The organism is Streptomyces deccanensis, assembly GCF_022385335.1.
Lineage (GTDB): Bacteria > Actinomycetota > Actinomycetes > Streptomycetales > Streptomycetaceae > Streptomyces > Streptomyces deccanensis.
Genome location: NZ_CP092431.1, coordinates 4,570,794 through 4,626,181, shown reverse-complemented (window position 1 = coordinate 4,626,181; position 55,388 = coordinate 4,570,794). Strand labels below are relative to the sequence as shown.

The 55,388-nt window shown below is 71.5% G+C and carries 55 protein-coding genes (1 of these 55 only partly in view); 25 read left to right on the top strand and 30 right to left on the bottom strand.

Annotated elements, in window-relative coordinates; all coding sequences use genetic code 11:
• Window positions 1–98 precede the first annotated feature (98 nt).
• Complete coding sequence (locus L3078_RS20555; RefSeq protein ID WP_239755424.1) at window positions 99–284, top strand: hypothetical protein; 186 nt, start codon at window positions 99–101, stop codon at window positions 282–284.
• Between the two features lie 123 nt (window positions 285–407).
• Here L3078_RS20555 and L3078_RS20550 read toward each other — a convergent pair whose 3' ends face one another.
• From L3078_RS20550 to L3078_RS20530, 6 genes are all read right to left on the bottom strand, one after another.
• Window positions 408–3,428 carry an AfsR/SARP family transcriptional regulator gene (locus tag L3078_RS20550; protein ID WP_275593158.1) on the bottom strand — a complete coding sequence of 1,007 codons (3,021 nt, stop codon included), beginning with the start codon at window positions 3,426–3,428 and terminating at the stop codon, window positions 408–410.
• A gap of 125 nt (window positions 3,429–3,553) precedes the next feature.
• Window positions 3,554–3,679: a hypothetical protein gene (locus tag L3078_RS44610; RefSeq protein ID WP_275593157.1), complete on the bottom strand. Its 126-nt coding sequence runs from the start codon at window positions 3,677–3,679 to the stop codon at window positions 3,554–3,556.
• A complete protein-coding gene (locus L3078_RS20545) occupies window positions 3,676–4,530 on the bottom strand; it encodes a hypothetical protein (RefSeq protein ID WP_239755422.1) in 855 nt (284 codons plus the stop codon). The genes L3078_RS44610 and L3078_RS20545 overlap by 4 nt, the downstream gene beginning before the upstream one ends.
• A gap of 310 nt (window positions 4,531–4,840) precedes the next feature.
• Window positions 4,841–5,386: a DinB family protein gene (locus tag L3078_RS20540; RefSeq protein WP_239755421.1), complete on the bottom strand. Its 546-nt coding sequence runs from the start codon at window positions 5,384–5,386 to the stop codon at window positions 4,841–4,843.
• A 48-nt stretch (window positions 5,387–5,434) separates the two neighbouring features.
• Entirely contained in the window at window positions 5,435–5,638 is a 204-nt protein-coding gene (locus L3078_RS20535) for a DUF397 domain-containing protein (RefSeq protein WP_239755420.1), read from the bottom strand.
• Window positions 5,622–6,461, bottom strand: a complete 840-nt coding sequence (locus tag L3078_RS20530) for a helix-turn-helix domain-containing protein (RefSeq protein WP_239755419.1) — start codon at window positions 6,459–6,461, stop codon at window positions 5,622–5,624. The genes L3078_RS20535 and L3078_RS20530 overlap by 17 nt, the downstream gene beginning before the upstream one ends.
• Window positions 6,462–6,577: 116 nt before the next feature.
• On the opposite strand from L3078_RS20530, the gene L3078_RS20525 reads away from it, so the two are divergent.
• Together L3078_RS20525 and L3078_RS20520 are read left to right on the top strand one after the other, a co-directional pair.
• The gene (locus L3078_RS20525) at window positions 6,578–6,814 is read left to right on the top strand and encodes a hypothetical protein (RefSeq protein ID WP_420864080.1); all 237 of its coding nucleotides are present in this window, start codon (window positions 6,578–6,580) and stop codon (window positions 6,812–6,814) included.
• Window positions 6,811–7,029 carry a hypothetical protein gene (locus L3078_RS20520; protein ID WP_045556013.1) on the top strand — a complete coding sequence of 73 codons (219 nt, stop codon included), beginning with the start codon at window positions 6,811–6,813 and terminating at the stop codon, window positions 7,027–7,029. Before L3078_RS20525 ends, L3078_RS20520 begins: the two co-directional genes overlap by 4 nt.
• A 27-nt stretch (window positions 7,030–7,056) precedes the next feature.
• Here the strand turns inward: L3078_RS20520 and L3078_RS20515 are convergent, their stop codons facing one another.
• Window positions 7,057–7,635: a hypothetical protein gene (locus tag L3078_RS20515; RefSeq protein ID WP_239755417.1), complete on the bottom strand. Its 579-nt coding sequence runs from the start codon at window positions 7,633–7,635 to the stop codon at window positions 7,057–7,059.
• 179 nt (window positions 7,636–7,814) lie between these two features.
• Here L3078_RS20515 and L3078_RS20510 point away from each other — a divergent pair, with 179 nt between their 5' ends.
• Together L3078_RS20510 and L3078_RS20505 are read left to right on the top strand one after the other, a co-directional pair.
• A complete protein-coding gene (locus tag L3078_RS20510; RefSeq protein WP_239755416.1) occupies window positions 7,815–8,039 on the top strand; it encodes a type II toxin-antitoxin system VapB family antitoxin in 225 nt (74 codons plus the stop codon).
• Window positions 8,036–8,452, top strand: a complete 417-nt coding sequence (locus tag L3078_RS20505) for a PIN domain-containing protein (protein ID WP_239755414.1) — start codon at window positions 8,036–8,038, stop codon at window positions 8,450–8,452. Before L3078_RS20510 ends, L3078_RS20505 begins: the two co-directional genes overlap by 4 nt.
• A 28-nt stretch (window positions 8,453–8,480) precedes the next feature.
• On the opposite strand, the gene murQ is transcribed toward L3078_RS20505, so the two are convergent.
• Window positions 8,481–9,512, bottom strand: a complete 1,032-nt coding sequence (gene murQ / locus L3078_RS20500) for an N-acetylmuramic acid 6-phosphate etherase (protein WP_239755413.1) — start codon at window positions 9,510–9,512, stop codon at window positions 8,481–8,483.
• 100 nt (window positions 9,513–9,612) lie between these two features.
• Window positions 9,613–10,548, bottom strand: a complete 936-nt coding sequence (locus tag L3078_RS20495) for a MurR/RpiR family transcriptional regulator (protein WP_239755412.1) — start codon at window positions 10,546–10,548, stop codon at window positions 9,613–9,615.
• Window positions 10,549–10,603: 55 nt separating this feature from the next.
• On the opposite strand from L3078_RS20495, the gene L3078_RS20490 reads away from it, so the two are divergent.
• A complete protein-coding gene (locus tag L3078_RS20490) occupies window positions 10,604–10,987 on the top strand; it encodes a hypothetical protein (protein ID WP_239755411.1) in 384 nt (127 codons plus the stop codon).
• Window positions 10,984–11,262 (top strand): DUF4031 domain-containing protein, encoded by a 279-nt coding sequence (locus L3078_RS20485; protein WP_239755410.1) that lies wholly within the window; start codon window positions 10,984–10,986, stop codon window positions 11,260–11,262. The genes L3078_RS20490 and L3078_RS20485 overlap by 4 nt, the downstream gene beginning before the upstream one ends.
• Before the next feature lie 15 nt (window positions 11,263–11,277).
• On the opposite strand, the gene L3078_RS20480 is transcribed toward L3078_RS20485, so the two are convergent.
• The 4 genes from L3078_RS20480 to L3078_RS20465 form a co-directional block, all read right to left on the bottom strand.
• Complete coding sequence (locus L3078_RS20480; RefSeq protein WP_239755409.1) at window positions 11,278–12,141, bottom strand: hypothetical protein; 864 nt, start codon at window positions 12,139–12,141, stop codon at window positions 11,278–11,280.
• 166 nt (window positions 12,142–12,307) lie between these two features.
• Window positions 12,308–13,417 carry a GNAT family N-acetyltransferase gene (locus L3078_RS20475; RefSeq protein ID WP_239760397.1) on the bottom strand — a complete coding sequence of 370 codons (1,110 nt, stop codon included), beginning with the start codon at window positions 13,415–13,417 and terminating at the stop codon, window positions 12,308–12,310.
• Window positions 13,418–13,446: 29 nt separating this feature from the next.
• A complete protein-coding gene (locus tag L3078_RS20470; protein WP_239760396.1) occupies window positions 13,447–14,670 on the bottom strand; it encodes a Cmx/CmrA family chloramphenicol efflux MFS transporter in 1,224 nt (407 codons plus the stop codon).
• Between the two features lie 264 nt (window positions 14,671–14,934).
• Complete coding sequence (locus tag L3078_RS20465; RefSeq protein WP_239755408.1) at window positions 14,935–15,657, bottom strand: HD domain-containing protein; 723 nt, start codon at window positions 15,655–15,657, stop codon at window positions 14,935–14,937.
• Window positions 15,658–15,712: 55 nt separating this feature from the next.
• Between L3078_RS20465 and L3078_RS20460 the strand changes: the two genes are divergently transcribed.
• Window positions 15,713–16,390 carry a maleylpyruvate isomerase family mycothiol-dependent enzyme gene (locus L3078_RS20460; protein WP_239755407.1) on the top strand — a complete coding sequence of 226 codons (678 nt, stop codon included), beginning with the start codon at window positions 15,713–15,715 and terminating at the stop codon, window positions 16,388–16,390.
• Window positions 16,391–16,400: 10 nt separating this feature from the next.
• On the opposite strand, the gene L3078_RS20455 is transcribed toward L3078_RS20460, so the two are convergent.
• Window positions 16,401–17,201, bottom strand: coding sequence for an SGNH/GDSL hydrolase family protein (locus tag L3078_RS20455; protein ID WP_239755406.1), 801 nt, complete (start codon window positions 17,199–17,201; stop codon window positions 16,401–16,403).
• A gap of 220 nt (window positions 17,202–17,421) precedes the next feature.
• Here L3078_RS20455 and L3078_RS20450 point away from each other — a divergent pair, with 220 nt between their 5' ends.
• Window positions 17,422–17,799 (top strand): beta/gamma crystallin domain-containing protein, encoded by a 378-nt coding sequence (locus L3078_RS20450; RefSeq protein ID WP_239755405.1) that lies wholly within the window; start codon window positions 17,422–17,424, stop codon window positions 17,797–17,799.
• On the opposite strand, the gene L3078_RS20445 is transcribed toward L3078_RS20450, so the two are convergent.
• Both L3078_RS20445 and L3078_RS20440 read right to left on the bottom strand, forming a co-directional pair.
• Entirely contained in the window at window positions 17,793–18,008 is a 216-nt protein-coding gene (locus L3078_RS20445) for a DUF397 domain-containing protein (RefSeq protein ID WP_239755404.1), read from the bottom strand. The genes L3078_RS20450 and L3078_RS20445 overlap by 7 nt on opposite strands.
• On the bottom strand, window positions 17,968–18,831 hold the full coding sequence (locus L3078_RS20440) for a helix-turn-helix domain-containing protein (RefSeq protein ID WP_239760395.1): 864 nt from the start codon (window positions 18,829–18,831) through the stop codon (window positions 17,968–17,970). Before L3078_RS20440 ends, L3078_RS20445 begins: the two co-directional genes overlap by 41 nt.
• Window positions 18,832–19,010: 179 nt before the next feature.
• Between L3078_RS20440 and L3078_RS20435 the strand changes: the two genes are divergently transcribed.
• Window positions 19,011–19,736, top strand: a complete 726-nt coding sequence (locus tag L3078_RS20435; RefSeq protein ID WP_239755402.1) for a copper homeostasis protein CutC — start codon at window positions 19,011–19,013, stop codon at window positions 19,734–19,736.
• A 43-nt stretch (window positions 19,737–19,779) separates the two neighbouring features.
• On the opposite strand, the gene L3078_RS20430 is transcribed toward L3078_RS20435, so the two are convergent.
• Complete coding sequence (locus L3078_RS20430; RefSeq protein ID WP_239755401.1) at window positions 19,780–20,871, bottom strand: hypothetical protein; 1,092 nt, start codon at window positions 20,869–20,871, stop codon at window positions 19,780–19,782.
• Window positions 20,872–21,001: 130 nt separating this feature from the next.
• Here L3078_RS20430 and L3078_RS20425 point away from each other — a divergent pair, with 130 nt between their 5' ends.
• Window positions 21,002–21,517 (top strand): RipA family octameric membrane protein, encoded by a 516-nt coding sequence (locus L3078_RS20425; protein WP_239755400.1) that lies wholly within the window; start codon window positions 21,002–21,004, stop codon window positions 21,515–21,517.
• 159 nt (window positions 21,518–21,676) lie between these two features.
• Here L3078_RS20425 and L3078_RS20420 read toward each other — a convergent pair whose 3' ends face one another.
• Entirely contained in the window at window positions 21,677–22,462 is a 786-nt protein-coding gene (locus L3078_RS20420) for an NPP1 family protein (protein WP_239755399.1), read from the bottom strand.
• Between the two features lie 314 nt (window positions 22,463–22,776).
• Between L3078_RS20420 and L3078_RS20415 the strand changes: the two genes are divergently transcribed.
• Together L3078_RS20415 and L3078_RS20410 are read left to right on the top strand one after the other, a co-directional pair.
• Window positions 22,777–24,033, top strand: a complete 1,257-nt coding sequence (locus tag L3078_RS20415) for a trypsin-like serine peptidase (protein ID WP_239755398.1) — start codon at window positions 22,777–22,779, stop codon at window positions 24,031–24,033.
• A 248-nt stretch (window positions 24,034–24,281) separates the two neighbouring features.
• Window positions 24,282–24,923, top strand: a complete 642-nt coding sequence (locus L3078_RS20410; protein WP_239755383.1) for a dihydrofolate reductase family protein — start codon at window positions 24,282–24,284, stop codon at window positions 24,921–24,923.
• Here the strand turns inward: L3078_RS20410 and L3078_RS20405 are convergent.
• A complete protein-coding gene (locus L3078_RS20405) occupies window positions 24,920–26,884 on the bottom strand; it encodes a HelD family protein (protein WP_239760394.1) in 1,965 nt (654 codons plus the stop codon). The two genes, L3078_RS20410 and L3078_RS20405, sit on opposite strands and share 4 nt — an antisense overlap.
• A 409-nt stretch (window positions 26,885–27,293) precedes the next feature.
• Between L3078_RS20405 and L3078_RS20400 the strand changes: the two genes are divergently transcribed.
• Window positions 27,294–27,491 carry a hypothetical protein gene (locus tag L3078_RS20400; protein WP_239755382.1) on the top strand — a complete coding sequence of 66 codons (198 nt, stop codon included), beginning with the start codon at window positions 27,294–27,296 and terminating at the stop codon, window positions 27,489–27,491.
• Between the two features lie 190 nt (window positions 27,492–27,681).
• Here the strand turns inward: L3078_RS20400 and L3078_RS20395 are convergent, their stop codons facing one another.
• On the bottom strand, window positions 27,682–29,325 hold the full coding sequence (locus tag L3078_RS20395; RefSeq protein ID WP_239755374.1) for a DNA repair helicase XPB: 1,644 nt from the start codon (window positions 29,323–29,325) through the stop codon (window positions 27,682–27,684).
• Window positions 29,326–29,458: 133 nt separating this feature from the next.
• On the opposite strand from L3078_RS20395, the gene istB reads away from it, so the two are divergent.
• Window positions 29,459–30,913 carry an IS21-like element helper ATPase IstB gene (istB, locus tag L3078_RS20390; RefSeq protein WP_420864079.1) on the top strand — a complete coding sequence of 485 codons (1,455 nt, stop codon included), beginning with the start codon at window positions 29,459–29,461 and terminating at the stop codon, window positions 30,911–30,913.
• Here the strand turns inward: istB and L3078_RS20385 are convergent.
• Together L3078_RS20385 and L3078_RS20380 are read right to left on the bottom strand one after the other, a co-directional pair.
• Complete coding sequence (locus L3078_RS20385; RefSeq protein WP_239755372.1) at window positions 30,897–31,073, bottom strand: hypothetical protein; 177 nt, start codon at window positions 31,071–31,073, stop codon at window positions 30,897–30,899. The two genes, istB and L3078_RS20385, sit on opposite strands and share 17 nt — an antisense overlap.
• A 207-nt stretch (window positions 31,074–31,280) precedes the next feature.
• Window positions 31,281–33,944 carry a helicase C-terminal domain-containing protein gene (locus L3078_RS20380; protein WP_239755371.1) on the bottom strand — a complete coding sequence of 888 codons (2,664 nt, stop codon included), beginning with the start codon at window positions 33,942–33,944 and terminating at the stop codon, window positions 31,281–31,283.
• A 192-nt stretch (window positions 33,945–34,136) separates the two neighbouring features.
• Between L3078_RS20380 and L3078_RS20375 the strand changes: the two genes are divergently transcribed.
• A complete protein-coding gene (locus L3078_RS20375) occupies window positions 34,137–35,237 on the top strand; it encodes a hypothetical protein (RefSeq protein WP_239755370.1) in 1,101 nt (366 codons plus the stop codon).
• A 201-nt stretch (window positions 35,238–35,438) separates the two neighbouring features.
• On the top strand, window positions 35,439–36,062 hold the full coding sequence (locus L3078_RS20370) for an HAD family hydrolase (protein WP_239755369.1): 624 nt from the start codon (window positions 35,439–35,441) through the stop codon (window positions 36,060–36,062).
• A gap of 22 nt (window positions 36,063–36,084) precedes the next feature.
• Here L3078_RS20370 and L3078_RS20365 read toward each other — a convergent pair whose 3' ends face one another.
• Window positions 36,085–36,336, bottom strand: a complete 252-nt coding sequence (locus tag L3078_RS20365; protein WP_239755366.1) for a hypothetical protein — start codon at window positions 36,334–36,336, stop codon at window positions 36,085–36,087.
• Between the two features lie 126 nt (window positions 36,337–36,462).
• Between L3078_RS20365 and L3078_RS20360 the strand changes: the two genes are divergently transcribed.
• Together L3078_RS20360 and L3078_RS44605 are read left to right on the top strand one after the other, a co-directional pair.
• Window positions 36,463–37,635, top strand: a complete 1,173-nt coding sequence (locus L3078_RS20360) for an RNA-guided endonuclease InsQ/TnpB family protein (RefSeq protein ID WP_239755361.1) — start codon at window positions 36,463–36,465, stop codon at window positions 37,633–37,635.
• A 512-nt stretch (window positions 37,636–38,147) separates the two neighbouring features.
• Window positions 38,148–38,531, top strand: a complete 384-nt coding sequence (locus L3078_RS44605) for a cold-shock protein (RefSeq protein ID WP_045556039.1) — start codon at window positions 38,148–38,150, stop codon at window positions 38,529–38,531.
• 21 nt (window positions 38,532–38,552) lie between these two features.
• Here L3078_RS44605 and L3078_RS20350 read toward each other — a convergent pair whose 3' ends face one another.
• From L3078_RS20350 to L3078_RS20335, 4 genes are all read right to left on the bottom strand, one after another.
• Entirely contained in the window at window positions 38,553–39,437 is an 885-nt protein-coding gene (locus L3078_RS20350; protein WP_239755351.1) for a 1,4-dihydroxy-6-naphtoate synthase, read from the bottom strand.
• 7 nt (window positions 39,438–39,444) lie between these two features.
• Window positions 39,445–40,161, bottom strand: coding sequence for a futalosine hydrolase (locus L3078_RS20345; protein ID WP_239755345.1), 717 nt, complete (start codon window positions 40,159–40,161; stop codon window positions 39,445–39,447).
• Window positions 40,162–40,177: 16 nt separating this feature from the next.
• Window positions 40,178–40,648, bottom strand: a complete 471-nt coding sequence (locus L3078_RS20340; RefSeq protein ID WP_239755344.1) for a hypothetical protein — start codon at window positions 40,646–40,648, stop codon at window positions 40,178–40,180.
• A gap of 74 nt (window positions 40,649–40,722) precedes the next feature.
• Window positions 40,723–42,069: an MFS transporter gene (locus L3078_RS20335; protein WP_338059570.1), complete on the bottom strand. Its 1,347-nt coding sequence runs from the start codon at window positions 42,067–42,069 to the stop codon at window positions 40,723–40,725.
• 683 nt (window positions 42,070–42,752) lie between these two features.
• Here L3078_RS20335 and L3078_RS20330 point away from each other — a divergent pair.
• The 5 genes from L3078_RS20330 to L3078_RS20310 all read left to right on the top strand — a co-directional run bounded on the left by L3078_RS20330 (window position 42,753) and on the right by L3078_RS20310 (window position 50,189).
• Window positions 42,753–43,682 (top strand): DUF3027 domain-containing protein, encoded by a 930-nt coding sequence (locus L3078_RS20330; protein WP_239755341.1) that lies wholly within the window; start codon window positions 42,753–42,755, stop codon window positions 43,680–43,682.
• A 372-nt stretch (window positions 43,683–44,054) separates the two neighbouring features.
• Window positions 44,055–47,204: a sacsin N-terminal ATP-binding-like domain-containing protein gene (locus tag L3078_RS20325; protein ID WP_239755340.1), complete on the top strand. Its 3,150-nt coding sequence runs from the start codon at window positions 44,055–44,057 to the stop codon at window positions 47,202–47,204.
• A 183-nt stretch (window positions 47,205–47,387) separates the two neighbouring features.
• Entirely contained in the window at window positions 47,388–48,167 is a 780-nt protein-coding gene (locus L3078_RS20320) for a calcium-binding protein (RefSeq protein ID WP_239755339.1), read from the top strand.
• A gap of 135 nt (window positions 48,168–48,302) precedes the next feature.
• Window positions 48,303–49,139 carry a DUF5707 domain-containing protein gene (locus tag L3078_RS20315; RefSeq protein WP_239755338.1) on the top strand — a complete coding sequence of 279 codons (837 nt, stop codon included), beginning with the start codon at window positions 48,303–48,305 and terminating at the stop codon, window positions 49,137–49,139.
• A 201-nt stretch (window positions 49,140–49,340) separates the two neighbouring features.
• Entirely contained in the window at window positions 49,341–50,189 is an 849-nt protein-coding gene (locus L3078_RS20310) for a hypothetical protein (protein ID WP_239755337.1), read from the top strand.
• A gap of 69 nt (window positions 50,190–50,258) precedes the next feature.
• Here L3078_RS20310 and L3078_RS20305 read toward each other — a convergent pair whose 3' ends face one another.
• The 3 genes from L3078_RS20305 to L3078_RS20295 form a co-directional block, all read right to left on the bottom strand.
• Entirely contained in the window at window positions 50,259–50,813 is a 555-nt protein-coding gene (locus L3078_RS20305; RefSeq protein WP_239755336.1) for a hypothetical protein, read from the bottom strand.
• A gap of 78 nt (window positions 50,814–50,891) precedes the next feature.
• Complete coding sequence (locus tag L3078_RS20300; protein ID WP_239755335.1) at window positions 50,892–53,300, bottom strand: HAD-IC family P-type ATPase; 2,409 nt, start codon at window positions 53,298–53,300, stop codon at window positions 50,892–50,894.
• Between the two features lie 323 nt (window positions 53,301–53,623).
• On the bottom strand, window positions 53,624–54,004 hold the full coding sequence (locus tag L3078_RS20295; RefSeq protein ID WP_239755334.1) for a DUF2530 domain-containing protein: 381 nt from the start codon (window positions 54,002–54,004) through the stop codon (window positions 53,624–53,626).
• Between the two features lie 157 nt (window positions 54,005–54,161).
• On the opposite strand from L3078_RS20295, the gene L3078_RS20290 reads away from it, so the two are divergent.
• Window positions 54,162–55,388 carry the 5' portion of an NCS2 family permease gene (locus L3078_RS20290; RefSeq protein WP_239755333.1) on the top strand. 189 nt of this gene lie beyond the right edge of the window, so only the first 1,227 of its 1,416 coding nucleotides appear in the window; the start codon lies at window positions 54,162–54,164; its stop codon lies off the right edge, out of view.

Here is a 55,388-nt window from a genome sequence, read left to right as displayed (position 1 = left end):
TCGTGGACACCCGAAATCGCCAAGAAATTGCCGAGAAAATACCCTGTTCTAGAGTGTGGCTCGCACGCCTTTATCGATCGATAGGGAGAAGATCAACGATGCGTAAGTCCGGCGCCCGTGCGTCCGCTGTCGTCGCAGCGTGTGCCACTGTCCTGCTGTGCACCGGTGCGGCCCACGCGGGCACGAACGACCTGCCCTGGACCAGGGCGGGCCTGGCCGCGCTGACGATCTCGCCGACCGAGGGAAGCGGTGCGGCCGAAGACGACCTTCCCTGGACCCGATAGGGGACAGACGGATACCGGCACCGCTACGGCGGAACGGACCGGTCATACGACGGAACGGAGGGGGGCGGCCTCTAGGGGGCGCCCCCCTCCGCCGTGCTCACGGCCTGCGCGGCGCCTCGGCACTCAGCGGATTTCACGCAGCTGTACCAGCTGGTTCACCTCGGCGGGCAGGCCCTCCGCCAGGACGCTCAGGGCGTCCAGCAGGTGGCTGGTGCGCTTCTCCCACAGCGGCGCCGCCAGTTGCCGAAAGGTTTCTTGAGCCTTGTGCAGCCGGGTCACAGCGGCCCGCCGGTCTCCGTCGACGGCTTCGGCACAGGCGAGATCGGTCTCCACCCGGGCCCGCAGGAAGCTGTCCCCCAGGGCCTCGGAGATCGCGAGCGCCTCGGCCAGGGCCTCCTGGGCTTCCGCCAACCGGTTCTGCCGCCACCGCACCTCCCCCAGCGCCCGCAGTCCGTTGGCCACCCCCAGACGGTCGCCCTGGCCGCGGGTCAGCGCCAGGACGTCCAGGGAGACCACCTCCGCCTGCCGCAGCTCTCCCGTGCGCAGTAGCGCCTCGGCCAGCCGGTAGAGGTTCTGCGCCTTGCTGCGCAGCGAGCTGGCCTCGTGACTCGCCTCGATCGCCTGGAGGCTGAGGTCGATGCCCAGGCCGTTGTTCCCCCGCTCCAGTTCGATCTGCGCCAGCAGCCCCAGGGCGTGCGAGCGGCCCGCCAGGTCACCGGTGCGGTCGAAGGCGTCGAGGGCGGCGCGGCACTGCCGGGCGGCGCTGTCCAGTTCGCCGGCGAACCGCGCGCACACCGCGAGGTTGCGCAGCGCGATGCCCTGGCCCAGGGTGTCGCCGCACCGTTCGAGGAAGTCCATCGCCGACGTCAAGAGCGCTTCGGCCTCCGGGTAGCGGCGCCGGTAGATGGCCAGGGTGCCGAGCGAACGCAGCATGGTCCCCGAGCCCAGGTCGTCGCCTTCCCGCCGCGTCGCCTCCAGTGCTTTCTCCGCCGTCCGCCGCCAGTCGTCGAGGAAGTTGCGCCCCTCGAAGAGGGGGACGGCGCAGGAGGTCAGGCCCCAGGCGTGTTCCGCGCAGCCGTCGGTGTGCGCGGCCTGGCTGACCATGGCGACGATGGAGGTTCGCTCCGACTCGAACCACTCGATGGGATCGGCCAGGATCGCCGACCGGTAGCCGAGGGGCAGTGCCGCGGTGGTGCGGATGCGCTGCCCGGGCAGGGTCCGCTTCCCGTAGAGCTGCTGATGGGCGGAGTCGGCGAGCGAGAGCAGCGTGTCGAGGGTGCGCCTCAGGACGGAGTCCCGGTCAGCCTCGGTCTCCTCCGCCTGCGCGCGTTCCCAGGCGAACAGCCGCAGCAGGTCCTGGAAACGGAACCGGGTGGGCTGGCCCGCCCGTACCGGGCGCACCTCCAGCAGACGGGCGTCCACGAGCTGCTCGATCAGGTCCTCCGCCTCGTGCAGGTCTGCGTCGAGCACCGCCGCGGCGACCCAGGCCGCGAAGTCCGGCACGGTGAGCAGCCCGAGCCGCCGGTAGAGCCGGGCGGCCTTCGGGGACAGCTCCCGGTAGCTGAGCCAGAACCCCGCCCGTACGCCACCGTCGTTCGGGCTGAGCAGGTCCAGGCGGCGCCGCCGGTCCTCCAGCCGGGACGTCAGCTGGCGCAGCGACCAGTGCGGCCGTGTGGCGGGCCGGGCGGCCGCTATACGCAACGCCAGGGGCAGTCGGTCGCACAGTTCGACGAGCCGTACCGCCTCCTCCGGCTCCGCGGCGACCCGCTCCCGCCCGATCACGGAGGCGAGCATGTCCTGGGCCTCGATGGGGCTCAGGACCTTGAGGTCGATCCGGACGGCCTTGTAGTCACCGGCCAGTTCGTCCAGCGGCTCCCTGCTCGTGATCACCACACAGCTGCCGCCTAGGCCCGGCAGCAGCGGCTTGACCTGGGCGAACGAACGGACGTTGTCCAGCACGACGAGTAACTGCCGTCCGTCTAGGACGCTGCGGTACAGCGCGGCCCGCTCCTCCAGTTTCGCGGGGATCTCCGCGCTGGGGACACCGAGGGCGCGCAGGGACTGATCGAGCAGGGCCATGGCGCACAGAGGCTCGTCGCCCTCCCCGTAGCCACGGGTGTCCATGAACAGCTGGCCGTCGGGGAACCGGTGCGCGACCTTGTTCGCCCAGTGCACGGCCAACGCGCTCTTGCCCACACCGCCCACGCCAGAGATGACCGCGATGGGCAGCGTCCCCTGGTCCGCGAAGCCGGGGAGCATCCGGTCCAGGGCCGCCAACTCGCCGGCCCGTCCGGTGAACAGCGCCGGCGGGAGCGGAAGCTGCGCGGGCACGGCCGGAACCGGCTCCGGCTCGGCCACGGCCGGCGCGAGCTCGGCGGGTCCCTTCACCGCCTGGGCGTCCTTGAGGATCTGGCAGTGCAACTCCTGCAGGTGGGCGCCCGGTTCGACGCCCAGTTCCTCCACCAGGATCCGTCGGCCCTCGCGGTAGACCTCCAGGGCGGCGGCCCGCCTCCCGGACAGGTGGTGGGCCCGCATGAGCTGGGCCCTGGCCTGTTCGCGCAGCGGGTGTTCCGCGACCAGGGCGGTGAGCCGTGCACCCACCGAGCGGTACTGGCCCAGCTGCAGCTGCAGGCCCGCGTACTCCTCGTTGACGTCGAGCCAGAACTCGGTCAGCCGGGCCTTCTCGTCGTCGATTCCACCGCCCCTGAGGCCGTCGAGGGCCGGGCCGCGCCACAGCGACAGCGCGTGCTCGAAGCGTTCGGCTGCCTCGGCGTGCTGCCGGGCGTCCAGGGCCGCCCGGGCGGCGGCGACGGCCTCGTCCAACTCCCTAAGGTCCAGGCGGTGCCCGTCGGCATTGAGCCGGTAGCCCGGGTGCACAGTCTCGATCAGGTCGCCGGCCACCCCGGCGCCGCGGAATATCTTGCGCAGGACGGTGATGCAGATGGCTATTTGGTTGCGCGCCGTGGCCGGGGGCGATCCCTGCCACACCGCTTCCGTCAGCGCGTCGACCGAGACGGTGCGGTCCGCGAACAGCAGGAGCATCGCGAGTACCGTGCGCTGACGGGCGCTTCTCAGGGCCACGGGCTGCGCGCCTGTGAGTATTTCCAATGGCCCGAGCACCCTGAAATATAAGGAATGTGCCATACAGTCCCCCCGTATCCGATAAGCCTGAGCCTCGCAGATCCAAGGGCCATTGTGTTGGCCGCACAAAGCATTGGCAAAGCAATCACAGAGTTGCATACAAAGCTTGATCGATCCCCGGCGGGACGTCACCCTGCGGTTCCTCCGGAGGTCACCCGGCGGACAGCCGCTCCGCAACTCCCTGGGTCCCTGCGGATGAGTTCCTCGAAGTGCTCGACGGACACCTGCGGGTGCTCGGCGGTGTCAGGGGTCATGGTGTCGGCTTCCCCCCAACAGGTGTCCCTTCTCGCGGCCGTTGTGACATCGCCGCACGGATCTGAGTCGCGTGGGTGTGGACCGCGGCGGCGGACAGGGGCGCCTTGGGGTGGGCGGGGGCGCGTTCGCCCCGGCAGGCGCTGCAGACGCCGCCCGGTAGGGCTTCCGGGCGGCCCGGGGTGCGGCAGTGGGCGCATTCCAGCATGCGGAGGGGAGGGGGTGCGGGTGCCGGTTCAGGGGTCGGTACCGGCTCTGGGGGGAGTTTGTCGCGCAGGCGGGTGCGGATGAGGGCGGCCGGGCTGTGGACGGGGGTGGGGAGGCCGCTGGTGAGGGCCCGGCGTACGGACTCGTCGGTGGCGCCGCGCTCGAACCACGGGGTCAGGAGCGGTGCCAGGGCCGCGCAGTCGGCTTGGGAGAGGGACAGGGCTGGGGCGGTACGGCCGAGGGCGGCGAGCAGGATGTGGGCGCGGGTCCGGGTGGGGCGGGCTCGGTCCGGTTCCTCTTCCGGTACGTCACACCGGGTGAACCTTGCCCACCAGGTGTCGTCGCGCGCGGTACGGGAGAACCACGTTCGGGTGATCCACTGCGCCGTCCCCGACTTGGTCGTCAGGTGTTCGCGGCCCCGGCGCAAGTGACCCGCGTCCTGGATCCTGTTGAGGGCCGTGCGCAGGGCGCACTGGCCGTACGGCAGCTCCTTGGCCATCGTCTTCACGCTGATGTCGGCGCCGTCGGGGAGCCGGTCGATGTACGCGGCGATCGCTGCCTCGCGGGGCGGGAGGGCGGCGAAGTCGTGGGCCGTGCGCGGATGTTGGCCGGGGGTGGCGCGCTTGCCGTAGCCCGGGGAGGCCATGGGATGGGGGCGCGGAGGGTGCGGGTCCGCGTGCGCGGGCAGGGGGGCAGCACTAGAGTTGGCAACAGCCATGGGGATCGAACTCTCGCGTTTCTTCGATCTCGTAGGTCAAGCCCCCGCAGGTGTTGGTAGCACCTGGCGGGGGCTGTTTCGTCTGCGGGCACCGTATCAGCATCGTCACGGTGCGTGGCAACTCGAATGCGTGCCGTCAACTTGCCGGGTGGGAGGGTGGGTTGAGGCCCATTCCCGTTCCGAAAAAAGAGCGCTCGGGGCTGATGGCTTGAGCTTCGGGGCCGGGTCCCGCCGGGCGTCAGCCCATGCTCTTCGCGCCGTCCAGGGACTCCCGGATGATGTCCGCGTGACCGGCGTGCTGGGCGGTCTCGGCGGCGATGTGCAGCAGCACGCGGCGCGCCGACCAGCTCGCCTCCCCCTCGAACCACGGGGCCTTCGGCAGCGGGTGCGACGCGTTCAGGTCGGGCAGCGTCGCCACGAGTTCGTCGGTCCGGTCGGCCACCTCGGCGTACTCCGCGAGCACGCCGGCCAGCGTCTCGCCGGGCAGCATGCGGAACTCGTCGGCGCGCTTGGCCCAGTCCGCCTCGGTCATGGCGGTGAAGTCGGGCATCGTCGAGGGGCCGTCCACGATGAACGCCGCCCAGTTCCGTTCGACCGACGTGACGTGTTTGATCAGGCCGCCGAGACAGAGTTCGCTGGCCGTGGTGCGCTGTCCGGCCTGCTCGTCGGTGAGGTCACGGGTGGTGAACCGGAGGAAGTGGCGCTGCTTGGCGAGGGTTTCCAGCAGGTCGGCGCGCTCGCCGGTGGGCAGGGTGGGGGCGGGGGTGTTCGTCGTTGTGTTCATGGCTTCACAGTAGGAAGCATGTAGGTCAGATCCTGACCTCTTCGCCGGTCAGTCGCGCTTCATTTCTTCGATGAACAGGGACCAACTCTCCGCCCGGAACACGAGCTTCGGGCCGTGGGGGTTCTTGGAGTCGCGCACGGGGATGTGGGTGGGGTGGATCAGGTGGGTGAGGGCGACTTCCAGGCAGTTGCCGCCGTCACCGCCGCTGTAGCTCGACTTGTGCCAGGTGGCGGAGTCAGGGATGTTCCTCATGCGGGTAATCCTGAGCCATGGCTTCGAGCATGACCAGGGACTTCTCAGGCGAGAGCGCCGCTGCGGTGAGGAAGTCGTAGGTGCGCCGCTGACGTCGGACTGTGGCTGGGTCGTCCTCCAGACGCCCGGTGCCGACACCTTCGTAGTAGACCAGCGATGGGGCCTCTTGGAAGTCCATCAGCTTGAGCGCCCCTTGCATCGCCGCATGCGCCCCCGCCGCGAACGGCAGGACCTGTACGACCACTCGGCTCCGGCGGATCAGGGCGACGATGTGACTCAAGGCTTCAGCCATCACCTCGCGTCCGCCAGTCACGCGTCGTAGGGCGGCCTCGTCAAGTACCACCCACAACAGCGGTTCAGTTGGATCATCGAGGATGCGTGCCCTCTCCATTCGTGCCGTCACCAGTTCGTCGATCGCCTTCTGCGGTGCCGTGGGCCGGTATGCGCGGCACACGGCACGTGTGTAGGACGGCGCTTGGAGCAACCCGGGGATCAGCAGCGGCGCGTACTCCCTGATCTCGGTGGCCTCCGCCTCCGCGTCCGCCGCTTCCGCGAAGTGTTCCGGGTACTTGGACTTGGCGGTGGCCTGGCAGTTCCGCAGGAAGAAGTCCCCCGTGTCCAGCGCGACATCGATGAGGCGGGCGATCTCCGGCTGCAACCGCCGTACCGCCGCCTCCAACTGCCCCACGAACGACCCGCTCACGAACAACTGCAAACCCAGCTCCTCCTGGCTGAGCCCTGCCCGTTCCCGCGCGTGGCGCAGTTCCGCTCCCAGCATCGCTCGGGGTGATGACGACGGGTCGAGGTCCTTCGGTCCTGGCATGGGTGTCACTCCCTGTGCAGCAGTCCGCTTGTTGGGGCGTCGTATCTGGCCAGGTTAGGGCGGTGTCGGACACGCTGTGTGGTGAATCGGGAACCCAGCGTGGAGGAATGGGCGACGTGAAGAACAGAGCGGTGAACGGGCGGCGGCGCCGCAACTCCGCGTTCTCGACGGAGGACGCCGTGGAGCAGCTCGATCAGGCGTTGCGCGCGGTCGGGATCATCCTGCCGTCCCTGCGTGTCGACCCGATCACCGGTGCCAGTGAACTGCCGTACCCGCTGGTCGAGTTGGGGCGCTGCAACCTCCAGGTCGCCGCCAAGCTAGCCGGCGTGCTGCGCAAGGCGGCGGAGACGTGACCGCCCCGCAGGGCTCGCGGTCGTATGCCGTGGACGTACGGGACGGGCGGCTCGGTGAGGTGATGGGGCGCGAGGGCGGTTACGTGCAGTTGCGGCCGGTCGGGGGCGGGCGGGAGTGGGACTGCCCGCCGGGGTCGCTGCGCGAGGCCACGCCGGGGGAGGTGCTGCGGGCCCGGGTGCGACGGGTCAACGCGGAGGGGCGGCTGCCGTGCTGAGTGAGACTTCCGGGTGACCGGGGTCGTTCACATGTTCCCCAGGGGTTCGATGTCAACCCGGACCGGCTCGCCCCAGATGCGGGTGACGTCGTAGTCGGTGAATTCCTGGACCAGGCGGTAGGCGAGGGCGGGGCGGGGGCCGCGGCGCTGGGCGGCGAGGTAGAGCTCGGCCTCGCGGCGGTCGCGGCGGGGGGTGCCGCAGAGCTGCCAGACCTGGCCGTTCCACGCCTCCGGGAGCCAGCGCTGCTGGGGTTCGGGGCGGTCGTCCCGTACGCCGTAGCGGGAGGGGGCCGGGGTGGTGGGGCCGGTGGGGCGGGGCGGGCCGTAGCTGTCGTTCAGCTGGGTGCGGCGGGCGGCCCGGCGGCGGGTCTCGCAGAGCAGGCAGCGGTCGGGGGCCTCCTCGTCCACCGGGCCGTTCGGGTGCTCGGCGCAGCGGGTGGTGGGCGCGGCCGTCGTGACCGTCTCGTCCAGCAGCTCCAGGGCTCGCTTGATGTCGGCCTTGACCTCGTGGAGGCGGGCGTCGGGCGTGTCGGCGGTCAGCGCCTCACCGTGCTCCCCGAGGACCCGCAGGGCGCGGCCGAGGGCGGTGAGCTGGGCGTGGTTCATGGTGGTGGTCTCCCCCCGGGTGGTGTGCTCGCGGACCCCATCAGGTCCTCTGACTTCTGACCTATGCAGGGTGCCATGAGGCACTGACATCCCCCGATTCCCCAGCCGGCTCGGGCGCGAAGTCTATGTACACTCGATGAGCGGGCGGATGGGATACATGTACATGGGTGGAGGGTCGCATGTCTCTGACGCACATCGACATCGACGACGAGGCGCTGGAGACCGCGAAGCGTCTGGGTGGGCACCGGACGAAGACCGCCGCGGTCGCGAAGGCGCTGGAGGAGTACAACCTGCGGCTGCTGCGTGCCACCGCCTATGACAAGTACTTCGAGCTCGCCCAGGAGTGGGACGTCGAGGGGGCGGAGGCCGCGCACCGCGCGGACAAGGAGGCCCACCGCACGTGAGCGGTTACCTGCTGGACTCGTCGGCCCTGTGGCGCCTGCTCCGGGATCGGCAGCTGCACGAGGCCTGGCGCCCGACCGTCATGGACGGCGACATCCGGTCGTGCTACCCGCAGCGGGCGGAGTTCCTGCGGTCGGCGCGCGGCCTCAAGGAGTACGAGGCGTACAGCGCGATGTTCGCGGAGCTCTACGACGACATCTCCGTCCCGAAGAACGCGCACCACTGGATCGGCGGCCTGCAGCTGAGGGCCGCCGAGCGGGGTGAGCATCAGGCGCTGTCCGCCGTCGATCTCCAGATCTGTGCCACCGCCGCCCACCACGGCCTGGTCGTCCTGCACGACGACAGGGACTTCGTGACAGCTGCTCGCCTCGCGGTCGAGCTGCGGCAGCTCAACGTGCACCAAGGACCGCTGTAGGGCTGCGCCGGAGGGTCTCAGCGTGGTCTCAGCGGGACATCGCCGCCGCCAGGGCCGCCCTCAGGTGGCCCTCGTTCTCTGTCAGGAGGCGGGTGGCCGTGGGGGCGTCGACGCCGCTCAGGAGGGTGAGGATGGCGTTCTTGACCTGGCCGTTCGAGGTGGTCAGGGCCTTTTCGATCTCGTCGTCCGTGGCGCCGGTGGCGAGGGCGACGATGCGGTGGGAGCGGGCGCGGAGCTTGTCGTTGGTGGCACGGACGTCGACCATCAGGTTTCCGTAGGTCTTGCCGAGGCGGATCATGGTGATCGTCGAGAGCATGTTGAGGACGAGCTTCTGGGCCGTGCCCGCCTTGAGGCGGGTGGAGCCGGTGACCAGCTCCGGTCCCACGACGATCTCGATGCCGTGGTCGGCCGCGGCGGCGAGGGCGCTGGCCGCGTTGCAGGACAGGCCGACGGTGAGCGCGCCGGCCGCGCGGGCGTGTTCCACGGCGCCCACCGCGTACGGGGTGCGGCCCGAGGCCGAGACGCCGACCACCGTGTCGTCGGGGGTGAGGGTGAGGGCGTCGAGGTCGGTGCGGGCCAGCTCCGCCGAGTCCTCCGCGCCCTCGATCGAGGTGACCATCGCGTCCCGGCCGCCCGCGATCAGGCCCACGACCTGGGTCGGGGCCGTGTTGAAGGTCGGCGGGCACTCGGACGCGTCCAGCACGCCCAGGCGGCCCGCCGTTCCCGCGCCCGCGTAGATCAGCCGACCGCCTCGGCCCATGCGCTCCGCGATCGCGTCGATCGCGGCGGCGATCAGCGGCAACTGCGCGGCGACGGCCGTCGGCACCGCCGCGTCCTCCGTGTTCATCAGCTTCGCGATGTCGAGTGTCGGAAGCTGATCGATGTCAGCGAGCTCCGGCCGGAACGCCTCGGTCGTCAACGACTCCAACTCGGCACGGACGGCGAGGTGGTTGGGGAGAGCGAGGGCTGGGGGGAGGGCGGAGGGGCTGGGGAGACCGGGGGTGTGGGGGAGGCCGGAGGAGTCGGGGAGGCCGGAGGCGTTGGGGCAGATGGGGGGCATGGGGACTCATTCCGTGCGGGGTGGAGCGGCTGTGCCTTCGGGGCGGGTGCCGTGGTGAGTCGGGGCTGTCGCGACGGTGGCGCCGCGGCTGTCGCGAGGGCTAGCGCGACGGGCCCCCCGTCCTGTGGCGGTGGGCCAATGCCTCGTACGACGCCGACAGGGCCGGGGCCGCCGACTCGTACGTTCGTTGGGCCACTCCTACGAACAGGCAGTCCACGACCAGGAGTTGGCTCGTCCGGGACGACATCGCCGCCGGTCGTAGCTCGCTCTCCCGTGCCGTGGACGTCGTCAGGACGTGGTCGGCGTACTGGGACACCGGCCCGTCCGGGCGCCCGGTGATGGCCACCGTCGTGGCCCCGTGGTCGAAGGCCACCCGCAGCGGCTCGATGACGTCCCCCGTCGAGCCGGAGTGGGTGATCGCCACGGCCACGTCCTTCGCCCGGAGCTGCACCGCGTTGGTGACGGCGAGGTGCGGGTCGCTGTGCGCCTGGGCTATCAGCCCTATGCGGAGCAGTTTCTGGGTGAGGTCCTGGGCGACCAGCCCGGACGCCCCCACCCCGTACACATCGATGCGCCGGGCCCCGGCGAGGGCTCCGACCGCCGCGCCGAGCTGGCCCATGTCGAGTCCGGCCGCCGTGTCCGCGAGGGTCTGCTGCTCGTCGTAGGCGAGCTTGGCCACCACGTCGGGCAGCGGGTCGTCCACCGCGATGTCGGCCGTGACCGAGGGAGCGCGGCCGGACTGCTGGTGGGCGGCGAGACCGGCGAGGGCGAGGCGCAGGTCCCGGTAGCCGGGGTAGCCGAGGATGCGGGCGGTGCGGACGACCGTCGCCTCGCTGGTGCCGGTGAGTTCCGCGAGGCCGGTGACCGTGAGCGCCGCGCACGCGGCCGGGTCGTTCGCCACGGCCTCCGCGACGCGCTGCATCGAGCGGGTCATGGAGGGCGCCAGCGTCCGCACCTTCGCCGCGAGGGCGGCGGGGGCGGGCGGCGCGGCCGGGGTGGACGCCGGTGAGAAAATTTCCTTCACGTCATCGCTCACATCTTGAAAGATATTTTCTGCCGGGTCCGATGGTCAAGGGCCGCACAATGGACGCATGAGTACCGGCAGTGACCCCGTGAGCACCCTTGAGCAGACGCTGCACGCCGCCCGCGCCCTCGTGCTCGCCGATCTGGTGTCCGGGCAGGTCGCCGAGGCGGACATCGTCTCGATGGTCGAGGACTCCGTCGCGCAGCGCCGCTGGTGGGTCGAGCAGTGGCCGGACGGCGCGGCGTACGTCGCCGGGCTCGTCGCCCAGGACGTCCAGGACGCCCTGCTCGAACGGTACGGCCGCTGGCCCCTGTGTCCGGTCTGCGAGGCCGGCGACCCGCACGCGCTCGATGTCGAGCCGGAGCTCGGGCCCGATCCGCACTGGGTGTGCCACAAGGCGGGGGTGCGGGTCGCGGCGCTGGGCGCGCTGGGCGGGGCGACGTCCTCGTGACCCTCTACATCGATCCGCCCACCTGGCCGGGGCACGGGCGGATGTGGTCCCACCTCGTGAGCGATGTGTCCTTCGACGAACTGCACGCCTTCGCCCGCGAGGCGGGCATCCCCGAGCGCGCCTTCGAGCGCGACCACTACGACATCCCGTCCCACCGCTACGCGGAGGTCGTGCGGGCGGGCGCCGTGGAGGTGGGCTCGAAGGAGCTGCTGCGCAGGCTGACGGCGGCGGGGTTGCGCAGACCGAAGCGCCGGGGGCCTTCGGCTTCGCCCTGAAGGTGGGCGTGGGCGTCAGTCGACGAAGACCGGCTCCAGCCCCTTCCACCAGGCGATCAGGGTCCTGGGGTCGCCTCCCATCACCTGGAAGACGGCGTTCCGGTCGTAGTAGGTGCAGACGATCACGTACTGGGTGCCGTTCGGCGTGTAGCAGGACATGTCGCCGGTGGGGTCGCCGGAGTCCGACTCGTACCAGGAGCCGCGCACGTTCCACATCTGTGAGCAGTCGCCCTCCTGGAGGGTGCCGCCGTAGGCCAGGTAGACCTCCTGCTGTTTGCTCCGGGACGGGTACACGGCGACGCTCGCCTTCGTCGTGACCTGGCCCATGGTGACGGTGTCCGTGGTCACCGTGCAGGTCACGGCGGCGTCCGAACCCGGCGCGATCTCGCTCACACAGCTCTCGCGCGTCCACTGACTGTCGTTGAGCGAGTCGCGCAGGTCGCGTTCGGCGGTGGTGAGGCCGTCGTCGTCGCCGCTCCCACCACTGCTGTCGCCGCTCCCACCACTGCTGTCGTCGCTCCCGCCGCTGCTGTCGTCACCGCCGCCGGCGGCACCGGTGTCCGTGCCGCCGGAGTCCGTACCGCTCGTGTCCGTGCCGTCTGCGGTCGCGCCCGCCGTGCCGCCGGAGTCGGTGCCCCCCGTGTCGCCGCCGTCCGTCCCGCCCGTCGTCGTGGTGCTGCCGGAGGTCGTGCCGCCGGTCGTGCCGCCGCCGCCCCTGTCCGACGTCGTCGCCGTCACCACGAAACCGATCACCGTGAGCACGCTGCTGACGACCAGGCTGATCATGGCGATACGGACGCTCCGGCGGCCGTGATCGCCGTCCGGGCCCGGCACGGGAGGCCCCGGCGGCGGACCCGGCGGCGGTGTGGGCTGACTCATCGCGATCCCCCGATCCCCCGACGCGCCCCCGACGTGCGCGAGCGCGCACGACGCTTTCGCGCCGCGTTGACGGCATTCACGCCGCCGTGACCGAATTATCGGGACTGCGACAGGGCCCCCGACAGGGAAAACGGCAAGAAAGCGGAGCGGTTGGGCCCGGCGTACGTCAGGCGCGCAGACGGAGTTCGTACGCGAACTGCTCCCCGTGCTCCCCGTCCCCCCAGTCGTCGCTCACCTTGTCGAATCCGGCGCGCGAAACCACGTTCTGCGAAGGGGTGTTGGCCTTCTCGACGACCGCGAACAACGACCGTACGTCCCCCTGCTCCCGGCTCCGCTCCCGCGCCCAGGCGGCCAGCGCGCCCACCGCCTCGGTCATGTAACCGCGGCCGCGCGCCCCCTCCACCAGGTCGTAGCCGATCTCGACGCGGCCCTCCTCGTCCGGTGCCCCGTGGTAGCCGAGCGCGCCGACGGCCAGCCCGTCCTCCTTGCGGACGAGCACGAACATGCCCCACTCGGGCCGGTGCACCCCCGCCTCGTACGCCTGGAACACCAGGCCCGCGCCGGTCCGGGTCCCCTCGACCGGGCCGCCCACGATCCAGTCGAAGCCGCCGGTGCCGCCCTCGGCGAGATCGGCCGCGGCGGCCGGGTGGACGCCCTGGAGGACGAGCCGGTCGGCGTCGATGTGCAGCGGGTTGCTCCACTTCCACGCGGTGACGGGCGCCCGGCCCGGCAGATCGCCCCGGCCGGTGGCCCACAGCAGCGTCGCCCAGGGGTCGTCACCGGGCCTGACGTGCGGGAAGAGGCGGGCGAGCACGGACTCCGAGAGGCCGAGCCCGGCGGGTGGCACGGCCGTGGCCACCGGGAGCCCGAGGCCCTCGACGATGTCGTGCGTGTGCAGCAGCACCTCGGCGACGCCCATCGCGGCGAAGCCCTCGCGGTCGGCGGCGCGGAACGGGTACGGGTGGAAGGCGCGGACCGAGCGCGGGGTGGTGTGGACGACGGCGGTCAGCAGGACGCCGGTCGTCCTGATGACCTCCAGCAGGTCGGCGTTGTTCTCGCACTCCGCCATGTCGATCTCGAACGGTACGTAGCGTGCCGTCGGCCGCCCCGCCAACTGCCCCGCGTACGCGATCAGGTCCGACGCGACGTGCTCGGCGGTCTCACGGCAGTCCCAGTCCAGCCGCCCGGCCTTGACGCCCTTCCAGTCCCGCTCGGCCACCGCGCCCAGCACCGCGAGACAGTGCTCGACGGCTTCCCGTACCTGTTCCCCACCCATTGGTCGCATGGCGGCGAGGATAGACGGGGTCAGGCGTCCGTACGTACCGGATTTACGGCGCCCGCGCCGGCGCTGTCACCGCTCCCGGCCACCCTGCGCGACGCCCGCGTACGCCGGTGCAGACGGAGCGAGACGGCGGTCGTGCCGATGGCGGCCGCGGTGATGGCGCCGCCCGCCCACGCCGTGGCGGCGAAGCCCTGGCCCGCGTCGATGACGACCCCGCCGATCCAGGGGCCACCGGTGTTGCCGAGGTTGAACGCGGCGGTGGTGGTGGCGCCGGCCAGGGTCGGGGCGGCGCCGGCGACGTTGAACAGGCGGGCGTTGAGCGCCGGGGCGGTGTAGAAGGCGGACACCCCGAGGAGGAAGGAGAGGAGGACGGCGGCGACGGCGTACTGGGCGAACAGCGCCAGGGCGACGAGCAGGACCGTGGAGGCGGCGGTCCCGCTGAGCAGCACCCCGAAGAGGTGCGCGTCCGCGATCCGGCCTCCGATCGCCGTGCCGATCAGCGCCCCGATCCCGAACAGCGCGAGCACGGTCGGCACCCAGCCGGCGTCCAGGCCGGACACGTCCGTGAGCAGCGGCGCGAGATAGCTGAACGCGCAGAAGACGCCGCCTGCGGCGAGCGCCACGATCGCGATGGACAGCCAGACCTGCCCGTCGCGGTAGATCCGGGCCTCCTGGGCGAGCCGGGGCCGCTCCTCGGGCAGCGGGATCGCCGGGACGAGCGTCACCACGCCGACCAGCGCGATCGCGGAGGCCACCGCCACCGCCCAGAACGCCGACCGCCATCCGAAGTGCTCCCCGAGGAACGCGCCCGCCGGTACGCCCAGCACGTTCGCGATCGACAAGCCGCCGATCATGATGGCCAGGGCGCGGGCACGGGCGTTGACGGGCACCATGGCCACGGCCACGGCCGCGCCGACCGCCCAGAAGCCCGCGCAGGCGAGGGCGCTCACGATCCGGGAGGCGAAGAGGACGGCGTAGTTGGGGGCGAGGGCTCCGGCGACCTGTCCGAGGCCGAAGACCGTGATCAGGGTGACGAGGGTCGTACGGCGGGGAAGCCGCAACGTCGCCACGGCCAGCAGGGGCGCCCCGACCACCATCCCGATCGCGAACGCCGAGATCAGCAGACCCGCCCGGGGGATGGACACGTCCATGTCCTCCGCGATGGGCGGCAACAGCCCCGAGAGCATGAACTCGCTGGTCCCCAGCGCGAAGACGGCGAGACCGAGGACGTAGACGGAGAGGGGTATGCGGAAACGGGTGCGGGTGCTGGGGGCGTGGTCGGGAGCGGCGGCTGAGGGCATATCCATGGGCAACCGACGGCCACCGGGCCGCATTCCCCACGTGCCGGCCGTCCCACCGACCGAAACGGCCGAGGTGGTGAGGCGTTCCTCGCCCCCGCCGCCCCTACCCGTCCCATCCCCAGGGGCTGCGCCCCTTCAACCCCCAGACGTCTGCCCGGTGGGGCTTCTCGCGCAGTTCCCCGCGCCCCTGAAGGGGCGACGGCGTGGTCGTCAGTCGTCCGCTTCCGGTCGCCCCGTCTGCTCCGTCAGGGCCGCCAGCTCCGTCCGCAGGTTCTCCCGGGCCCGGGACTCCCACTCCCGCTGTCCGTACGGTGTCCTGAACAGCCTTGGCAGGTCGAGGAGTTGGCGCAGTACCGCCGCGCGGCCCGTGCGGAACGCGTCGTCCGGGACGAAGCCGTACTCCTCCCGTACGGCGGCGGCGTACGCGGCGTACGTGTCCGGCGGGGACGCCAGGATCGCGAGGTCCGCGTCGCACAGGACCTGCCCGTTCGGGTCGTCGTCGGCCGGGTCGTGAGTGACGGTGAGGCGCACCAGCCGTGCCACCTCCGCCGTCCGCTCCGCCGACACCCCCGCCTCCGGCAACGCGCGCTCGGCGAGCCGGGCCGACCGCTCCTCGTTCTCCGACCGCTCCGGGAGGTACACCGCGTCGTGGAACCAGGCGGCCAGCCGGACGAGGTCCGGGTCCGTCGCGTGGTCCTCCAGCACCTCGATCCGGTCCAGCACCGCCGTGAGGTGGTCCAGGGTGTGGTACTTCCGCTGCGGCTCCGACCACCGCGCGATCAGCGCGTCGGCGTACGGGAGCGGAGCGGGCTCGCGGGCCCCGTCCCGCGCCGACAGCAGCGCGGGCAGCCAGCGGTGGCGAAGGGCCGTACGCCGGCTCTCGTCGACACCGGGCGGGCCGGGGGTCTCGGGCGTGGTCTCGGGGTCGGGCATGCACGCATTGTGCCGTGCGTGCATCCGGCGGCCCTCTCCCCCTAGCGTGGAGGGCATGACGACTGTGGCTGATACGCACGATGTACGGGACCCCGGACTCCCCGCGCGGCTGCTGGCCGGGGAGCGGGACGCGCTGGTGCCGCTGTTGCGGGGGAGGCCCGAGGGGGACTTCGCGGCGGCGACCTGTTGTCCGGGGTGGAGTGTGCGGGACGTGCTGGCGCACTGTTCCGCCGCGCTGTCGCGGGTGGTGGAGGGCCGGTTCGAGAAGGGCGTGTTCAGCCCGGAGTCGAACGACCGGGACATCGCCGAGCGGAGCGAGTGGCCCGTCGCGCGGATCGTCGACGAACTGGAGCGGGGCATGACCGAGGCGGGCCCGGTCATCGCCGACGCCGGTGGCTCCCTGGACGGCGTCGCCCTCGGCGAGTGGGTGCACGCCGGTGACGTACGCGAGGCGTGGGACCTGCCGGGAGCGTACGGCGGCGCCCAACTCGGCCTCGCGGTCGAGCTGTTGACCCACCTCACCCGGGTGCGCGGCACCCGCCCGCTGCACGCCGACCTCGACGACACCGACACGCCCCTGCTGCTCGGCGCCCCGAGCGGCGACGCCCCGCCCGCCCGCTACATCGGCGACGCCCCCACCCTCGTACGCCTCTACTCGGGGCGCCGCCCGCCGGCCGGCACGTCGTACGAGCTGGCGGGCGCCACCGAGGCCGAGCTGAACCTCTACGCGTGAGTACCGGGGGTCAGCCCCAGAGGGACTTGAACTTCGTCGCGTAGCCCTTCTCCTGGCCCGCCGCGTTCGGGTGGAAGGTCGCGGCGGACTCGGTGAGGTTGAGGCCGTGGATCCACGGGTCGGTGCCGCATGCCCCGTGGCCGTTGAACTGCCCCCGCATGTCGACGAAGTGGACCCCGGCGTCGGCCGCCGCCTTCCGCCCGCCCTCCGCGAGCGCGTCGGCCAGCCCGTTCATCCCGGCGCGCTTCTTGGCGCTCAGCTCGATCGGGGCGCACGCGCCGGTCGTGGACAGCGCCTGCGGGTAGCCGAAGACGAGTATCAGGGCCTTCGGCGAACGGGCCTTGATGTCCTTGTAGAGGCCGGTCAGTTCACCCACCAGCTGGCCCTTGGCGTACGTGGACATCCAGCCGGTGGCCAGCGCGCAGGCGTTCTCGATGTCGGTGAGGCAGGTCTGCACGACCGTCGAGAACTGGGCGTCGTTCCCGCCCACGGTCAGGGTGACCAGGTTGGTGTTCGCGCTCAGCGCCGACAGTTGCTCGGCCCGTACGTCCGCGATGGTCGCGCCGCTGCACGTGGCGTCCTTCAGCGCGTACTCCGGGTTGGCCGCCGCCCACAGGTGGGGGTAGTTCAGCGTGCTCCGCTTGCAGTCGCCGCTCGCCGGGTCGTACGAGCCCGCGCCGACACCGGACGCGTACGAGTCGCCGAGCGCGACGTACTCGGCGGTCCCCGCCGCCTGGGCCGGGGCGCCCGCCGCGACCAGTCCCGCGAACGTCATCAGACCTGCGGCGACGGCCGCTGTGATTCTGCGCATGACTTCCCTCTGCGTCGATTTCTGAAGCGTGGAGCCGGAATTGATCGCAGAGCGTACAGCGGGAAATCGATCTCGCAATTCACTGTGCACGGGAGGGCAACTGCCTCTGCCCTCAAGGGCATTCGTGCGACGGGTTTGCCGTCACGGAGCAACCTGGCGGCATTTCTTCCCCTCTCACTCGCCGAATACCAGTCAGTCGGGAGAGTCAGAGGGGTCCTGGATGAACCGTTCGCTCGCGCGCCGCGCGCTCCGCTTCGCCGGCGTCACCGGCGCGGCACTGGCGGCCACCGTCGCCACCGCGCTCCCCGCGCACGCCATCAACCGGGTGGACTGCGGAGAGAGGAGCGACTTCCTCTACTTCGAGGTCGACGGGGTGAACCCCTGCTTCGCCAACGCCGGCACGATCGATGTCGCCATCTACGGCGTGGGCTGGATGAACACCGGCAACAACGAGGTGAGCTTCAAGTACCGCACGGTCCTGGGCGGCCCTCAGTGGGACTCGGGCCGCCTCCCGAAGTGGTACGCCTTCCACCTCGGCCTCGCCTCCGGTTCCCCCAGCGGCACGGTTCACAAGATCGAGCAGATCACCATTTACTGAGCGGGGCGGAGTTCCCGGGCCGCCGCCCCGATAAAGCACGTCCAGGCGGCGGCCCGGAATACGACGACATTGCCGGTGGGGTTTTTGCTGTCGCGGACGGGGACGAGGCCGGGGAGGGCGTCGGCGACTTCCAGGCATTCGTCTCCAGCGCCGTCGCTGTAGCTGCTCTTACGCCAGGTCGCGGTCCTCAGATCGGGTGCGGTCCGCATCCTTGTACTCCTTGGCCGCCTGCTCGATCAGAGCGAGGGACGCGTCAGGCGACAACGCCGCGGCCCCCAACAAATCGTAGGTCAGCGCAGAGCGGGCGAATACAGCTGGATCGTCCAACAAGCGTCCGGATTCGGACCCTTGGCAGTACACCATCGGCGGAGCGTCGCTGAAGGTCATCAGCTTGAAGATGCCGGCGTTCCCTGCGTGGACCCCCGCGCTGATGGGCAGCACCTGGACGATGATCCGGTTGCTTCGGATCATGCTCGCGATGTGGAGCAGCTGCTCGGCCATCACCGCTGGGCTGCCAGCCTGACGTCGTACGATCAGCTCGTCGAGGACCGCCCAGTACAGGGGCGGTGTCGGGCTGTCGAAGATGTGGGCTCGGGCCTTTCGGAACGCGATTCGTTCCTCGACGACCTGCTCCGAGACGAGCGGGTCGTACGCGCGGATCACGGCTCGGTTGTACGACGGGGTCTGAATGAGGCCAGGCACGGAGGACGGCGCCCAGTCCTTGATCGTGCAGGCCATGCCTTCCAGCTCCACCACATCCGCGAAGTGGGCCCGGTAGGGCGACAGCCGCGCCGCCTCCAGGTTCCGCACGAAGAACCCGTCCGTCTTCAGGATCTCGTCGACCGACTTCGCGTACTCCAGTCGCATGCGTCGGACGCCCGCTTCCAACTGGCCCACGAACGAACCGCTGACGAACATCGCAGCCCCCAGCTCCTCCTGGGACATTCCCGCCCGCTCGCGCCGATGTCGCAGCTCCGCGCCGTACATCGCCCGGGTCGACTCGGACGGGTCGAGAGTCTTCGGCTTCGGCATGAACAACTCCCTCTCGCACAGCCGGTCTTGTTGAACGGCGCCCAATTGAGGGTAGATGCGGACGGTGGTCGGACGCATGCGAACCGTGACCGTCCGCATCCAACAGTCCGCGTTGTTGGTAGATTGCATAATTGGACTAGACCTGTAGTCGTCACGCGAAGCCCGAGGGAAGGGGCCCCATGACCACGCGCGCGCTTCTGGAGGTGATCGCCCTCGACGCCGAGGACGCCGTCGCCGCCCAGGCCGGAGGTGCCGACCGGCTGGAGCTGGTGGCGGACATGGCGGCCGACGGGCTCACCCCGACCGTCGCGACGTTCGTGGACGTGCAGGCCGCCGTCGACATCCCCGTACGCGTCATGCTGCGGCTCGCGGACGGGTTCGCGGCGGGTGACGTGGACGCGCTCGTGCGGGTCGCCTGTGACCTGCGGGCGGCCGGGGCGGAGGAGTTCGTGCTCGGGTTCCTCGGGGAGGACGGCGGGCCCGATCTGGACGCCGTGGAGCGGGTGGTCGCCGAGTTGGACGGGCGCCCGTGGACGTTCCACCGGGCGGTCGACCGCGCCGCCGACCGGGACGCCCTGCGCAAGCAGCTCGCGGACCTGCCGGGGCTGGACACGTATCTGACGGCGGGGTCGGCGCAGGGCGTGGACGACGGGCTGCCGGTCCTGCTCGCGGAGGCCGCGAGACGCGGGGACCCCGGCTACACGCAACGCCTGATGATCGGCGGCGGTCTCCGCCTCGACCACATCCCCCGCCTGCGCGCCGCCCGCGTAGACGCCTTCCACATCGGCGGCGCGGCCCGCCCGCACGGCTGGACCGCCCCGGTCGCAGCCGACGCCGTACGGGAGTGGCGCGCGGCGCTGGACGCACGTGTCACCCGCGCGGGAGTGAGGGCGCGGGGCGACTGACGCCCCGCGCCGGAGCACGGGCCTACTCGCGCCCGCGCGTGGGTCAGCGCGGGTCCATCGGGAGCGTCGGGAGCCCTGCCCGCCGGATCGCGCCGACGGCGGTGCCGTCGAGGCCGTTCAGGTCGTCGTGCAGTCGGGTCAGCAGCGGGAGCACCTGGGCCCGGGTCATCTTGCGGACGCGTCCCTCGTGGGTCCAGGCGTCGACGGCCGTGGGGTCCAGGAGCACGATCTCGGGGGTCCAGTCGGAGCGGAAGCGGACGACGGCCCGCAGCAGCGTGGTCCACTTCAGGCGGTCGGGGTCGTGGAACCCGGGGAGGGGCGGGAACCGGGGCGGCTGCCAGTCGGGCCCGTGCACCTGCCGCAACTCCTCGGCACGCGCGGTCAGTTCACGCTCGGCGGCCTCCCGGAAGTCGTCGTACGCCTCCCGGACGTCGAGGTCGCCCGTCTGCCGGTCGCCGTAGAGCAGGACCAGTACGGACTGGGGGCGGCGCAGCCGCATCACCTCGGTCAGCTCCCACAAGGTGCCCTCGCTGGTGCCGGCCACCAGCAGGACCAGGCGGGCGTCGGTGATGAGCGAGGTGACGGTGGGCTGCCAGTCGTCGAGGGGGAGGTAGAGGCGGCGGGAGCCGGCGAGGGGGAGCGCCTCGTCGGGTTCCCCCACGGCGAGCGGGCGGCCGAAGGCGCTGAACGTCCGGCACACGCCCTCCTCCAGCGTGAGCGAACTGCCGCTCACCAGCGAGCCGCCCACCCCCATCCACCGGCTGAACGCGTGCCGCATCAGGGTGCCGGTGGCGTCCTCGGCGAAGGGGCGCAGGTAGAGGACGTACGGCTCCCGCCGCGCCTCCTCCATCGTCCTGACCACCCGGACGTGATGGCGCCGCCCGTGCCGCCGCATGCGCAGGCCCACCACGAGCGACAGCGCGCCCCAGAGGCCGACGCCCGCGACGATCAGCACATCCCGCACCATGGGGCCGATGCCGTTGACCGGGACGAAGACCGTGTTGCTCCTGGTGGCCGCGAAAATCACCAGCAATCCGCCCCAGATCGTCCCCGCCAGGCCCACGAGCCGTAACGCGCATCCGAACAGCGGGCGTTGGCGCCGCCGGGGGGTACCGAAGGGAGTGGGATCAGTCATGAACAGCAACAGATCCGAGCCGGCCGCGACGCGCAATCGAACAAGGGGGATTACCGGGTCCGATTCGCTCTTTCGTGGCACCTGACGGCCCGTACCGGTGGGATTCCGGCGCGGCGGACATGATGGGCGGATGGCAGACCTCCACCACTCCCTGTGGAACTCCGACGTCGCGCCCGACAGTTACACGCCCGCCAACACCCCTTATCTGGGCGTGCTCTTCGAGCAGTACAAGCTCTGTGTCGAGACGGCCGACCGCGTCAGCGCGCGGCGAGGCGCTGCCAACACCTTCTTCCTGTCGCTCAACAGCGCCATCGCCACGGCCATGGTCGGCGGGCTCGGGCCGCGTCCGGGACGGGTGTCGGTGTGGCTGCTCCTCGCCGGTCTGCTGATTCTCGTCGGGCAGTGCGCTGCCTGGTACCTGATGGTCCGTTCCTACCGCCAGCTGAACACCGCGAAGTGGGCGGTCATCGGCGCGTTCGAGAAACGGCTCCCGGCCTACGCCTACTCCCGCGCCGAATGGACCGAGCTGGGAGAGGGCGAGGACTGGCGCCGGTACGTGCCGCTGACCCGCCTGGAACAGTGGGTGCCACCCCTGTTCGTGGCCGCCTACCTGGTGGGCTTCCTGGCCCTGGCGTACGCGCCGTAGCCGGGGCCGCCGCGGGATGAAAGCACGGGGCGCAGCCCCTGTCTTTCAGGGGCGCGGGGAACTGCGCGAGAAGCCCCGCGCACCCGCACCCGAAAACGCACCCACCCCACAGCGCACCCACCCCACAGCGCACCCCCCTCGGCAGGGCAGCCCGCAGGGCTACGCGTTGGGGTCGAAGGAGATCCCCGACGGCTTGGCCTTGGTGAGGTTCGAGGCGAAACTGCCGTCCTTGAGGCCGAAGTTGGCGCTGCCGAAGTCGTGGGAGACGAGGATGTCGCGGACGCCGGCCGGGTAGCCGTTCCAGCCGACGAGCGGCGGGTACTGCCAGGTGCCCTCGTGGTTCTCCGGCGGCTCGTCGTTGGAGCCCGCGAGGCGGAAGCAGTGCGTCCGGATGCCGTCCTTGTGGTAGACGATCTTCGGGTGCGTGCCGTCCCAGCGGACCGCCGACGCGGCGTGCACGGTGAAGCCGCCGTGGGCGGACGTCGAGACGTACTGGGCCGTGCCGTTCTGCACCCAGACCACGACGTGCTCCCAGTCGTGCCGGTGGCCGCCGATGCTGCTGCCCGCGACCGCCTGGTCCTTCTCGAAGTAGAGGTCGTACATGATCGCGCACCAGCCGTTGTTGCACTTGTAGCGCGAGTAGCCGTTGGTGTTGTCCAGGTCGGACCGATCGCGGCAGTCGCCGCTCAGTGAACCGGTGGGCTTCAGGCCGCCGTTGACCGTGCCCGTCGGGCCGATCGCGGGCGTCGAGTAACAGCCGTCGGTGTCGTAGTCGTACGCCGGCTGCCACGTCGTCTCCAGCGCCTCCGCGTTGGCGGGCAGCGCGCCGGGCGGAGCCGCGTACGCACTGCCGGCCACGCCGACCACCAGCGCGACGGCGGCGCCGACCACCACGGCGGATCTGCGGAAACGACGCGATGCGCGCGTGCGTGAACCTGTCTTCACTGCGACCTCCTGAGCCCGCCTGGGGGATGGCATGCGCAGGTCAGATTGGCGCTACTCGCGGGTAGTGCACAAGAGGCGGGAGGTGTCGGAGTGATGAAGAATCAATCATTGTGAAGAACTTGTGAGTTGGGCCCGGCCTTGTCCGATGGATGCGGACGCGCCACATCACAGGTAGATATCCGCCGCGTAGTTGTTGTGTGCGAAGTCGACGTGAAGAGCGCCTTGGCGATCATCAGGCCCTCACGCGCGTGCATAGTTGTCTCGCCCCAGCCAAGCGGGGGCATGACAAGTTTCATCACACGGGGACGGGCTCCATGCCATTCATACGCCGCCGCGGCCTCACGGCCGCTGCCGCCGTGATCGCCGCGGTCATGGTCACTACCACTGCCTGCAGCAAGACCGAGGAGAGTGGGGCCAAGGCCTCCGACTCCACGACCGCCCAGGCGGACGCGGGCGACAACATCGACACCGGAGAGAACGAGAGCGGCGGTGACACGACCGTCGGCGGCTTCAAGCTCCCGAAGGGCGTGCCGACCGAGCTGTCCGGTGACGCGCTGCGGAAGTGGAAGGACGGTGGCTGGCAGGACTTCAGCGGCGACTGGGCCTCCAAGGCGGAGGACTTCGCCAACCCGTACATCGAGAACTTCTGGACGCCGGAGCGCATCGCCGAGGCCGAGGAGAACCTGCCCGACCTGCCGGCGATCGCCGAGGCCGGCAACACCGCCACCGGTGCCGGCAAGACCACCCAGGTCTGGCTGCCCGACGGCAAGGTCAAGAAGCAGCAGGCCGGCCGCGTCAAGGCGACCTACCACAAGTACGCGCCCCCGGTTGGCAAGCTCTTCTTCACCACCCCCCAGGGGTCGAGCGTCTGCTCCGCCGCGGTCGTGAAGGACCCGGCGCACCCGGGCAAGTCCAACCTCGTGTGGACCGCCGGGCACTGTGTGCACGCGGGCAAGGGCGGCGGCTGGTACCGCAACATCGCCTTCGTCCCGTCCTTCAACAACACGGGCAAGCTGAACATCAGCCAGGCGTCGGCCAACTACCGCGCCAGCAACGTCTCCCCGTACGGCGTCGCCTGGGCCGACTGGGCCACCACCTCCGGGACCTGGATCAAGGGCGGCGCCGCGAGCCAGGGCACCGTGGCCGCCGCGTACGACTACGCGGTGCTGCACGTGAAGCCGGAGAAGGGCTCCAAGTCCCTTGAGGAGCGCCTCGGTTCGGCACTGCCGGTGTGGTTCAACGCGCCCGCCGCCAACAAGGTCAAGAACATGAAGGTGCGCGGCTACCCGGCCGAGGCCCCGTACGACGGCTCGAAGATGTACCACTGCCAGGGCGCCACCAAGCGCTTCGTCCTCGGCTACAGCTACCCGAGCGACTACCCGGCCCAGTACATGGTCGGCTGCACCATGAACGGCGGCGCCTCCGGCGGCCCCTGGTTCATGACCCACAAGGGCCGCACCTACCTGGTCTCCAACAACTCCCTCAGCGACCGCTCCACGTTCATCACCGGGCCGCGCCTCGGCAAGAACGCGAAGCAGGTCTACCTGGCGACCAGCAACAAGTTCAAGTAGAGCGCCCTCGCACCTGATCGGCCCCCGGCGACCTCGGTCGCCGGGGGCCGACGCGTGTGCACAGCCACCTGCCTGGGGTGGCGTGAACACGTGGACCGCCCATCCGGGTGGCCGTCGGACCCCCGGCGGCGGCTGTGCCGTCACGGGAGTATGCGAGGCGTGTCCTGGCCGCCATCATCTCCCTCATGACCGGGCCGGTCGTCCCGGCCCACGACGCTCGACCAGCGGATGAAAGGGAGTCACCAGCCATGTCACTCGCCCGCGTCCACAACTTCTCCGTCTCGCTCGACGGCTTCGGCACCGGTGAGGGCCTGAGCCGCGACGCGCCGTTCGGCCACGCCGGTGAACGGCTGCACGAGTGGATGTTTGCCACCCGGTGGTGGAGCGAGGCGACCGGCGGATCCGGCGGGACAGCCGGCCTCGACGACGCCTTCGCGCGGAAGTTCCAGCCCGGGGTCGGGGCCGAGATCATGGGCGCGGGGAAGTTCGGCTACCCCGGATGGCACGAGGACCCGGAGTGGAAGGGGTGGTGGGGGCCCAACCCGCCCTTCCACACCCCGACCTTCGTCCTCACCCACCATCCCCGGCCGTCGATCCGGATGGAGGGCGGGACGACCTTCCACTTCCTCGACGCCTCACCCGCCGAGGCGCTGGAGGCGGCCCGCGAGGCGGCGGACGGCCAGGACGTACGCATCGGCGGTGGGGTCACCGTGGTCCGGGACTTCTTCGCCGCCGGGCTCATCGACCACCTGCACGTCGTGGTGACCCCTGTCCTGCTCGGCCGGGGCGAACGCCTCTGGGACGGGCTGGAGGGCCTGGAGAAGGACTACGACATCGAGGCCGTCTCCTCACCCAGCGGGGTCACACACCTGACGTTCAGCCGACGCTAGACGAGCTGCGGGGGCAGCGGGGCCGCGTGGGTGACGATCAGGCCCGACACCGCTCGGGTGAGGGCCACGTACAGACGGCGCAGGCCGGTCCGTTCGTCGGGCTCCCCGTCGACGACGGCCTGCGGCTCGTCCAGCACCACGTAGTCGTACTCGAGGCCCTTGGCGAGCGAGGCCGGGACGAGGGTGAGGCGGGTCTCGTGCGTGGTCTCCTCGCCGGGCGCGAGGTAGGTGATCCCCGCCGCCGTCAGCGCCTCGGCGAGCGCGGGGACACGGGCGTCGGCGGCGATGAGGCCGACCGAGCCCTCGTTGCGGAGCAACTCCTCGCAGGCGGCCACCACTTGGGAGTCGTCGGCGCTCGGCCGTACGTCGAAGAAGCCCGGGTTCTCCCGGACGGACGCGACCGGCGTCAGACCGGGCGCGATGTGCGGCAGGAGCCGTGAGGCGTACGTGATGACGTCGGTCGGGACGCGGAAACCTGCCGTCAGCTCCTCCACATGCGCCTCCGTCTTGCCGAGATGCGTCAGCGCCTCCTCCCAACTCCGCGTCGCCCAGGGCGTCGTGCCCTGCGCGAGGTCGCCGAGGACCGTCGCCGAACCGGTGGTGCAGCGGCGGCCCACCGCCCGGTACTGCATGGGGGAGAGGTCCTGCGCCTCGTCGAGCACGACATGGCCGAGGGAATGCGTGCGCTGCACCAGGTCCGTGGTCTCGTCGATCAGCACGGCGTCGGCGGCCGACCACTTCACCGACTTCACGCTCCGCGCCGGCTTCGCCCACAGGATCGTCTTGCGCTCCTCCTCGGTCAGGAGCCCGTCCGCGTGCTCGGCGAGGAAGTCGGCGTCGGAGAGGAGCCGCATCACGAGCTTCGCCGGGTCCACGGGCGGCCAGATCGCCTTGACGGCCGCCTTCACGGCCGCGTTGCGCGCCACCGCGTCCTGCACCCGGTCGTCGGGCGCCTCACCCGCCCGCTCCATCTGCACCAGCACGGCGTGCGCGATCCGCTGCGGCAGGGCGTCCCGCGCGGCCCCGTAGCGGATGTCCCGGTCCAGCAACTCCCGCACGATGCCTTCGAGTTCGTACGCCGGCACCCGCCAGCGACGCGAACCCCGGACGACCACGACGGGCTCGGTGGGCAGCGTGACGTGCGACCGTACGGCCCGGCGGAGCACCTCGGCCATGCGGGCGTCGCCCTTCACGACGGCCGCCGCCGCGTCGTCCGCGCCCCGCACCTCGACATGGGCGACGAGGTCGTCGACGGTCGCCTGCTTGACCTCCAGCTCGCCCAGCGCGGGCAGGACCTGCTCGATGTAGTGGAGGAAGGAGCGGTTCGGCCCGATGACGAGGGTGCCGGTGCGGGACAGCCGCTCGCGGTGGGCGTAGAGGAGGTAGGCGACCCGGTGCAGGCCGACCGCGGTCTTGCCGGTGCCGGGGCCGCCCTGGACGCAGAGGCTGCCGGACAGGTCCGAGCGGACGATCTCGTCCTGCTCCGGCTGGATCGTCGCCACGATGTCCCGCATCGGGCCGACACGCGGACGCTCGATCTCCTGCTGGAGCAGCTTGCTGGTGGCCGCCGCCTCGGCAGGGTCGGAGAGGTGCTCGTCCTCGTACGCGGTGAGGTCGCCGCCGGTGTACCCGAAGCGGCGGCGCAGGCCGACGTCCATGGGGTCGGTCTTCGACGCCCGGTAGAACGGCTGCGAGACGGGGGCGCGCCAGTCGATGACCATCGGGTCGCCGTCCGCGTCGTGCACGTGCCGGCGCCCGATGTAGAAGCGCTCCCCCTCCGCCCCCTCGGCCTGCTCCGCGCCCGGCGCGTGCAGATAGTCGAGGCGGCCGAAGAAGAGCGGGGTGTGGCTCAGGTCCGCGAGGGCCTTGATCCGCTCCTCGATCTGGCGGGCGAGTACCTCCGCGTTCACCCAGTTCGCGGTGACGTCCTTGATGTCCAGCGCCTGCACGTCCTCCCGCATGGCCCGCAACGCGGCACGGGAGGCGGCGAGATGGGAGCGCTCGCGGGAGAGGGGGTCGGCCGGCTCGGTGGGGGCGGCGGGGTCGGCGGTGGGGTGCGCGGACAAGGGAGTGCCTCCGGGGGCCTACGGGAGCTGGGGGTACGCCTGACGGCGGTGACCGGCCGGTTTCCGTCCGGACGGCGGCGCTCCACGGACGGGAGGCGGGCAAGAGCGGAGAGTGTAGGTGAGGGGAGGGGGCGGATGCCAACGGATTTTTTCCGGGTCCTGTCCGGTCCCGTCCGCCGTACCCCTAGGGGGTCCGTACGACGCCGGTACTACGGGAGGCCTGGCCCTGAGGGGGAGCCGGGGACTCAGCGCACTCACCCCGCAGACCGACGCGTTCCACAGGCGGACGTTCCACCATGGAGACATGAGTGCAGCGACCTTCATCCCAGCCTCGGCCTCCGGCCGACCCGGTCCGCCGCCCGGCGCGACCGGCCTCGACGACCACCACCACCGTCACCGCCTCGGCGACGCCCTGCGCGCCGTCAAGGTCTTCGCGAGCGCCGCCTTCAACGTCGTCATCCTCGGCGAGTACGCGGAGGAAGCGGGCGTACGCCGCCGGTGATCCCCCGGGCCGCCGTGCGCGACCCGTTGATCACCCCTGCCCCGACGACTGACCGCCCTGCCCCGACGCCTCAACCGCCCTGCACCGACGCCTCAGCCGTGTGCACCGACGCCTCAACCGCCCTGCGCCGCCCGACTCCAGGGCCCGACGACGTGGTTCCCGCTGCCCGCACTCAAGGCGGCCTCCGTCCTCAGCCCTCCGACAGGAGTTCGTCCGCGTCCATGATCCGGTAGGCGTAGCCCTGTTCGGCCAGGAAGCGCTGGCGGTGGGCGGCGAAGTCCTGGTCGATGGTGTCGCGGGCGACCACGGAGTAGAAGTGCGCCTGGTGGCCGTCGGCCTTCGGGCGCAGGACCCGGCCGAGGCGCTGCGCCTCCTCCTGGCGTGAGCCGAAGGTGCCGGAGACCTGGATGGCGACGGTGGCCTCGGGCAGGTCGATGGAGAAGTTCGCGACCTTCGACACGACGAGCACGTTGATCTCGCCCTGCCGGAACGCGTCGAAGAGCTTCTCGCGCTGCGCGTTGCTGGTCTCGCCCTTGATCACCGGCGCGTCCAGATGGGCGCCCAACTCGTCGAGCTGGTCGATGTACTGCCCGATGACGAGGATCTGCTGCCCCGCGAACCGGCGGACGATCGCCTCGGCCACCTTCCGCTTGGTCGCGGTGGTGGAACAGAAGCGGTACTTCTCCTCCTGCTCGGCGGTGGCGTACGCGAGCCGCTCGGAGTCGGTCAGGTTCACCCGGACCTCGACGCAGTTGGCGGGCGCGATGTAGCCCTGCGCCTCGATCTCCTTCCAGGGCGCGTCGAACCGCTTGGGCCCGATCAGCGAGAACACGTCCGACTCGCGCCCGTCCTCCCGGACGAGCGTGGCCGTCAGCCCCAGCCGCCGCCGGGCCTGGAGATCGGCGGTGAACTTGAAGACCGGCGCGGGCAGCAGGTGAACCTCGTCGTAGACGATGAGGCCCCAGTCACGGGAGTCGAACAGCTCCAGGTGCGGGTAGACGCCCTTCCGCCGGGTCGTCAGCACCTGGTAGGTGGCGATGGTGACCGGGCGGATCTCCTTGCGGGTCCCGCTGTACTCGCCGATCTCCTCCTCGGTCAGCGAGGTCCGCTTCACCAGCTCGTGCTTCCACTGCCGCGCGGAGACGGTGTTGGTGACGAGGATGAGGGTCGTCGACTTGGCCTGGGCCATGGACCCGGCGCCGACGAGGGTCTTCCCGGCCCCGCAGGGCAGGACGACGACGCCGCTGCCGCCGTGCCAGAAGTTCTCCACGGCCTGCTTCTGGTAGGGCCGCAACGCCCAGCCGTCCTCGGCCAGCTCGATCGGGTGCGCCTCACCGTCCACGTACCCGGCGAGGTCCTCGGCGGGCCAGCCCAGCTTCAGCAGGGTCTGCTTGATCTGCCCGCGCTCCGAGGGGTGCACGGCGACGGTGTCGGGGTCGATCCGGGCCCCGACGAGCGGGGCGACCTTCTTCGACCGCAGGATCTCCTCCAGCACCGGCCGGTCGGTGGTGGTCAGCACCAGACCGTGGGTCGGGTGCTTGGAGAGGGTGAGGCGGCCGTAGCGGTCCATCGTCTCGGCGACGTCCACGAGCAGCGCGTGCGGCACCGGGTAGCGGCTGTACTGCACCAACGCGTCCACGACCTGCTCGGCGTCGTGGCCGGCGGCGCGCGCGTTCCACAGCCCGAGCGGTGTCACCCGGTAGGTGTGGATGTGCTCGGGCGCCCGCTCCAACTCGGCGAAGGGCGCGATGGCCCGACGGCACTCGTCCGCCTGCTCGTGGTCGACTTCCAGGAGCAGTGTTTTGTCGGATTGGACGATGAGGGGACCGTTCACGCGCGACACCTTTCGATTCGGCCAAACGTCCAGTGTGCCTGATCGTTCCCCCTGACAGGCCTCCAGTCCTATTGGATGTCTATTCATTCCGATGAGTGGCTGGAATTCAGATTTGCGGCAGTGGTTCCGAAGAATGCGAACCGTGCAGCCACCCACCCCGGCAAACGCCGCCGACCCGGTCACCCCGTCCGTCTCCCCCCAGGGCACCACGCTCGGCTACGCCCTCTTCGCCACGCGCTGGCTCCAGGCGCCGCTGTACTTCGGTCTGGTGGCGGCGCAGGGGGTGTACGTCTACAAGTTCTTCAACGAGCTGTGGACGTTAATCGTCCGGTGCGTGAGCGGGAGCGCCACCGAGACCTATGTGATGCTCGCGGTGCTCAAACTGGTCGACGTCGTCATGATCGCCAATCTGCTGATCATGACCATCGTCGGCGGCTATGAGACCTTCGTCTCCCGCATCGGCCTCCAGGGCCACCGCGACCAGCCCGAATGGCTCTCGCACGTCAATTCCAACGTGCTGAAGGTCAAGCTGGCCACCGCCATCGTGGGCATCTCCTCGGTGCATCTGCTCCAGATGTTCGTGGACGTCCACCACACCTCCCACCACGCGCTGCTGTGGGGCACGGTGATCCACATGGCCTTCATCGCCTCGGCGGTGCTCCTGGCGTACATGTCGGGGCCCATGCTGCGCGAGGACAAGGGCCACGGCACTCACCACGACCCGTCCGACGACCCGAAGCCGCCGAAGCCCCCGCACGGACCGGCCGAACCGACGGACCGCGGCGGACCGACGGAACGCGGCGAGCCGACGGTGACCGCCGCCCCCGTGGTGTTCCGGACCCCGCTGCCGATCCCGGCGCAGGCGACGTCGTACGAGAACCGCGAGCGGTACGAGGTGCGCGAGAGGGGTGACAGCCGCGAGCGGTACGAGACCCGGTTCACGCGGGGCGGGACCCGGTTGGTGCAGTACGAGACCCGGCGCGCGCCCGGCGTCGGTCTCGGGGCCGGGGCCGGGGTCGAGGGGCGGGTGCGGGCGGCCGGGTTCCCGGCGCGGAAGCTGCTGGAGGAGTTCGACGAGGGGCACCCGCGCTCCTTCGACCGGCGGCTGCTGGCCCGGCTGGGCACGCTGGACTTCGTCGACACCGGGCGGAACGTGGTGTTCGTCGGCGCCCCCGGCACCGGCAAGACGCATCTGGCGATCGGGCTCGGCGTACGGGCCTGCCAGGCCGGGCACCGGGTGCTGTTCGCCACGGCCACGGAGTGGGCCGCACGGCTGGCCGGGGCACGGGCCGAGGGCAGGCTCGCCGAGGAACTGTCCGCGCTCGACGCCTGCCCCCTGCTGATCGTCGACGAGGTCGGCTACCTCCCCTTCGACACGGACACCGCCCGGCTCCTCTTCCGGCTGATCGCGCACCGCTACGAGCGGGGCTCACTGATCGTGACCAGTGACCGCCCGCTCGGCCGCTGGGAGGAGATCTTCGGCGGGGCCGCCCCGGCGATGGTCGACCGCCTCGCGCACCACGCCGAGATCGTCCTCCTCGAAGGCGACAGCTACCGCCTGCGCCGAGCCCCTACTTCAGCAGGCTGACGTTCTGGATCAGCGGCCCCTCCACGCCGACGCCCTCGCCGACGAGGGTGCCGAGTTCGGGGAGGGGCAGGGGCGGGTTCGCGGCGGCCGGGGCGGCGAGCGCTCCCACCAGGGCGACGGCGACGGCGGCTGCGGAGAGCAGTGCGGAGAGAGGGCGCATGCGTACGTATGGGCCTTTCGAGCGCAGGAGTCGATCTCGATCGGACACAGGGTGGCTGCCCGACGTCACGGGAGTCGATGCGCCGGGGGACCCGCGCTCGCCCGTGCGAGGGAAAACCGGGCGTGGCCTGCATGAAAGCCGGCGTACACCCGAACGGGTGATCTCCGGGAGGCGGTTTGATCAACGGCGTCGCCCGGACCCGGCGGGTCAGGTCGCGTCGTCCGCCAGTTCCGCGACGCCCGTGATCCGGTGGAGCGGGAAGGTGCGGACCTCGTCCGCCGTGTGGTCGTACGCCGTCACGAAGCCGCCCTCGACGCGGACCGGGGCGATGACCCGCTGGCTGGCGGAGCCCTCGGCGTTGACGTAGCCGATCCAGAGGGCCTCGCCGGTGAGGACGGCGGCCTGCATCGTCGCGAGGGTCTCGGCGGAGCCGGTGCGGGGCAGGGTGCCCGGCGGAGTGGCCGGACCGTCGGGCGCCCGGCGGGGCGTCGTGGAGGCGAGGTCACCGGCGCGGATGGCGCGGATCGCGGCGCCCAGCAGGGTGTCGTCCGGGGCCGGGGGACCGTCCGGGACGGGCTCCGGGGCCGTACGGGGCGGGGTGCGGCGGGCGTGCGCCCGGGTGATCAGCACATCGCCCTCCGCCGACTCGGCGGCCGGCGCGTACCCCATCCCCCGCAGCCCGTCGAGGAGCGTCGCCGGGTCGGTCTGGGCGGCGAGGACGGTCGGCGCGAGCCGCCGCAGCCCGAGGCCCTGCGACCGCTTGTCGGCGAGGATCTCGCTGAGCATCGCGTCGTCGTCGCAGCGGACGTACGCCGACGCCGCGCCGATCCGCAGATGGCCGTGGCGCCGGGCCACGTCGTCGATCAGATACGCGAGGGGCTGCGGGACCGGCGTGCGGGAGTGCGCGGTCAGGAAGTCGTGCAGGTCGGACGCGCTGCGGCCCGCGTCGAGCGCCCGGCGTACGGACCCCGGCGTGAACCGGTACACCGTCGCGCCACCCTTCGACTCCACGTCCGCCAGCACCCCCAGCATGTCCGCCAGCGGACGCTTCAGCGGACCGGGCGCCACGGCCGTCAGGTCCGCCTGGAGCAGGACGTGGTCCAGCGGCTCGGGAAGCAGCGGCGCGAGCAGCCGGGCGGCCCGGGAGGCGGCGGCCGCCCGCTCGGCGACGGGGTCGGGGGCGGACACGGATGCGGGAGCGTGCGGCAGGGGCACGTGGTGGGCCGGGAGCTTGTCGCCGGGGGTCTCCGGCAGTTCGGCCGGGGCGGGGGCCTCGTCGGGGAGCCCGAGGAGCGCGCGGCCGTGCGAGGACAGCGCGCCGCGTCCGGTGATCCCGAGCGACTCGGCCTCGGAGAGGGTCCACCGGGCGATCCGGGCCCGCAGGTCCTCGCCCTGGCGCGACCGGGCGGAGGGTTGTTGGTTCGCGGGGGAGGCCGGGGCCGCCTGGGACTGCGGGGGCTGTGCGGGGGCCTGCTGGGGGTGCTGGCCGCCGCGCGTGGGGCGTTCCCAGTGCAGGCGGGCCAGGACGGAGTCAGGGGTGGCCGAGGTGCCCTCGGGGAGCCCGGCGAGCAGGGCGAGGACCCGGTGGCGCACCTCGGGCGCGGCCGAACGGTCCAGCCCCGGGCCAAGCGCCGACAACGTACGGTCCTTGGCGTCCCGCTCCCCGATCACGCCGGGCGTACGGGTCGCCGTCAGCCAGGCCGTGGCGAGCCGCGCCCAGCGCTCGGCGGCGGGCAGCTCCAGCCACTCGTCGTACGCGGGCGTCGCGGCGTACCGCTCGTCGGCCTCGCCGTCGGAGGCCAACAGCCCGGCGGCGTAGGCGAGTTCGACCCAGAAGGCGGCGACCGGCTCGGGCAGGTCGAGCGCCACCGCCGTCCGTTTCAGATCCCGCACGCTCAGCCCGCCCGCGCGCAGGACACCGGGGCCGCCCTCGTCCCAGTCCTTCAGCAGCTCCTCCACGGTCGCCAGCGCGGTGTACGCCTGTCCGGCCGCCGTCGCGTCCACAACCTGTGGACGGTGCGTGCCCGACGCCTCGACGGGCGGCGGCACCGGCTGGACCTCCCGATGTGCCCGGCCCGACCGCAGCCGCAGGGCGACCTCGCGGGGGATGACGACCGTGCCGGGGGCGGTCGGCAGGAGCAGCCCCCGGTCCAGCAGCCAGCGCAGATGGGGCGCCGGGTTGGCGGTGACCTGGCCGTACGGCGGCCCCCACACGAGCCGGGTCAGCACGTCGAGCGACTCGGGGGGCGCGGTGGCGAGGAGCGCGGCCATGCGGCGGCGGTCGGTGAAGAGCGCCGCGAGGGCCGTGACCGCCGACACCGAGTCGTGGGTGCTCGGCAGACCGGCCGCCGCGACGATCTCCTGGACCCGCCCCGGCGACATGCCCGCCGTGGCCTCCGCGACGGTCGGGCCGAGACCGGTCGGGGAGGGATGCTGCGGCGAGGGCGCGAGCAGCTCACGGGCCGTGCGGACGAGGCGCAGCCGGTTCTCGGGGCCCCATACGAGGGCCTGGTCGCGCAGGGTGCCGAGGGCGCGGGGCAGCGCGGCGGTGACGGCGGGGTCCGCGTCGTCACCTGCCAGCAGGGAGGCGAGTTCGTCGTACGACGCCGGGTCCGCCGCCACGGCCAGGGCCTGGGCGGTCTGCAGGGCGAACCGGTCCAGCCGCTCCAGGGCCCGGACGACCGACGCGCGGGTGCCGGCGCGGGTCGCCAGCTGGGTCAGGTCGGTGGGCACGGGCGTGATGAGGTCCGGCCGCGCCCGGAGCAGCACGGCGAGCGAGCGGTCGTCCCGCCCGCGCAGGGCTTCCGCCAGGGAACGGGGGGCTCCACCGGCGGGCGCCGTCTCCGTGGGGAACTGCTCCTCGGTGCTCATCCGGCCAACGGTAGCGGCTGCGTGGGGCGGGGGCGCCTCTTGGCTTGGGGGCGCCTGTTTCGTCGGCGGGTGCGGGCGGGTGGGGGCTGGTCGCGCAGTTCCCCGCGCCCCTTGCCTGTCCGGCACCTGAGGGCCCTCCCCGGAAGCGATACCGTCGGGAGGAAGTACGCGCGCCAACCCCGGAGGGGCTTCGTGGGGATTGAGAGCGACCAGGTCGTCTACGAGTATCTGAGCCGGGTCGGCGACCTGGCCCAGCAGCGGCAGTTGCCGTCGTCGACGCGGATGCGGCTGGTGTCGGGGCTGCGGGACGAGATCGACCGACGGCGGGCCAAGGCGCCGGTGGACAGCCCGGCCGCCGTGCGCCGCATCATCGCCCGCCTCGGTACGCCGGACGAGGTCGTCGAGGCGGCGGGCGCGCCCGGTGACGTACCGGAGCCGCCGGCGGCCGCCGTGCCCGTGCAGCGGGTGACGGGCGGGGACACGGCCGACGAGGACACCGGGGACGCCGGGGAGCGGGCCAAGGGGGTGTCCAGGGGGCTGCGGCGGGTCGTGCCGCGACCGCGTTCCGCTTCCCCTTCCGCCGATGCCGTGCCGCCGCCCGTGGTGGGCGGTGCCGCTCCGCCGCATCTCGCTCCGCTGCACGAGCTGGGGGAGGGGGGCGCCCAGCCCGACTGGTGGCGGGTCGGCGGGGGCGGGGGGCCCGGCGGTGACATCGGGTTCGGGGTCGGGGACTCCGTGCCGGGTTTCGTCGGCGGCGTGGAGATCCCCGAACTGCTGAAGCCGCCTCCGGTGAAGAGGGACGGGGACGAGGCCGAGGAGCGGGCGAAGGGCGGGGAGCGCGGGGCCGTCGTCGAGAAGCAGGCGGCGGCTTCGGCGGGCGGGGCGGAGGAGGGGGCTTCGGGTCGGGCCCCGGCTCGGCGGCGGGTGCCGTTGCCCCGGTTGCGGCCGGCTGGTGGGGGGTGGACCAATCCGCTGCTGTTGCTGGCGGCCGTGCTGCTGGTCGCGGGGGCGGTGATGGGGAGTCTGGTGCCGCTGGGGCTGGGGTGGTTGATCGCCTATCTCTCGCGGAGGTTGACGCCCGCGGAGTCGAAGTGGGCGGTGATGGGGTTGCCCGGGGTGGTGGCCGCGGGGGGTGTGGTGTGGCTGTGGGGGCGCAGTGACGGGCGCTGGGGCGAGCCGATCGCTCAGGGGCAGATGAGCGGGGCGCTGGCGGAGACGTGGCCCTGGGTACTGCGGGTCGCGGCCGTGTCGTCCGCGGTCTATCTGTTGTGGCGGTCGCAGCGGGTTCGGTGAGCTGGGGTTTCGTCGGCGGGTGCGGCTCCGGTGGGGCTTCTCGCGCAGTTCCCCGCGCCCCTAAAGACCAGGCCCCTGCGGGCCTGAAAAGCACGGGGCGCAGCCCCTGCTTTTCAGGGGCGCGGGGAACTGCGCGAGCAACCCCCACCGGAGCCGCACCCGACAGCGCACCCGACAACGCGCCCCCACCCGGCCCCCACAATGGACCGCATGAGTTCTCGCATGCTGACCGTCGGGTTCGACCTCGATATGACGTTGATCGATTCCCGGCCGGGGATCCACGCCTGCTACGTGGCGCTGTCGGCACGGACGGGCGCGTACATAGACGCCGATCTCGCGATCACCCGGCTCGGTCCGCCTCTGGCGGAGGAGCTGGCGCACTGGTTCCCGGCGGCGGAGATCCCGGCCATCGCGGACCTCTACCGGGAGATGTACCCGGCGATCGCGATCACGGCGACCCCCGCGATGCCCGGCGCGCCGGAGGCGATCGCGGCGGTCCGGGCGGCCGGGGGCCGGGCGATCGTGGTCACCGCCAAGTACGAGCCGAACGCCAAGCTGCACCTGGAGCACCTCGGCATCGAGCCGGACGTCCTCGTGGGAAACCTGTGGGCGGAGGCCAAGGCGGACGCGCTGCGCGAGTACGGCGCGAGCGTGTACGTCGGCGACCACATCGGCGACGTACGCGGCGCGCGCACGGCCGAGGCGTACGCGGTCGCCGTCGCCACCGGCCCCTGCGACGAGCGCGAGCTGCGCGAGGCGGGCGCCGACGTCGTCCTCGCGGACCTGACGGCCTTCCCCGCGTGGCTCGCCGCGCACCGGGGCTAGAACGTGCCTCGCGGGCCCGTCGCTAGAAACGTGCCTCGCGGGCCCTTCGGCGCCCCGCCGCGACGGACTGGAGGACTCCGGCGCCGGCGATGAGGAATCCGACCCCCATGAGCATGCTCAGGACGAACATGTACGTGGGGAACGGAGTCGTTCCGAGGAACAGCGGGGCCACGGTGACGAGTGTGGCCACGGCGCCGACGATGAAGACGACGCCGCCGACGCGGATCAGTCGGTCACCGGGTTCGGCGGAATTCGGTTGGGTTTTGTCACGCACCCGACCAGGGTAGTTCCCAGCGCGAGGGAGGTGGCGCTGTGGTCGCGGCTCGGGGCTGGTCGCTCGTTCGGGTGAAGGAAAGGGAACGCACGCTGGCTGTTCGTACGGGTGTGTACGTTCGTGCTCATGAAGCTGGTGGTGCAGGTCAAACTCCTGCCGACGCCCCTCCAGGCGGCGGCGCTTGAGGCGACCCTGCGTGCCTGCAACGAGGCCGCCACGTGGGCCGCCCATGTCGCTTTCGAAGCGAAGGCGGCCAAACCCCTGGCGCTGCGAAAGCACACCTATCAGCAGATCAAGGACCAGTGGAATTTGGGGGCTCAGGCCGCCCAGCACGCGATCAAGAAGACCTGTGACGCCTACACGACGTTGCGCGCCAACCTCCGTAACGGAACCCACGGCAAGCCCGGCTCCAGGCGGTACGAGACTGCGGCCGGCAAGCCGGTCACCTTCCGTGCGGACGCCGCCCAGCCCTATGACGACCGGATGCTGTCCTGGCAGCACAAGCGGCGCACCGTGTCCATCTGGACCACGGCCGGGCGGATGAAGAACGTCGCGTTCACCGGCGAGGCGGGGCAGATGGCAGTGGTGGCCGCGCACCGCAGGGGTGAGTCCGATCTGCTGTGCCGGAACGGGCAGTGGTATCTGCTGGTGACCTGCGATATCGCCGAGGCCGAGGAGAACGCACACGCCGTGGGGTTCATCGGGGTGGACCTGGGCATCGTCAATATCGCCACCACCTCCACCGGCAAGCGGTACAGCGGGCGCCGCCTGAACCGGCGTCGCGAAGCGGACCGGAATCTGCGCACGAACCTGCAGAAGAAGAACACCAAATCTGCCAAGCGGCGGGCGAAAAAGCGCGCGGGCAAGGAAAAGCGCCGGGCCCGCGACATCAATCACAAGATCAGTAAGCGCATCGTGGCGGAGGCTCAACGCACCGGTCGCGGAATCGCCCTGGAAGATCTGACGGGCATCCGCGAACGGGTACGGCTGAGGAAGCCCCAGCGCGTCACGCTGCACTCCTGGTCGTTCCACCAGCTCGACAGGTTCATCGTCTACAAGGCGAAACGCGCCGGGGTTCCGGTGGTCCACGTCGATCCGGCATACAGCAGTCGGGAATGCTCCCGCTGCCACCACATTGGGAAAGCCAACCGGCCCTCGCAGGCCGTGTTCGTCTGTCGGTCGTGTGGCTTCGCTGAGCACGCCGACCGTAATGCGTCCTACAACATCAGCCACCGTGGCTGGTACGCGTGGGTCCGCGGGGCCGAGTCACAGGTCCCTGCCCTCACCCTCATAGCCTGACCGGCGACATGGTTGAGATACGAGAGCTGGATGCGGCCGGGTTCACAGAAGCCATCGGTGAATCCGAGCAGCAAGCCCGGAACTTCGGTTCCAGGTAGTTGACACGCAGTTTCCGACGCCGATGTCCTGAAGGCAGCTTCTCCGGACAGGCTTCGGCGAGCCATGCAAGAGGGCTTTGCTCGTGATGGCCATTGACGCGGGGATGGTCCGAGTGCCAGTACAGCGCTCGTGCTGTCTGGTGCTTTCGGTGAGGTGAACTCGCCTTCCAGCAGAGCCCTGCGTCTGTCCGTGCCTCCAGCGGGACATGGCGGGAAGACGGGCGGAAGTCAGAGAAGGCTTGTTCCTCCACGCTTCCTGCACTGCTTTGCGCCTCTGCTGGCACAGGCGGGGCTCAGTCTCGCCGCTGTCGTGGTTAAGGGCGTGTTTGGTTGGGGTAGGCCCCGGTAGGCTGGTGCGACGCCAGGTCAACGGCGTCCGGATGGCGTCCGGGAGCGATCGAGGGAGTGTGTGCTTTGCCGACTGGCAAGGTCAAATGGTTCAACAGCGAGAAGGGCTTCGGCTTTCTCTCCCGCGACGACGGCGGTGACGTCTTCGTCCACTCCTCCGTACTGCCCGCCGGTGTCGACACCTTGAAGCCGGGCCAGAAGGTCGAGTTCGGAGTCGTTGCGGGTCAGCGCGGTGACCAGGCCCTTTCCGTGACGATCCTGGAGCCCGCCCCGTCGGTGGCCGCCGCCCAGCGCAAGAAGCCCGACGAGCTGGCCTCGATCGTGCAGGACCTGACCACACTGCTGGAGAACATCACGCCGATGCTGGAGCGGGGCCGCTATCCCGACCGTGCCGCCGGCAAGAAGATCGCGGGTCTGCTGCGCGCCGTGGCTGACCAGTTGGACGTGTGACCGACCCGACTTCCGTCCCGCTCAAGGGAATTCGAGCGCGTCCGGGCCGAGGGGCGGTACCAGTCCCTCGGCCGCCGCGCGGGTGAGCAGCCCCCTGACCGCCGCGTAGCCGTCCTCGCCGAGGTCGGCCGTGAACTCGTTGACGTACAGGCCGATGTGCTGGTCCGCGACGGCCGGGTCCATCTCCTGGGCGTGCTCCAGGACGTACGGGCGAGAGGCCTCGGGGTCGTCCCAGGCCGCGCGGACGGAGGCGCGGACCGTCTCGGCGAGCGCCGTCAGGGTCTCCCGCCCCAGCGAGCGCTTCGCGATGATCGCGCCCAGCGGGATCGGCAGTCCCGTCGTGTCCTCCCAGTGCTCGCCCATGTCGGCGAGCTTGTGGAGGCCGTAGTTCCGGTACGTGAAACGGGCCTCGTGGATGACGAGTCCGGCGTCGACCTTCCCGTCCCGCACGGCCGGCATGATCTCGTGGAACGGCATCACGACGATCTCGCCGACCCCGCCGGGCAGGGTGTCCGCCGCCCAGAGACGGAACAGCAGATAGGCGGTCGACCGCTCGCTCGGCACGGCAACCGTACGGCCGGTGAGGTCCGTCCCCGGCTCCCGCGTCAGCACCAGCGGACCACAGCCCCGCCCGAGCGCACCGCCGCACGGCAGCAGCGCGTACGCGTCGAGGACGTACGGCAGGACGGCGTACGACACCTTCAGTACGTCGAGATCGCCGCGTTCGGCCATCCCGTTGGTGATGTCGATGTCCGCGAACGTCACGTCGAGCGCGGGCGCGCCCGGGATCCGGCCATGGGCCCAGGCGTCGAAGACGAACGTGTCGTTCGGACAGGGCGAGTACGCCATCCGCAGCGCGCCGCCGGCCGCCCCGGGGGCGCTCGCGGGGCTCGTTTCAGGGCTCATGGTCGGATCAGGGCTCATGTGGGTCCCAACTCTCCAGTACGGGCGTCAGCTTCCCGAAGGCCGTGGTGAGTGCGGTCAGGGCGTCACCGATCCGCCAGGCGGCGCGGTCGCGCGGGCCCACGGGGTTGGAGACGGCCCGCAGTTCCAGTACGGGCGTGGTGTGCGCGGCGGCGGCCTCGGCGACCCCGAAGCCCTCCATCGCCTCGGCCAGCGCGCGGGGGTGGCGGGCGCGCAGGGCGTGCGCGCGCTCGGCGCTGCCGGTGACCGTGGAGACGGTGAGCACGGTGCCGGTACGGGCGCCGGTGGCGGTCGCCGCGGCGCGTACGAGGGCGGGGGGCGGCCGGTGGGTGACGGTGCCGAAGCCGAGGTCGGTGACCGGGAGGAAGCCGTCCGGTGTCTCGGCGCCCAGATCGGCCGCCGTGATCTCGTCGGCGAGGACGAGGGAGCCGAGGGGGGCCTCGGGCAGGAATCCGCCCGCGATCCCGGCGGACACGACCAGCCCGTACGGCCTGCCCTCCAGGACCGCCGCCGTCAGCGCGCCGGCGACGGACGCGGCCGCGAGCGCGGGGCCCACGCCGGCGGCGAGGAGGTCGTACTCCGGGCCGGTGGGGCGGAAGCGGTGGAGGGTGGCGGCCGGGAGGCGGGACTCGGTCGCCGGGGCCGGAAACGCTCGTGCCACCGCGTCCCGTTCGGCCGGGACGGCGGTGGCTACGAGGACACGCATGAGGGTCGGCAGGGGATCAGGCGTCCGGGTTCTTCAGCTCGAAGTTCCACACGCCCTCGATCTTCGAGCCCTCGGCGTTCTGCTGGACGACGCTGATGGTCAGCTTCTTCTGGGCGGCCTGACCGGGCTGGGTGGCGAAGAGACCGGGGTTCTCGAAGGCCCAGTACGTCTTGTCGAACGTGTCGTTGGTGGCCTGCTGCCCGTTGATCCACAGGGCCCAGCCCGTGTCCGCCACCTCCGGGTCGACGCCGATGCGCAGGGTCTCGCCCTCCGGCAGTTCGATCGACTTGGAGGGCTTCTCCTGCGCGCACTCCTTGGCCTGCTCGGCGGTGAGGGTGCGGTAGCAGGCGGCCTCGGAGCTGATCGAGTCGGTACCGATCGTGACGGTGGCCATCGGCGTGGGCTCATCGCAGGCCGACAGGACGAGAAGTCCGGCGGAAACAGCGCCGAGAGTGGCTGCGGCGCGACGGGAACGCTGGGAGGTCATGGGCGAAGGCTATCTGGCGTGTCCAGGGGCGCCCCTATGTGGGGTACGGCGTGCCGGGGTCGGTCGGCCGTAGGTCATGCCACCCGGGCGCGGGGCGCACCCCCGTGCCGGGCGGAGGAGAGCAGTCCGCGGACCGTGGTGAGCCAGCCGGCGGCGACGATCGCGGCGGCCACGGCCATCCCCAGGGTGCCGTTGAGGGGCAGGGCGATACCGACGGCGCCGCCGACCACCCAGGACATCTGGAGCAGGGTCTCGGAGCGGGCGAAGGCCGAGGTCCGCACGAGTTCGGGGACGTCGCGCTGGATCAGGGCGTCCAGCGACAGCTTGGACAGGGCCTGCGAGAAACCGGCGACCGCGGCGAGAGCGGCGATGAAGAACGTGCCGAAGAACAGCGCGGCCAGGATCGCCACCGCGAGTTCCACGGCGACGACGGTCACGATGATCAGCTCCGGCGACCGCTGTTTCACCCACGCGCCGACGGCCGTGCCCAGCGCGTTTCCCGTGCCGGCGGCCACGGCCACCATGCCGAGCGACAGGGCCGCGCTCTGCCCGTGCAACGGGTGGATCCGCAGCAGGAACGCCAGATAGAAGATCAGGAAGCCGGAGAGGCCGCGCAGGGCGGCGTTCGCGCCGAGCGCGTGGGTGACCGCCGGGCCGACCGTCCGCAGGCCGGGCCGTTTGAGCGTGCTGCTGCGGTGCGGGCCGTGCAGATGCTCGGCGTCCGCCGCGAGCAGGGCCCGGTCCTCGCCCTTCGCCGAGTCGACCTTCGCGGGCAGCGTGAAGGAGAGGAACGTACCCGCCACGAAGATCAGGAAGGCGCCGTAGAGCGGCCAGCGGGGGCCGAGGGCCTGGAGCCCGGCGCCGATGGGCGCGGCGACGCCGGTGGCCAGCAGGCCGCAGAGGGTGACCCGGGAATTGGCCTTCACCAGGGAGAAGCGCGGCGGGAGGAGACGGGGCACGACCGCGCTTCTGACCACGCCGTACGCCTTGGACGCGACGAGGACGCCCAGGGCGGCGGGGTACATCTCGATGCGGCCGGTCTCGACGGCGCCGACGAGGATCAGGGCGAGGAACGCCCTCGTCAGCATGGCGCCGGCCATCGCGGCGCGGCGGCCGTGCGGAAGACGGTCCAGGAGGGGGCCGACGACGGGGGCGAGGAGGGCGAAGGGGGCGAGGGTGATGGCGAGGTAGAGGGCGACGCGGCCGCGGGCCTCGTCGGTGGGGACGGAGAAGAAGACGGTGGAGGCGAGGGAGACGGTGATCATCACGTCGCCCGCGCCGTTCACTCCGTGCAGTTCGATGAGTTTGCCGAGGCCGGACTCGCCGGCGCCGTGGGCGTGGGTGGCCTTGCGGATGCCTCGGGCGGGGCCGGTGAACGGGAGGTGCAGGGCGCGGCCCACCGAGCGGGCCGCGCCGGTCACCCGACCCGACCCGCGCGCTCCGCTCCGCTCGGCGCCGGTCACCCCGTCATAGTGCCCCGAGATGGCGGGGGGTAGTGCGGTTACCGCTCGTATGGCCGTGGGAGGGCGGGGGCGCCTCATGGGGTGGGGGTGCGGGTCCGTGGGCGACTGCGGCTCCGGTGGGGCTTCTCGCGCAGTTCCCCGCGCCCCCAAAAACTTCAGGCCCCTGCGGGCCTGAAGGACCACGGCCCTGCGGGCCTGAAAAGCATGGGGCGCAGCCCCTGGTTTTCAGGGGCGCGGGGAACTGCGCGAGAAGCCCCACCGGGCCGCGGATGCCCACGTCGCCCCGGCTTCCGGACCGGCTGACGTGGGGCCGGCCGCAGGCCACGGCGGTTTTTCGCCAACCGTCGGTACCGTTTGCAGTCCGCCCTCACCACCGGCCTCCGGCCAAAGCCGAGCGCAGCGGAATCGCGGAACCCTTACGTCGGTGTGGGCGCCGAGCCTCGGAGAAGGTAGCGTGCATAGCGCGCCTGCGGCGGTTGTTCTCGGCCGCGCGCCTCTCGTTCATCCCGCAGAATGGATGACATAGGTGCGCCCGAGTGCGATCGGGCGCGGACGTCGACGCGGCCCCCTGGTCCGCTCCGTCCGCACCCCCCGCCGAGGGAGGCGCACTCGTGAGACGGCGTAGGAGAGAAGCGATACCTGTGAGCGCAGCGACAACGCGAAGCCGCACCCCCGACCGTCTGTGCGCCGAGGCCGTCGACCTCGCCCGCTCCGCCGCCGAGGAGGCCGCCGCGCCCGGCGTGGTCGGCGAGCACGCGGGGCTGATCTCCGAGGGCGACCGTGTGGTGACGCACTTCTTCGAGTGCAAGGAGATGGGCTACCGGGGCTGGCGCTGGGCCGTCACCGTCGCCCGCGCCTCCCGCGCGAAGCTCGTGACCCTCGACGAGGTCGTCCTGCTGCCCGGCCCGGACGCGCTGCTCGCGCCGGAGTGGGTGCCGTGGAGCGAGCGGCTCAGGCCCGGTGACATGGGCCCCGGTGATCTGCTGCCCACCGACGCGGACGACCTGCGGCTGGAGCCCGGGTACTCCGGCGAGGACGAACCGCTGCCCAACTCCCCGGTCTCGCACGACATGGCCGAGCTGGTGGAGGCGGAGGACGCCGAGGTCACCGGTGGGGCGCCGGCGAACCTGCCGCTCGTGCCGAGCCGGGGGTCGATCGCCGCGGTCGCCGAGGAACTGGGGATGCGCCGGGCGCGCGTCCTGTCCCGGTACGGGCTGCACACGGCGGCGGACCGGTGGGAGGAAGGGTTCGGGGCGAAGACCGCGATGGCGCAGGCCGCGCCCGCCGCGTGTGTGAGCTGTGGATTCCTTGTGCCGATCGGGGGGTCGCTCGGGCAGGCCTTCGGGGTGTGCGCGAACGAGTTCGCGCCGGCGGACGGGCGGATGGTGTCGCTGACGTACGGGTGTGGGGGGCACTCGGAGGCGGCGGTCATGCCGAAGCCGCCGCGGCCGGCTCCGCCGCGGTTGGACGAGACGCGGGTGGATCCCTTCCCGCTGCGGCCGGCGGCGGACTCCGGGTCCGTGCCGGTGTCTGAGGAGGCCGAGTCCGAGGCGGACCTGGGGCATTCGTAGTGCCGCCGGTTCAGTGATCCGGTTCGCCCGAGAGCTCGGGGGTGCGGGTCCGTGGGCGACTGCGGCTCCGGTGGGGCTTCTCGCGCAGTTCCCCGCGCCCCTGAAAACATCAGGCCCCCGCAGGCCTTGAAAGCGCGGGCCCGGCGGGCCTGAAAGCGCGGGCCTGCGGGGCTGGAAACTCACGGTTCTGCGGGCGTGAAAAGCATGGGGCGCAGCCCCTGGTTTTCAGGGGCGCGGGGAACTGCGCGAGCAACCCCCACCCACCCGCACCTCCGGACATACCAGCTACCCCCCACCCCCCTGGACACACGGCCAAGCCAGCGCAGCGACCCGGTACCTTCGTGGTCACCAGGCGACAGGGAGAAGTGAACCGTGAGCAAGTTCGTGCGGCCGGCAGCCGAGGGTGCGGACCCGTTCGGGACGGCGCGACTGCGGCGGGGCGTGCTGGACGCCTGGGCGACCAGTCCCGCCCGGTTCCGCGAGGACGCCAACGCCGAGGAGGACCTCGTCCTCGGCGGCTACCGCGACCGCCTCGTCGTGGAGCTGGCGCAGAACGCCGCCGACGCGGCCGCCAGGGCGAAGGTCCCCGGGCGGCTGCGGCTGACCCTCCGGGACGGGGTCCTCGTCGCCGCCAACACCGGAGCCCCGCTGGACGCGGGCGGCGTGGAGTCGCTGTCCACGCTCCGCGCGTCCGCGAAGCGCGACAGCCAGAGCGGCGGCCACGAGGGCGCCGTGGGCCGGTTCGGCGTCGGCTTCGCCGCCGTCCTCGCCGTCACCGACGAGCCCGCCGTCGTCGGGCGCCACGGCGGTATCCGCTGGTCGCTCGCCGAGGCCCGGCTGCTCGCCGCCGACACCGCCCGGCACAGCCCGGGACTGGGCGACGAGATCCGCCGCCGGGACGGCCATGTGCCGCTGCTGCGGCTGCCGTTCGCCGCCGAGGGGTCCGCTCCGGAGTCGTACGACACCGTCGTGATCCTGCCGCTGCGCGACGCCGCCGCCGCCGATCTCGCCGAGCGGCTGCTGCACGCCGTCGACGACGCGCTGCTGCTGGCCCTGCCCGGCCTCGACGAGGTCGTCATCGAGGTCGGCGCCGACGAGGCGCGGACGCTGCGACGGCGCGTGGAGGGGGCGTACGTCGTCGTGGAGGACTCGCGGGACGGGGTCACGCGCTGGCGCACCGTCGCCGAGCACGGGGCGATCGAGGCCGCGCTGCTCGCCGACCGGCCCGTCGAGGAGCGGCTGCGGCCGCACTGGTCCGTCACCTGGGCGGTGCCGACCGGGCCCGACGGCGCGCCGGTCCGGCCGCGCACCAGCGCCGTCGTGCACGCGCCGACGCCGAGCGACGAGGCCCTCGGGGTGCCCGCGCTGCTCATCGCCTCCTTCCCGCTGGACACGACCCGGCGGCACGCCGCGCCCGGGCCGCTCACCGACTTCCTCGTGCAGCGCGCGGCGGACGCGTACGCCGCGCTCCTCGCCGCCTGGGAGCCGGTCGGCGAGGGCGTCATCGACCTCGTGCCCGGCCCGCTGGGCAAGGGGGAGCTGGACGGCGCCTTGCGGCAGGCGATCCTGGAGCGGCTGCCGCGCACCGCGTTCCTGCCGCGTGCCGTGATGCCCGAACCCGACGACGAGCTGGACGAGTTGTCCGCCGCGCTGCGTCCGCGTGACGCCGAGGTCGTGGAGGGCGCCGGCGCCGAGACGGTCCAGGTGCTCGCGGACGTCCTGCCCTGTCTGCTGCCCGCCGGGCTCGAACGGCGCGCGGAGTTGCGGACGCTGGGCGTCGCGCGCCTGCCGCTGGGGGACGCGATCGACCGGCTCGCGGGGCTGGAGAAGGCGCCCGACTGGTGGCGGCGGCTGTACGACAGCCTCGCCGGGGTCGATCCGGACCGGCTGTCCGGTCTGCCCGTGCCGCTCGCGGACGGGCGGACCACCATCGGCCCCCGGCAGGTCCTGCTTCCGGCCCCCGACGGCCCGCAGACGGCGCGTCCCGACACGCTCGCCCGCCTCGGGCTGAAGGTCGCCCACCCGGACGCCGCGCACCCCCTCCTGGAGAAGCTGGGCGCGCTGCCCGCGACCCCGCGTGCCGTGCTCACCACCCCGCAGGTACGGGCCGCCGTGGCCGCCTCCCTGGACGACGACGGCGGTGTCTGGGACGAGGAGGACGGCCGGCCGGACGCGGAGGAGCTGGCCGACCTGGTCCTCGCCCTGGTCCGTGACGCGGGCCTCGAACCCGGCGACGAGCCCTGGCTCGGCGCCCTCGCCCTGGCCGACGAGGACGGCGAGCCGGCCCCGGCCGGTGAGCTGGTCCTGCCCGGCAGCCCGTTCGCCCGGGTCATGCGCGAGGACGAACTCGCCTTCGTCGACGCCGAACTGGCCGAGCGCTGGGGCGAACAGCCCCTGGCCGCCTGTGGCGTGCTCGCCAACTTCGCCCTCGTACGCGCCACCGACGTCGTCCTCGACCCCGACGAACTGGAGCCGCGCGACGGGGACTTCGCCGAGCCCGACGACGCCGGGTTGCTGGACGCGGTGGACGTGTGGGCCGAGGACATCCTCGACCGGTTCCCGGACAGCCCGGTGCCGCCGGTCGCGACGGAGCTCGTGGCCGTGCGCGACCTGGACCTCGTCGACGAGGACCGCTGGCCGGAGGCGCTCGCGCTGCTCGCCCGCCCGCCGCTGCGCGACGCGCTGGTCCAGCCGGTGCGCATCCTGCTTCCGGACGGTACGCACGAGGTCGTCCGCCCCTACACCGCCTGGTGGCTGCGCGGTAACCCCGTCCTCGACGGCCGCCGCCCGGCGGGCCTGCTCGCGGCCGGCGGCGACCCGCTGCTGCGCGGTCTGTACGACGAGGCCGACGCCACCGGCTTCGACGACGAGCAGGTCCTGCGGGCGCTGGGGGTGCGCACCTCGGTGGCCGCGCTGCTGGACGAGCCGGGCGGCGCCGCCGAACTGCTGGACCGCCTGGCCGACCCCGACCTGCCGGTGAGCGCCGCGCAACTGCACGGCCTGTACGGCGCGTTGGCCGACCTGGACCCCGAACAGGTGACTCTCCCCGACGAGTTGCGGGCGGTGGTGGACGGTGAGGTGACCGTCGTGGACGCGGCCGACGCCGTGGTCGTCGACTCGCCCGACCTGCTGCCCTTCACCTCCGGTGTGCCGCTGCTTCCCGTACGGCCGTCGCGGGCCGCCGAGTTGGCCGAGCTGTTCCAGGTGCGGCGGCTGAGTGAGTCGGTGACCGGGCAGGTCGACTCGGAGGGCACGGAGCACGAGGTGCCGGAGTCGGTTCGGGTCCTGCTCGGCCCGGCCACGCCCTCGTCGTACGTCGAGCACGAGGAACTGGTCGTCGACGGCGTGGAGTTGGACTGGCGCCGCACCCGGGACGGCGTGCTGCACGCCGCCACGCTGGAGGGGGTCGCGGCCGGGCTGGCCTGGGCGGCGGGTCAATGGCCCCGCCGCTTCGAGGTGGCGGCCCTGCTCGAAGACCCGTCGAGGACGGCGGAGTTGGCGCGGGACCGCTGGTTCGACTGATCAAACCTCCGCGATGTGATCTGCGCAACATTCGCAAAGGTTGTTCACAACTCATACAACCATTCCCAGGGGCCCCGAGTCTGGTCTGGTGAGCCACCCGGCTCTCCAGACACTCGGGCCCCGCGTGCCGGCACTGTCGTGCCTCGTCTTCGCCCGCGGGTCCCCTCTTACGTGGGGAATACATTGCACAAGCGTGCGACCTTGGGCCTCGTCATCACCGGCGCCCTGGCTCTGACCGCCCTCGCCGCTCCGGCCGCGCAGGCCGACGACAAGTACGGCAACATCAAGATCACCAGCGTCTCCGTCAACGGCGGCAAGGCCGTGGTCGTCGGCGCGAAGGCCAAGAAGACCATCACGCTCAAGTTCACGGTGACGGACAACTCCGGCCACCGGATGGCCACGGCCTACCTGTACCGCGGCGCGAACATCGACACCGCCGACAGCGCGGCCTCGCCGAGCAAGGACCCGATCACCTGCAAGAAGGTGACGTCGACCAAGTCCAACTGCACGGCGAGCTTCACCTTCACGCCGAACGGCAACACCATCAACTCCGTCGCGGGTACGTGGAAGACCTGGGCGATCGCCCAGGCCAAGGACTACGACTACGTCCAGAAGGACAACCTCAAGTCGTTCAAGGTCCTGCGCGCCGCCCAGCTCGCGGGTGCGAACGCCTCCCCGGAGCCGGTCGCGAAGGGTGCGACGATCACCGTCACCAGCAAGCTGACCCGCGCCAACTGGAACACCGGGGTGAACGGCGCGCTCGGCGGCCAGCCGGTGCAGCTGCAGTTCAAGAAGGCCGGCACGACCGCCTACAAGACGGTCAAGACCGTCAACTCCGCTTCCACGGGCGCCGTGTCCACCACCGTCAAGGCGAGCGTCGACGGCACGTACCGCTACGTCTTCGCGGGCACCTCGACCACGGCGGGCGCGACCGCCACGGGCGACACCATCGACGTGAAGTAAGCAGGCGGACCCAGGGGGACTGCCGGGCGACCGGCCCGTCCCCCACTCGCAGAGCCAGCGGGTCGACCGACTCGCGACCACCCGGCCGACGTGATGACGACCGTCGGCCCCACCTCAGCACCGGGGGAAAAAAACATGCGTATGCGTGCCACTGTCATCGCCGTCTCGGGCGCCGTCGCCCTGTCCGTCTTCGCCGTTCCGGCCGCGCAGGCCGATGACGCGCCCGGCGCCCTCGGGGCGTCGATCACGCCGTTCGGGGCCCTGGCGGACGAGATCGTCGGCGACACCGTCATCAAGAAGGTCACCGTCAACGGTGGCAAGGACATCGTGGTCGGCACCTCCAAGAAGAAGAGCGTCACCATCTCCGTCACCGCGACCGACCCGTCGGGCATCGAGGACGGCTACGCCTTCCTGTGGAAGGGGAACGACATCGACTCCGGCGATGTCGTGGGCGCGATGGTCCCGGACGCGGAGAACGGCACCTGCACCGCCGTCGACGCGACCACGTCCACCTGCAAGGTGACCGTCGTCGCCGACCCGAACGACAACATCTACAGCAATGTCCTGGCCGGCAAGTGGCACGTCTACGCCGGTGCCCTGGGCAAGGACGGCGACTACAACATCCAGGAGAAGCACTCCACGGCCAGCGTCAAGCGCGCGTCCGCGCTGACCACCAACGCCTCTCCCGAGCCGGTCAAGAAGGGCAAGACCATCACGGTCTCCGGCAAGCTGACCCGCGCCAACTGGGACACCCTCAAGTACGCGGGCTACACCAGCCAGTCCGTGAAGCTGCAGTTCAAGAAGAAGGGCACGTCCACCTTCAAGGACGTCAAGACGGTCAAGTCGGGCTCCGGCGGTGCGCTGAAGACCACCGTCAAGGCGAGCGCCGACGGTTCGTTCCGCTACGTGTTCGCGGGCACCTCGACCACGCCGGCCGTGACGTCCGCGGCCGACGCCGTCGACGTGAAGTGAGCCGCGGCCAGCGGTGAGACACAGGGGCGTCGGTCCGGGTTCTCCCGGGTCGGCGCCCTTTCCGTGCCCTTTTCGTTTCGTAAGGTGGGAGTCGGACTTTCGTAAGAAGTGGACGAAGAGTCCCGTATGTGGTGGGAACGCGTGTTCAGATACGGCGGGCCGACTGGCCCCTCGATCAACTCTTCTCCACTTGGGGAACACATGCGCACAAGAGCCACCGCGGCCGCCGTCCTCGGCGCCCTGGCCTTCTCCGCCCTGGCCGTGCCGTCCGCACAGGCGGCCGGCTCGGTCGCGACCAGCGGTAGTCCGTACACGCTGGACGTCACCTTCTCGAACTTCAAGGTCGCCAAGTCCGTCAAGGTCGGGATCGGCGGCACGGTCAGCACCCCCGTGTCGTTCACGCTGACGCACGGGTCGGGCGTCAACGTCACCGCCGGAGACTTCTTCGTCGAGCCCTTCCTCTATCGAGGCACCTTCGGCGACGACAGCACCCCGCAGCTCTTCGGCGACGACTTCGCCACCTGCAAGGTCACCACCACGACCACCGAGAGCTGCACGGGCACCATCGACATCCGGCCGGGCGAGGGCGATCTGCTCAACTCCCAGGCCGGAACCTGGAAGACGGGCGCCGACGCCATCGCCTTCAACGGCCAGGACCCCACGAGCGGCCAGATCGACTACAGCAAGGTCGGCTACAAGGAGCAGAGCGGGTCGGCCTCCACCCTCGTCCAGCGTCTCGCGAAGCTGACCGTCAACGCCGGTCCGGAGCCCGTCACCAAGGGCAGGACCGTCACCGCGACCGGCAAGCTCACCCGCGCCGACTGGCAGAGCCACACCTACAAGGCTTTCGCCAAGCAGCCGGTGAAGCTCCAGTTCCGCAAGGCCGGCACCAGCACGTACACCACGGTCAAGACGGTCTACTCGGACACCTACGGCAATGTGAAGGCCACCGGCACCGCCACGTACGACGGCTACTGGCGCTTCAGCTACGCCGGTGTCACCACGACGGCGCCGGTCAACGCCACGGGCGACTACGTCGACGTGAAGTAGCGCGCGGGGCGCGGACCCGGTGAGGGGGGTCGTGGTCGGTCGTCGGCCGCGGCACCCCTCGTCGCGTGGTCAGAGCGCCGGGAAGAGCAGGGCGAAGAACAGCCACAGCAGGACGGCCCAGAAGAGCGCGGCCGCCAGCGACACGAGCAGGGAGCTGCGCCACTTCAGCACCAGGAACGGGAAGAGCACCAGGGCCGCCCAGTACCCGGCCACGTCGATGGAGACACGGGCCGCCTCGCCGAGGGTTCCCGCGCGGCCGGTGGCGATGTGGCGCAGCAGCCGCTGGGAGGCGAAGCCGTACAGGCCGAAGACGACGGGGAAGAACCACAGCGGGGTGATCGAGACCAGCTCGGACTCGGAGAACTCGTCGAACATGAGCAGGTAGATCAGGCCGGCGGCGAGGAGACCCCCGATCAGCGTGGTCACGTAGAGGGCGGTCAGCGCGGCCGGCTCGATGGCGCCGGCCGGGACCGGCACCGGCGAGGCGTACGGGATGTCGGGCGCGGGGACCCGGGCCACCCGGTGACAGTGGGGGCAGCGGACCTCCTGCCCGACGCGATCGGCCGGTGCCGCGATCAGATGCCCGCACGGGGCGTGGAACTCCACCGGCTGATCCGGGTTCATGTCGTGCGTCTCCCCTTCGCGACGAGTCGGTCAGAGGCGAGGACGCAGGCCGCGCGGGTCCGGTTTCCCCTGCGGGCCCTAGGCGGGGAAGCGGCGGTCCACCCACCTCCACAGGAACTCCAGGACCGCCGAGGCCCCGGCCGCGATGGCGACCGCCGTCCACGGCATCGTCGTACCGACCAGGCGCAGGGCGAAGAAGTCCTGGAGCCAGGGGACGACGAGGACCAGCAGGAAGCCGGCCGCCATCGCGGCGACCAGACCGAGGCGCCACCAGGTGTAGGGGCGGGCGATGATGGCCAGCACCCACATGGAGATCAGGAAGAGCGTGAGGGTGGCGGCACTGGTCTCCGCCCCCAACGCGCCCTCCCCCGTGTAGTGGTGACGGGCGATCAGATACGTGGCGAAGGTCGCCAGGGCCGCCAGTACGCCGCCCGGGATCGCGTAGCGCATGACCCGGCGGACGAAGTGGGGTCTGGCCCGTTCCTTGTTGGGGGCGAGGGCGAGGAAGAAGGCCGGGACGCCGATCGTCAGGGTGGAGAGCAGGGTCAGATGGCGGGGGAGGAAGGGGTACTCCACCTGCCAGCAGACGACCAGGATGGCGAGGAGCACCGAGTAGACCGTCTTGACCAGGAAGAGCGTCGCGACGCGGGTGATGTTGCCGATCACCCGGCGGCCCTCTGCGACCACCGACGGCAGCGTGGCGAAGCTGTTGTTGAGCAGGACGATCTGGGCCACCGCCCGCGTCGCCTCCGACCCGGAGCCCATGGCCACCCCGATGTCGGCGTCCTTGAGGGCCAGGACGTCGTTCACCCCGTCGCCGGTCATCGCGACCGTGTGGCCGTGGGACTGGAGCGCGCCGACCATGTCCCGCTTCTGCTGGGGGGTCACACGGCCGAAGACGGTGCCCGAGTCGAGGGCCGTCGCCATCTCCGCGCGCTCGGCGGGCAGCCGGCGGGCGTCGACGACCTCGCCGGCCAGGCCGAGCTTGCCGGCGACCGCGCCGACCGAGACCGCGTTGTCGCCGGAGATGACCTTCGCCCGGACGTTCTGCTCCTCGAAATAGCGCAGGGTGTCGGCGGCGTCCGGGCGCAGCCGCTGTTCGAGGACGACGAGGGCGGTCGGATGCGCGCCGGTCGCGACCTCGGGGTCGTCCAGCGCCCGGGTCGCCCGGGCCAGCAGCAGCACCCGTAGCCCGTCCTCGTTCAGCCGTTCGGTCTCGGTGAGGGCCGGGTCGTCGTCGGGGAGGAGGACGTCGGGGGCGCCCAGCAGCCAGGTGCTGGACGCGCCGTCGCTCTCGCCGAAGGCCGCGCCGCTGTACTTGCGGGCCGAGGAGAAGGGCAGCGACTGGGTGCAGCGCCACTCCTCGCCGTCCGGACAGGCGTCGATGATCGCCTGGAGGGAGGCGTTCGGCCGGGGGTCCGACGCGCCGAGGGCGCCCAGTACCCGGCGTACGTACGACTCGTCCGCGCCGTTCAGGGGGCGCAGCTCGGTGACGTCCATGCCGCCCTCGGTGAGCGTGCCCGTCTTGTCCAGGCAGACGGTGTCGACGCGGGCGAGGCCCTCGATGGCCGGCAGCTCCTGCACCAGGCACTGCTTGCGGCCGAGACGGATCACGCCGATGGCGAAGGCGACGGAGGTGAGCAGGACGAGGCCCTCGGGGACCATCGGGACGATGCCGCCGACCGTGCGGGCGACGGAGTCCTTGAAGTCGTTCTCCTTCACGATCAGCTGGCTGATGATCAGACCGATCGCGGTCGGGACCATCATCCAGGTGACGTACTTGAGGATGGTGGAGATGCCGGAGCGCAGCTCGGAGTGGACGAGGGTGAAGCGGCTCGCCTCCTCGGCCAGCTGGGCGGCGTAGGCCTCCCGGCCGACCTTGGTCGCGGTGAACGCGCCGCCGCCCGCGACGACGAAGCTGCCTGACATCACCTGGTCGCCGGGTTGTTTGACGACCGGGTCGGCCTCGCCGGTGAGCAGCGACTCGTCGATCTCCAGGCCGTCGGTCTCGACGCACTCCCCGTCGACGACGATCTTGTCGCCGGGGCCGATCTCGATCAGGTCCCCGAGGACGATCTCGGAGGTGCCGACGGTCGCGGCGACCCCGTCGCGGCGGACCGTGGGTTTCGCCTCGCCGATCACGGCGAGGGAGTCGAGGGTCTTCTTCGCCCGCCACTCCTGGACGATGCCGATGCCGGTGTTGGCCAGGATGACGAAGCCGAAAAGGCTGTCCTGGATGGGCGCGACGAAGAGCATGATCACCCAGAGGACGCCGATGATCGCGTTGAACCGGGTGAAGACGTTCGCCCGGACGATGTCCACCGTGGAGCGGCTGCTCCGTACGGGTACGTCGTTCACCTCGCCGCGGGCCACCCGCTCGGCCACCTCGGCGGCCGTCAGACCGCGCGCCCGTCTCGTGTCCGGAGGGGCCGGGGCGGGGGTGGGGTGCACAGGATCGAGGTCGGTACCCGCGTCGATGTGCGTCATGCATTCGACGGTACGTGCGGATTTGGGGGTTCACCCACCGAGTGCGCGAAAGATCCGACCTGGGGAGGAGAGGGCTCCGCCGTGATACCGGGTCGTGTGTGCCCGGGGTTCGGTGGGTCCCGTCGGTCGATGCCGGCCCCTGGGGGCTGCGCCCCCGGCCCCCCGCTGTCGCCCTTCGGGCTCGTCCTCCATCGCCGGACGGGCTCGAGGGGGTCGCCGGCGAGTGCCGCTTCGTCGTGGTTGCTCGCGCAGTTCCCCGCGCCCCTTCCGGGGCGCAGTCCCGCGCCCCTTCCGGGGCTCAAGCCCCGCGCCCCTTCCGGGGCTCAGTTGGTCGTGGGGCCGGTCGACACGTCGTCGGACTCGGACTCGGCCTCCGCTGCGATCCGGTCGGCTTTGGTGGCCTTGGCCCTTGCCTCCGCCTCCGCGGCCTTCGCGGCCTCCGCCTCCGCCGGGGCCCTGCGGGCCGCGTCGCGTTTGATCGCCGCGTCGCGTCTGCGGACGTAGTAGATGCCGATGAAGCCCAGGCCGCCGCCCGCCAGGCAGGTCCAGATCCACCAGGTGTGCCCGTGGTCCTCGTACCAGCCGTAGAAGGGCAGCTGGACGACGAAGAGGACGAGCCACAGGATCGTGCCGCCGATGATGGTCGGCACGATGGGCCCTTCCAGGGGCTCCGGTGCCTCGTGCTTGGGGGTCCACTTCGCCATGGGGCACAGCTTACGAGGCGCGCGGGTCTACGCGCGGAGATGGCGTTCGCCGAAATGTATGTTCATACTGAAACGGTTTCTCGCTGGCCACTTCTGTTCGTAGAAAACTCCAACAACGCCCCGAGCTCCGGGTGGTCTGTTGGGGATGAGGTCTCGTATGTCCCCGCAGGGCACCCTTGCCACCCTCGACCGCCACTTCCGGATCACGGAACGCGGCAGCACGCTGTCGCGTGAGATCCGGGGCGGGTTCGCCACCTTCTTCGCGATGGCCTACATCATCGTGCTCAACCCGATCATCCTGAGCAGCGCGAAGGACATGTACGGGCACCAGCTGGACTACGGCCAGCTCGTCACCGCCACCGCCGTCACCGCAGCCTTCACCACCCTCCTCATGGGCGTCATCGGCAATGTGCCGATCGCGCTGGCGGCGGGGCTCGGCGTGAACACGGTCGTCGCCCTCCAGCTCGCGCCGCGCATGTCGTGGCCGGACGCGATGGGCATGGTCGTGCTGGCCGGTTTCGTCGTGATGCTGCTGGTCGCGACGGGCCTGCGGGAGCGCGTCATGAACGCGGTGCCGCTGGGTCTGCGCAAGGGCATCTCCATCGGCATCGGTCTGTTCATCATGCTGATCGGGCTGGTCGACGCCGGCTTCGTCACCCGTATCCCGGACGCCGCGCACACGACCGTGCCGCTCCAACTGGGCGCGGACGGGCACCTGAACGGCTGGCCGGTGCTCGTCTTCGTCCTCGGCGCGCTGCTGACGCTCGCGCTGATCGTGCGCAAGGTGCCGGGCGCGATCCTCATCTCGATCGTCGCGATGACGCTGCTCGCGGTGGTCGTGGAGGCCGTCGCCAAGCTGCCGGCCGGCTCCTGGGGGCTGACCACCCCGAAGTGGCCCGGCACCCCGGTCGCCACCCCCGACTTCGGGCTGCTCGGCGAGGTCAGTCTCTTCGGCGGCTTCGGCAAGGTGGGCCTGCTGACGGGCGTCCTCTTCGTCTTCACGGTGCTGCTGTCGTGCTTCTTCGACGCGATGGGCACGATCATGGGCGTCGGCGACGAGGCCAAGCTGACAGACGCGGACGGTCAGCTGCCGGGCATCAACAAGGTGCTGTTCGTCGACGGCATCGCCGTCGCGGCCGGTGGTGCCAGCTCCTCGTCCGCCACGACCTGCTTCGTGGAGTCGACGGCGGGTGTGGGCGAGGGGGCGCGCACCGGGTTCGCGAACGTGGTGACCGGCGCGCTGTTCGCGGTCGCGCTGTTCCTCACCCCGGTCGCCACGATGGTGCCCTCCCAGGCGGCGACTCCGGCGCTGCTGGCGGTCGGGTTCCTGATCCTCGCGAACTCCGTCCGCGAGATCGACTGGGCCGACTACACGATCGCGGTC

Bases quoted from the DNA above. Each gene is read 5' to 3' on its own strand.
- L3078_RS20555 (WP_239755424.1), top strand. From the start codon at position 99: ATGCGTAAGTCCGGCGCCCGTGCGTCCGCTGTCGTCGCAGCGTGTGCC.
- L3078_RS20550 (WP_275593158.1), bottom strand. From the start codon at position 3,428: ATGGCACATTCCTTATATTTCAGGGTGCTCGGGCCATTGGAAATACTC.
- L3078_RS44610 (WP_275593157.1), bottom strand. From the start codon at position 3,679: ATGACCCCTGACACCGCCGAGCACCCGCAGGTGTCCGTCGAGCACTTC.
- L3078_RS20545 (WP_239755422.1), bottom strand. From the start codon at position 4,530: ATGGCCTCCCCGGGCTACGGCAAGCGCGCCACCCCCGGCCAACATCCG.
- L3078_RS20540 (WP_239755421.1), bottom strand. From the start codon at position 5,386: ATGAACACAACGACGAACACCCCCGCCCCCACCCTGCCCACCGGCGAG.
- L3078_RS20535 (WP_239755420.1), bottom strand. From the start codon at position 5,638: ATGAGGAACATCCCTGACTCCGCCACCTGGCACAAGTCGAGCTACAGC.
- L3078_RS20530 (WP_239755419.1), bottom strand. From the start codon at position 6,461: ATGCCAGGACCGAAGGACCTCGACCCGTCGTCATCACCCCGAGCGATG.
- L3078_RS20515 (WP_239755417.1), bottom strand. From the start codon at position 7,635: ATGAACCACGCCCAGCTCACCGCCCTCGGCCGCGCCCTGCGGGTCCTC.
- L3078_RS20510 (WP_239755416.1), top strand. From the start codon at position 7,815: ATGTCTCTGACGCACATCGACATCGACGACGAGGCGCTGGAGACCGCG.
- murQ (WP_239755413.1), bottom strand. From the start codon at position 9,512: ATGCCCCCCATCTGCCCCAACGCCTCCGGCCTCCCCGACTCCTCCGGC.
- L3078_RS20490 (WP_239755411.1), top strand. From the start codon at position 10,604: ATGAGTACCGGCAGTGACCCCGTGAGCACCCTTGAGCAGACGCTGCAC.
- L3078_RS20480 (WP_239755409.1), bottom strand. From the start codon at position 12,141: ATGAGTCAGCCCACACCGCCGCCGGGTCCGCCGCCGGGGCCTCCCGTG.
- L3078_RS20475 (WP_239760397.1), bottom strand. From the start codon at position 13,417: ATGGGTGGGGAACAGGTACGGGAAGCCGTCGAGCACTGTCTCGCGGTG.
- L3078_RS20465 (WP_239755408.1), bottom strand. From the start codon at position 15,657: ATGCCCGACCCCGAGACCACGCCCGAGACCCCCGGCCCGCCCGGTGTC.
- L3078_RS20460 (WP_239755407.1), top strand. From the start codon at position 15,713: ATGACGACTGTGGCTGATACGCACGATGTACGGGACCCCGGACTCCCC.
- L3078_RS20455 (WP_239755406.1), bottom strand. From the start codon at position 17,201: ATGCGCAGAATCACAGCGGCCGTCGCCGCAGGTCTGATGACGTTCGCG.
- L3078_RS20450 (WP_239755405.1), top strand. From the start codon at position 17,422: ATGAACCGTTCGCTCGCGCGCCGCGCGCTCCGCTTCGCCGGCGTCACC.
- L3078_RS20445 (WP_239755404.1), bottom strand. From the start codon at position 18,008: ATGCGGACCGCACCCGATCTGAGGACCGCGACCTGGCGTAAGAGCAGC.
- L3078_RS20440 (WP_239760395.1), bottom strand. From the start codon at position 18,831: ATGCCGAAGCCGAAGACTCTCGACCCGTCCGAGTCGACCCGGGCGATG.
- L3078_RS20435 (WP_239755402.1), top strand. From the start codon at position 19,011: ATGACCACGCGCGCGCTTCTGGAGGTGATCGCCCTCGACGCCGAGGAC.
- L3078_RS20430 (WP_239755401.1), bottom strand. From the start codon at position 20,871: ATGACTGATCCCACTCCCTTCGGTACCCCCCGGCGGCGCCAACGCCCG.
- L3078_RS20425 (WP_239755400.1), top strand. From the start codon at position 21,002: ATGGCAGACCTCCACCACTCCCTGTGGAACTCCGACGTCGCGCCCGAC.
- L3078_RS20415 (WP_239755398.1), top strand. From the start codon at position 22,777: ATGCCATTCATACGCCGCCGCGGCCTCACGGCCGCTGCCGCCGTGATC.
- L3078_RS20410 (WP_239755383.1), top strand. From the start codon at position 24,282: ATGTCACTCGCCCGCGTCCACAACTTCTCCGTCTCGCTCGACGGCTTC.
- L3078_RS20405 (WP_239760394.1), bottom strand. From the start codon at position 26,884: ATGCGGGAGGACGTGCAGGCGCTGGACATCAAGGACGTCACCGCGAAC.
- L3078_RS20400 (WP_239755382.1), top strand. From the start codon at position 27,294: ATGAGTGCAGCGACCTTCATCCCAGCCTCGGCCTCCGGCCGACCCGGT.
- istB (WP_420864079.1), top strand. From the start codon at position 29,459: ATGCGAACCGTGCAGCCACCCACCCCGGCAAACGCCGCCGACCCGGTC.
- L3078_RS20385 (WP_239755372.1), bottom strand. From the start codon at position 31,073: ATGCGCCCTCTCTCCGCACTGCTCTCCGCAGCCGCCGTCGCCGTCGCC.
- L3078_RS20380 (WP_239755371.1), bottom strand. From the start codon at position 33,944: ATGAGCACCGAGGAGCAGTTCCCCACGGAGACGGCGCCCGCCGGTGGA.
- L3078_RS20370 (WP_239755369.1), top strand. From the start codon at position 35,439: ATGGACCGCATGAGTTCTCGCATGCTGACCGTCGGGTTCGACCTCGAT.
- L3078_RS20360 (WP_239755361.1), top strand. From the start codon at position 36,463: ATGAAGCTGGTGGTGCAGGTCAAACTCCTGCCGACGCCCCTCCAGGCG.
- L3078_RS20350 (WP_239755351.1), bottom strand. From the start codon at position 39,437: ATGAGCCCTGAAACGAGCCCCGCGAGCGCCCCCGGGGCGGCCGGCGGC.
- L3078_RS20345 (WP_239755345.1), bottom strand. From the start codon at position 40,161: ATGCGTGTCCTCGTAGCCACCGCCGTCCCGGCCGAACGGGACGCGGTG.
- L3078_RS20340 (WP_239755344.1), bottom strand. From the start codon at position 40,648: ATGACCTCCCAGCGTTCCCGTCGCGCCGCAGCCACTCTCGGCGCTGTT.
- L3078_RS20315 (WP_239755338.1), top strand. From the start codon at position 48,303: ATGCGTATGCGTGCCACTGTCATCGCCGTCTCGGGCGCCGTCGCCCTG.
- L3078_RS20310 (WP_239755337.1), top strand. From the start codon at position 49,341: ATGCGCACAAGAGCCACCGCGGCCGCCGTCCTCGGCGCCCTGGCCTTC.
- L3078_RS20305 (WP_239755336.1), bottom strand. From the start codon at position 50,813: ATGAACCCGGATCAGCCGGTGGAGTTCCACGCCCCGTGCGGGCATCTG.
- L3078_RS20300 (WP_239755335.1), bottom strand. From the start codon at position 53,300: ATGACGCACATCGACGCGGGTACCGACCTCGATCCTGTGCACCCCACC.
- L3078_RS20295 (WP_239755334.1), bottom strand. From the start codon at position 54,004: ATGGCGAAGTGGACCCCCAAGCACGAGGCACCGGAGCCCCTGGAAGGG.